This window comes from Alcanivorax hongdengensis A-11-3 (genome assembly GCF_000300995.1).
GTDB classification, from domain to species: Bacteria; Pseudomonadota; Gammaproteobacteria; order Pseudomonadales; family Alcanivoracaceae; genus Alcanivorax; species Alcanivorax hongdengensis.
Map to the genome: position 1 here is coordinate 1 of NZ_AMRJ01000027.1, position 41,854 is coordinate 41,854.

49 protein-coding genes are annotated in these 41,854 nt (G+C 55.2%); 23 read left to right on the forward strand and 26 right to left on the reverse strand.

Annotation, left to right across the window (positions count from 1 at the left end):
• From A11A3_RS13870 to A11A3_RS13890, 5 genes are all read right to left on the reverse strand, one after another.
• Nucleotides 1–561: hypothetical protein (locus A11A3_RS13870; RefSeq protein WP_040297231.1), on the reverse strand; the 561-nt coding region annotated here is incomplete at its 3' end.
• A 40-nt stretch (nt 562–601) separates the two neighbouring features.
• Nucleotides 602–1,036 carry an antirestriction protein gene (locus tag A11A3_RS13875; protein ID WP_008929947.1) on the reverse strand — a complete coding sequence of 145 codons (435 nt, stop codon included), beginning with the start codon at nt 1,034–1,036 and terminating at the stop codon, nt 602–604.
• 86 nt (nt 1,037–1,122) lie between these two features.
• Nucleotides 1,123–1,428: a hypothetical protein gene (locus A11A3_RS17805; RefSeq protein ID WP_008929948.1), complete on the reverse strand. Its 306-nt coding sequence runs from the start codon at nt 1,426–1,428 to the stop codon at nt 1,123–1,125.
• A gap of 1,128 nt (nt 1,429–2,556) precedes the next feature.
• Nucleotides 2,557–3,687, reverse strand: coding sequence for a plasmid replication initiator TrfA (gene trfA, locus A11A3_RS13885; RefSeq protein WP_008929949.1), 1,131 nt, complete (start codon nt 3,685–3,687; stop codon nt 2,557–2,559).
• A gap of 45 nt (nt 3,688–3,732) precedes the next feature.
• Nucleotides 3,733–4,080, reverse strand: coding sequence for a single-stranded DNA-binding protein (locus A11A3_RS13890; RefSeq protein ID WP_008929950.1), 348 nt, complete (start codon nt 4,078–4,080; stop codon nt 3,733–3,735).
• A 98-nt stretch (nt 4,081–4,178) separates the two neighbouring features.
• Here A11A3_RS13890 and A11A3_RS13895 point away from each other — a divergent pair, with 98 nt between their 5' ends.
• From A11A3_RS13895 to A11A3_RS17540, 19 genes are all read left to right on the forward strand, one after another.
• Nucleotides 4,179–4,562 (forward strand): transcriptional regulator, encoded by a 384-nt coding sequence (locus A11A3_RS13895; protein WP_008929951.1) that lies wholly within the window; start codon nt 4,179–4,181, stop codon nt 4,560–4,562.
• A gap of 251 nt (nt 4,563–4,813) precedes the next feature.
• Nucleotides 4,814–5,773 (forward strand): P-type conjugative transfer ATPase TrbB, encoded by a 960-nt coding sequence (gene trbB, locus A11A3_RS13900; RefSeq protein ID WP_008929952.1) that lies wholly within the window; start codon nt 4,814–4,816, stop codon nt 5,771–5,773.
• Between the two features lie 26 nt (nt 5,774–5,799).
• The gene (trbC, locus tag A11A3_RS13905; RefSeq protein ID WP_008929953.1) at nt 5,800–6,225 is read left to right on the forward strand and encodes an IncP-type conjugal transfer pilin TrbC; all 426 of its coding nucleotides are present in this window, start codon (nt 5,800–5,802) and stop codon (nt 6,223–6,225) included.
• 2 nt (nt 6,226–6,227) lie between these two features.
• Nucleotides 6,228–6,539 (forward strand): conjugal transfer protein TrbD, encoded by a 312-nt coding sequence (locus A11A3_RS13910; RefSeq protein WP_008929954.1) that lies wholly within the window; start codon nt 6,228–6,230, stop codon nt 6,537–6,539.
• Complete coding sequence (locus A11A3_RS13915; protein ID WP_014708249.1) at nt 6,536–9,076, forward strand: VirB4 family type IV secretion/conjugal transfer ATPase; 2,541 nt, start codon at nt 6,536–6,538, stop codon at nt 9,074–9,076. Before A11A3_RS13910 ends, A11A3_RS13915 begins: the two co-directional genes overlap by 4 nt.
• Complete coding sequence (locus A11A3_RS13920) at nt 9,076–9,858, forward strand: conjugal transfer protein TrbF (protein WP_008929956.1); 783 nt, start codon at nt 9,076–9,078, stop codon at nt 9,856–9,858. The genes A11A3_RS13915 and A11A3_RS13920 overlap by 1 nt, the downstream gene beginning before the upstream one ends.
• A 17-nt stretch (nt 9,859–9,875) precedes the next feature.
• Complete coding sequence (gene trbG / locus A11A3_RS13925; protein ID WP_008929957.1) at nt 9,876–10,781, forward strand: P-type conjugative transfer protein TrbG; 906 nt, start codon at nt 9,876–9,878, stop codon at nt 10,779–10,781.
• Nucleotides 10,782–10,783: 2 nt separating this feature from the next.
• A complete protein-coding gene (locus A11A3_RS13930; protein ID WP_008929958.1) occupies nt 10,784–11,257 on the forward strand; it encodes a conjugal transfer lipoprotein TrbH in 474 nt (157 codons plus the stop codon).
• 3 nt (nt 11,258–11,260) lie between these two features.
• Nucleotides 11,261–12,688 carry a TrbI/VirB10 family protein gene (locus A11A3_RS13935; protein ID WP_008929959.1) on the forward strand — a complete coding sequence of 476 codons (1,428 nt, stop codon included), beginning with the start codon at nt 11,261–11,263 and terminating at the stop codon, nt 12,686–12,688.
• A 27-nt stretch (nt 12,689–12,715) separates the two neighbouring features.
• The gene (gene trbJ, locus A11A3_RS13940; protein ID WP_008929960.1) at nt 12,716–13,477 is read left to right on the forward strand and encodes a P-type conjugative transfer protein TrbJ; all 762 of its coding nucleotides are present in this window, start codon (nt 12,716–12,718) and stop codon (nt 13,475–13,477) included.
• A 10-nt stretch (nt 13,478–13,487) separates the two neighbouring features.
• The gene (gene trbK, locus A11A3_RS13945; RefSeq protein ID WP_008929961.1) at nt 13,488–13,715 is read left to right on the forward strand and encodes an entry exclusion lipoprotein TrbK; all 228 of its coding nucleotides are present in this window, start codon (nt 13,488–13,490) and stop codon (nt 13,713–13,715) included.
• 11 nt (nt 13,716–13,726) lie between these two features.
• Complete coding sequence (trbL, locus tag A11A3_RS13950) at nt 13,727–15,445, forward strand: P-type conjugative transfer protein TrbL (protein ID WP_008929962.1); 1,719 nt, start codon at nt 13,727–13,729, stop codon at nt 15,443–15,445.
• 19 nt (nt 15,446–15,464) lie between these two features.
• Complete coding sequence (locus tag A11A3_RS17530; RefSeq protein ID WP_237738869.1) at nt 15,465–15,950, forward strand: conjugal transfer protein TraL; 486 nt, start codon at nt 15,465–15,467, stop codon at nt 15,948–15,950.
• Between the two features lie 10 nt (nt 15,951–15,960).
• On the forward strand, nt 15,961–16,593 hold the full coding sequence (locus A11A3_RS13955; protein ID WP_008929963.1) for a lysozyme family protein: 633 nt from the start codon (nt 15,961–15,963) through the stop codon (nt 16,591–16,593).
• The gene (locus tag A11A3_RS13960) at nt 16,590–17,318 is read left to right on the forward strand and encodes a TraX family protein (protein ID WP_083851773.1); all 729 of its coding nucleotides are present in this window, start codon (nt 16,590–16,592) and stop codon (nt 17,316–17,318) included. Before A11A3_RS13955 ends, A11A3_RS13960 begins: the two co-directional genes overlap by 4 nt.
• Before the next feature lie 13 nt (nt 17,319–17,331).
• Nucleotides 17,332–17,757: an OmpA family protein gene (locus A11A3_RS17535; RefSeq protein WP_008929965.1), complete on the forward strand. Its 426-nt coding sequence runs from the start codon at nt 17,332–17,334 to the stop codon at nt 17,755–17,757.
• 18 nt (nt 17,758–17,775) lie between these two features.
• Nucleotides 17,776–18,045, forward strand: a complete 270-nt coding sequence (locus A11A3_RS13965; protein ID WP_008929966.1) for a hypothetical protein — start codon at nt 17,776–17,778, stop codon at nt 18,043–18,045.
• A 23-nt stretch (nt 18,046–18,068) separates the two neighbouring features.
• Entirely contained in the window at nt 18,069–18,884 is an 816-nt protein-coding gene (locus A11A3_RS17810) for a hypothetical protein (protein ID WP_157375731.1), read from the forward strand.
• Nucleotides 18,885–18,907: 23 nt separating this feature from the next.
• On the forward strand, nt 18,908–19,840 hold the full coding sequence (locus A11A3_RS17540) for a hypothetical protein (protein WP_202802690.1): 933 nt from the start codon (nt 18,908–18,910) through the stop codon (nt 19,838–19,840).
• A gap of 412 nt (nt 19,841–20,252) precedes the next feature.
• Here A11A3_RS17540 and A11A3_RS13975 read toward each other — a convergent pair whose 3' ends face one another.
• The 3 genes from A11A3_RS13975 to A11A3_RS13985 are packed head-to-tail and all read right to left on the reverse strand — an operon-like array spanning nt 20,253 to nt 21,381.
• Nucleotides 20,253–20,876, reverse strand: a complete 624-nt coding sequence (locus A11A3_RS13975; protein ID WP_008929969.1) for a recombinase family protein — start codon at nt 20,874–20,876, stop codon at nt 20,253–20,255.
• On the reverse strand, nt 20,873–21,139 hold the full coding sequence (locus A11A3_RS13980) for a hypothetical protein (protein ID WP_008929970.1): 267 nt from the start codon (nt 21,137–21,139) through the stop codon (nt 20,873–20,875). The genes A11A3_RS13975 and A11A3_RS13980 overlap by 4 nt, the downstream gene beginning before the upstream one ends.
• Nucleotides 21,139–21,381, reverse strand: a complete 243-nt coding sequence (locus A11A3_RS13985; protein WP_008929971.1) for a hypothetical protein — start codon at nt 21,379–21,381, stop codon at nt 21,139–21,141. The genes A11A3_RS13980 and A11A3_RS13985 overlap by 1 nt, the downstream gene beginning before the upstream one ends.
• Before the next feature lie 249 nt (nt 21,382–21,630).
• Here A11A3_RS13985 and A11A3_RS13990 point away from each other — a divergent pair, with 249 nt between their 5' ends.
• Entirely contained in the window at nt 21,631–21,876 is a 246-nt protein-coding gene (locus tag A11A3_RS13990) for a hypothetical protein (RefSeq protein WP_008929972.1), read from the forward strand.
• A gap of 296 nt (nt 21,877–22,172) precedes the next feature.
• Here the strand turns inward: A11A3_RS13990 and A11A3_RS13995 are convergent, their stop codons facing one another.
• From A11A3_RS13995 to traJ, 7 genes are read right to left on the reverse strand one after another with little or no spacing between them, the layout of a single operon-like run.
• The gene (locus A11A3_RS13995) at nt 22,173–25,334 is read right to left on the reverse strand and encodes a zincin-like metallopeptidase domain-containing protein (protein WP_008929973.1); all 3,162 of its coding nucleotides are present in this window, start codon (nt 25,332–25,334) and stop codon (nt 22,173–22,175) included.
• Between the two features lie 3 nt (nt 25,335–25,337).
• Nucleotides 25,338–25,580 carry a hypothetical protein gene (locus A11A3_RS14000; protein WP_008929974.1) on the reverse strand — a complete coding sequence of 81 codons (243 nt, stop codon included), beginning with the start codon at nt 25,578–25,580 and terminating at the stop codon, nt 25,338–25,340.
• A 5-nt stretch (nt 25,581–25,585) separates the two neighbouring features.
• Complete coding sequence (locus A11A3_RS14005; protein ID WP_008929975.1) at nt 25,586–27,646, reverse strand: DNA topoisomerase III; 2,061 nt, start codon at nt 27,644–27,646, stop codon at nt 25,586–25,588.
• A 19-nt stretch (nt 27,647–27,665) separates the two neighbouring features.
• The gene (traF, locus tag A11A3_RS14010) at nt 27,666–28,202 is read right to left on the reverse strand and encodes a conjugative transfer signal peptidase TraF (RefSeq protein WP_008929976.1); all 537 of its coding nucleotides are present in this window, start codon (nt 28,200–28,202) and stop codon (nt 27,666–27,668) included.
• Nucleotides 28,199–30,106 carry a type IV secretory system conjugative DNA transfer family protein gene (locus A11A3_RS14015; RefSeq protein WP_008929977.1) on the reverse strand — a complete coding sequence of 636 codons (1,908 nt, stop codon included), beginning with the start codon at nt 30,104–30,106 and terminating at the stop codon, nt 28,199–28,201. Before A11A3_RS14015 ends, traF begins: the two co-directional genes overlap by 4 nt.
• Complete coding sequence (traI, locus tag A11A3_RS14020; protein ID WP_008929978.1) at nt 30,103–32,391, reverse strand: TraI/MobA(P) family conjugative relaxase; 2,289 nt, start codon at nt 32,389–32,391, stop codon at nt 30,103–30,105. The genes A11A3_RS14015 and traI overlap by 4 nt, the downstream gene beginning before the upstream one ends.
• 31 nt (nt 32,392–32,422) lie before the next feature.
• Nucleotides 32,423–32,794 carry a conjugal transfer transcriptional regulator TraJ gene (traJ, locus tag A11A3_RS14025; RefSeq protein WP_008929979.1) on the reverse strand — a complete coding sequence of 124 codons (372 nt, stop codon included), beginning with the start codon at nt 32,792–32,794 and terminating at the stop codon, nt 32,423–32,425.
• A 378-nt stretch (nt 32,795–33,172) separates the two neighbouring features.
• On the opposite strand from traJ, the gene A11A3_RS14030 reads away from it, so the two are divergent.
• Genes A11A3_RS14030 through traM form a run of 3 tightly spaced genes read left to right on the forward strand, consistent with a single transcriptional unit; the run spans nt 33,173 to nt 34,772 of the window.
• A complete protein-coding gene (locus A11A3_RS14030) occupies nt 33,173–33,610 on the forward strand; it encodes a TraK family protein (protein WP_008929980.1) in 438 nt (145 codons plus the stop codon).
• Nucleotides 33,610–34,335 carry a PRK13886 family protein gene (locus A11A3_RS14035; RefSeq protein WP_008929981.1) on the forward strand — a complete coding sequence of 242 codons (726 nt, stop codon included), beginning with the start codon at nt 33,610–33,612 and terminating at the stop codon, nt 34,333–34,335. Before A11A3_RS14030 ends, A11A3_RS14035 begins: the two co-directional genes overlap by 1 nt.
• On the forward strand, nt 34,335–34,772 hold the full coding sequence (gene traM, locus A11A3_RS14040; protein ID WP_008929982.1) for a conjugal transfer transcriptional regulator TraM: 438 nt from the start codon (nt 34,335–34,337) through the stop codon (nt 34,770–34,772). Before A11A3_RS14035 ends, traM begins: the two co-directional genes overlap by 1 nt.
• A gap of 55 nt (nt 34,773–34,827) precedes the next feature.
• Here traM and A11A3_RS14045 read toward each other — a convergent pair whose 3' ends face one another.
• The 11 genes from A11A3_RS14045 to A11A3_RS14090 all read right to left on the reverse strand — a co-directional run.
• Nucleotides 34,828–36,072: a phosphoribosyltransferase gene (locus A11A3_RS14045; protein WP_237738871.1), complete on the reverse strand. Its 1,245-nt coding sequence runs from the start codon at nt 36,070–36,072 to the stop codon at nt 34,828–34,830.
• A 105-nt stretch (nt 36,073–36,177) separates the two neighbouring features.
• The gene (gene kfrB / locus A11A3_RS14050) at nt 36,178–36,522 is read right to left on the reverse strand and encodes an IncP plasmid survival protein KfrB (protein WP_008929984.1); all 345 of its coding nucleotides are present in this window, start codon (nt 36,520–36,522) and stop codon (nt 36,178–36,180) included.
• A gap of 159 nt (nt 36,523–36,681) precedes the next feature.
• On the reverse strand, nt 36,682–37,659 hold the full coding sequence (locus tag A11A3_RS14055; RefSeq protein ID WP_008929985.1) for a DNA-binding protein: 978 nt from the start codon (nt 37,657–37,659) through the stop codon (nt 36,682–36,684).
• Nucleotides 37,660–37,801: 142 nt separating this feature from the next.
• Nucleotides 37,802–37,945: a hypothetical protein gene (locus tag A11A3_RS17815; RefSeq protein ID WP_008929986.1), complete on the reverse strand. Its 144-nt coding sequence runs from the start codon at nt 37,943–37,945 to the stop codon at nt 37,802–37,804.
• An 80-nt stretch (nt 37,946–38,025) separates the two neighbouring features.
• Nucleotides 38,026–39,048, reverse strand: a complete 1,023-nt coding sequence (locus tag A11A3_RS14060) for a ParB/RepB/Spo0J family partition protein (RefSeq protein WP_008929987.1) — start codon at nt 39,046–39,048, stop codon at nt 38,026–38,028.
• The gene (locus tag A11A3_RS14065) at nt 39,045–39,803 is read right to left on the reverse strand and encodes a ParA family protein (protein ID WP_008929988.1); all 759 of its coding nucleotides are present in this window, start codon (nt 39,801–39,803) and stop codon (nt 39,045–39,047) included. Before A11A3_RS14065 ends, A11A3_RS14060 begins: the two co-directional genes overlap by 4 nt.
• Complete coding sequence (locus A11A3_RS14070; protein WP_008929989.1) at nt 39,803–40,099, reverse strand: transcriptional regulator KorA; 297 nt, start codon at nt 40,097–40,099, stop codon at nt 39,803–39,805. Before A11A3_RS14070 ends, A11A3_RS14065 begins: the two co-directional genes overlap by 1 nt.
• Before the next feature lie 118 nt (nt 40,100–40,217).
• Complete coding sequence (gene kleE, locus A11A3_RS14075) at nt 40,218–40,568, reverse strand: KleE stable inheritance protein (protein ID WP_008929990.1); 351 nt, start codon at nt 40,566–40,568, stop codon at nt 40,218–40,220.
• A 133-nt stretch (nt 40,569–40,701) separates the two neighbouring features.
• The gene (gene kleA / locus A11A3_RS14080) at nt 40,702–40,938 is read right to left on the reverse strand and encodes a stable inheritance protein KleA (RefSeq protein WP_008929991.1); all 237 of its coding nucleotides are present in this window, start codon (nt 40,936–40,938) and stop codon (nt 40,702–40,704) included.
• A 150-nt stretch (nt 40,939–41,088) separates the two neighbouring features.
• Nucleotides 41,089–41,343, reverse strand: coding sequence for a helix-turn-helix domain-containing protein (locus tag A11A3_RS14085; RefSeq protein WP_008929992.1), 255 nt, complete (start codon nt 41,341–41,343; stop codon nt 41,089–41,091).
• A partial coding sequence (locus A11A3_RS14090; protein ID WP_008929993.1) for a hypothetical protein occupies nt 41,336–41,854 on the reverse strand: 519 nt, incomplete at its 5' end. The genes A11A3_RS14090 and A11A3_RS14085, both read right to left, overlap by 8 nt.

A 41,854-nucleotide genomic window follows, 5' to 3' on the forward strand; every position in this document is an offset into this window, starting at 1 on the left:
GGCGGGCAAAGGGGAACGGGCAAGCCGGTCCCTGTAGCTCGTTTCAATTTCAGGCCGCTTATCCTTGAGGTAATCGGCCAGTATGTCTTTTGCCGCCTCTTCCACCGTCGAACCAAACCGCAGCCCGTCGAAATGGGACCGATAGCCTGTCTCTGATATAAACCAGGCGTCCAGGTCTACCGCGTGAAACGAAAAGAGCGCGGTTCCCTGGCTGCCAAGGCTGCCAAACTCGACCAGGACGCGCATACCATCGACAACAACAACGAACGCCCCTTTCTGGCCCCACTTAGGAACCATCCCGGCATCGGCCTGACAATGGCTTTCAACCACGTTACCAGGTGAATCAGAATCCGCGCTGCAACCAAAGAAGGTGCCGCCGTTCATCTTCCAAATAACCGCCTCATATCGAGCCATAGCACCGACAGCCCTTTCCTCGTCCTCTTCCAATACAGCACTGTGCAGGGCATCCACGGCCTCGGCAGCCAGCTCCAGCAACGCGCCTTGCTCGTCGGGCATCGAGGCGGCCAGCTTGGCCGCTTGATCGTCTCTCTTATCCATCATCGTCACACGATGACCCCGGCTTGCGCCGGGGCCTCTCCTATCAGTCGATAGCGCCAAGGATCGCAGCGGCTTCCGCGTGATCAAGCGCGTACTCTCTCAGGAAGTGATAACGGTCAATCAGGGCGTCACCCTCGGCGGTTCCCTGGGCTTCGGCGGCCAGGTGCCCAAATGCGAACAACGTGGCTACGATCCCCGCCGCGTCAGCCGACATAGAGCCAGAAAACCAGTTACCGGCAACCTCCAGGTGCATGTCGGCGTCAATGGCCGGGGCCATGTAGTAACCGCCGTTCGACAGCGTGTAAAAGTGCCAGAAAGCGCCTTTGTAGTCCTGGCAAAGTTTGCCCATGTAACCCAGCACCAGGGCTTCGCCGCGCGTCATTCGGGCCTTACCAAACGCAGCAGGGTAAAACGTCATGCGGCGACCTTGCGGAACCAGGGAAGCGGTAACAGGGGTGTAATCGGTTGTATCAGTCATCGGACAATCTCCGGTTATCGACCTGGGCAGTGTGCCCGGCCTTCGGTTTACAAGGGTAGGGCAGGCTTGCGCCCGCCCCTCAAAGATCAATGAAAGTCAGGCTCTGCGCCGCACTCGCCACAACCGGCCTCGTAGGGATCGGCTCCGGCTTCGCCGCATTCGTTGCAAATCCAAGTTGACTCTTCTGGCTCGGTAGCAACGCGGCTGAATCGACCGCTCTTGGAGTCCTCCAACCATTCGCCCTCGCTCTCAAGCTGGAACGTGAAGGTGTGCCCGGCACGGCAGGTGCCTTGCCACGGTGTTTCCGGGGTGTCGGTGTCTTGGGGGACAGCAGCGCCGCAGACAGGGCACAGGGGGCGGGTGAGATCAGGGGTGTAAGTGTAAATCGTCATCGGAAGCTCTCCGGTTGTTGACCTTGGCGACTTGCCCGGCCTTCTGTCTATAATAATAGGGCAAATTGCCCTATCTTGTCAAGGGCAAATTGCCCTCTATCCCTCACTTTCAAAGGGTTTCATTGAAACTTGAGGGGCTGAAAACTGGCTCCGATCTGGCCGCCTCCTTTCCTTGGCGTTCAAACAAACGAACTTCTAAGGTTGCACAATGGCTTAGGGTCGCTTCACACGCTCCAGGATGCGCGGTGTTTGACAATCGGGGAGTCCAGAGGGGCGGTAGCCCCTTTGGGCATAGCGCAGCGTAAGCGCACGTTCTAATGGGGTGAGGACGCGCAGCGGCCGAGGGGCTTGCCCCTGGGGGGGATGGGAGGACGCGCAGCGTCCGGGAGGGATCGAGAAGGGGGGTCTCCCCCCTTCGGGGGCCGGTTTTCGCTTTTCGGCTTTGCGTGCCAAGTGAGCATTTTTCGCCCAATTGGTTATAAGAATTTTGGTATATTTTTTGGTATATAAAGGGTTAAAAGAAGGTTAGGGGGCCTAAAAAATCCTCTCAAGACCTTGTTTTAAATGTATTTTTTGGTTATCCCCCGCCCCTCAAGTGTCAGCAAACCCGCCCCTCATGTGTCTATATTCTGCCCCTCAAGTGTCAGCAAACCCGCCCCTCATATGTCAGTAGGTGCGCCCCTCATATGTCAGCAGTGCATCGGGGTTACTCACAGGGTTATACCTATGAAATGTGGATAACTGTTCGCCAAGGGCTGGCTTTCGCCAGGTTTGGACACCAGGGAAGGGGGGATTTTCACGTTGGCCCCCCAAGTGTCAGCAGTGCGCCTAGGTCGCTGGCCCCTCATATGTCAATCACCGCCCCTCAAGTGTCAACCAACAAAATTTATCCCCACGGCCTACCCACAAGCTCCAGGGTCGAATCACCCTCCCTGTGGCGTTCAACCAGGTACAGCCTGGAAGGCTTCGCCATTAGTAATACGCACGGACCTGTCTCACCGCTGAAAACACTATATGTGGTGTCCGATCGCAGCTGATAAGGCACTAGATATAGTATTCTCTTCGCCCTGGCCCCTCATAGATCAATAAAAAAGGGGCCGCAGCCCCTTTGTCCTCGATGCGTGGCCATCAGCTCCGCCTGCATCCCAGGGAGTCAGCGGAAACCCAAGCATCGGCAACCAGACCGCTCTCTTTCAGCTCTTCACACGCTGCCCCGACCTGCTCCCGCCACTTCTTAGCTCTGGTCGATTCCGAGCCGCACATAAGCCGGAAGGTTTCCAGCTTCAACGGGAACGGCTCCTTGTGTGAAGCAAAGTAGTCGAACATGCGGCGGGCGGTAGGGGACAGCTTGCGGTACTTGTCCCAAATGAAGCGCGAATAGTAGTCACCGGCAAACAGCACAACCATTTCTTCATCAATCATGACCTGGCATCGAGAATTGCGCTTGCCTCGATCCAGGACGCGAAACCGGCTGATTAGTGATAGTGACTCAAGACGACCAATCCGCTTGGATTCAAACTGCATGGCCGATGCCTGCAATCGTGACAAACACTCTTCGGCTTTCTTGTAGTAACGGCCATTAATCGACCACCCCAAGTCCTTGCACAGCTCATAGAACGTGAAGCTGATAGGATCGCCAATAGGCGAACGCTTGGAATACTCCATAACCTGTTGCCATACTAGCTCGTCATCTTCTGCCCGAAGCTCTACGCCCGTATAGGTGATGTTCACATCGTTTCCGATGCTATAAATAGGCTCGCTCTGCAAAGCTGCGCGGGGCACTCGTTTGTTTCGCACAGTGAAAAGAGCCGACCGGGCGTAATCGTTCGGCAATGCCCGCATATGGTCGCCCCAGGGCGCAATATCAAACAATGATAGCTGGGCGTCCCTGATCTCCTGCTTGGTGTGTTTTAGCAGTGCCGCCTGGCGGGCTTCATCCACTTTTGAGGCCAGCGCATCCGTCGCGCCTTTCTTTCGCCCTGGCTTCTTGTCGCTCATGGCTTCCCCCTTGACAGCCGGGGCCGCGTCGTTGGCCTCCGTGGTGTTCTGGTTAGCGTTGGTTGTATCAGGAAGGGCAGGGGCTTCGGGTTCAGGAATGCCCGGCAGGGTGATCGCCTCGCCAATGGGGCGAAGCCCTGCCTTTGCTGACTTGGTTTGATGGTATGCTGTTCTGGACGCAATTTCTTTTGCTTTGTCTGGATCGACACCACCGACAATCAGCTTTTTTATATATTCTTGTTGGTTAAAGTCGTCTGCCATTTACTGCCCTCCTGATAACACCCCGGCTAGGCCGGGGCCGACGCCTTAGCCCTGTGGTTGTCCTTCCGGGGCTTTTGTATCTAGGTAATCAATCTTTTCCGCAATGAAGTCGGTGCCGAACTCGGTTTTGCCATCTTTCTCGAAGCGGGTATTTTCGATGCGCCCCTGGACAAACACCTTGGAACCTTTCCCCAGGTAGCGGGCAGCACTGTCAGCGGTCGCACCAAACGACTTGATGCGGAAAAAGTCCGTCCTTTCTTGCTTGTCAGCACCTTTCCCCCATGTGCGGTTAACAGCAACATCAAATATTGCGCGACTACTGCCGCCTTGGCTGTTATGTAGCTCTGTATCGCGGGTCAGATTTCCGATAAACTGGAACATGTTGTGGCTCATGGTAGAGTCTCCTTTCGTTATGACAAGGGGAGTATAGCTATACTTTTATGCCAAGTCAAAAACTTTAGCGGCTAAAATCGGCCTACAAGAGAGGCAAGGTGTATAACTTCATCTTTTTCACTAACGTGCTGCGCATCCTTGATGAACGGCACATGACCAAGAACGAACTGGCAGAACGCTCCGGCGTGTCCATTTCGTTTTTGTCGGACTTAACAACGGGTAAGGCTAACCCCTCACTGAAAGTGATGGAAGCCATAGCGGCAGCCCTCGAAACGCCGCTTCCCCTTCTCCTGGAGTCAACCGACTTGGATCGGACGGCGCTGGACGCCCTGGCAGGTGGAAAGATGCCGAATAGCTTGCCAGCAGGCTATGAGCGCGTTTGTGCTGTGCTTCCTGAGCATCGGGCCTTCCAGGTAAAGAAGTGGGGCGAAGAAACAAGAAAAAAATTGCGGGACATGGACGCCACACAAAAGGACTATTGACTTTTTTTGTAAGAAATCCCTCCCTGATGCCGTTGGATTTTAGCGGCTAAAAAAGGCTGCCGGGCCTTTTAAAACCGGAATCACCGAAAAGGACCGTTGCGCTAGAGGCGTGATATAGGCTCGCGGGTGTCACCCGTGAGCCTCGTGGACGAAATCATCTAAACTTTTTTGTTCGTTATGTTGCGCGGTCTTTGTTTTCGGTATATCGTATGTACTAGAAACGGATTAACCGAAAATATCGGGGCAACTGAATGCAACAGAAAGACGCAACCGGCTCCATTAAGGACCGGGCCAAAAGAAAGTTAGAGCGGGATATTGGGCCTGAGCTTCTACAGGCTCTGAACGACTCTAAGACGGTTGAGCTTATGCTCAACGCAGACGGGAAAGTTTGGATTGAGCGTCTAGGTGAGGCGATGCAGTGCATCGGGACGCTTAGACCGGCTCAAGCCCAAGCGATTATCGAGACGATTGCCGGTTATCACGGCAAGGAAGTCACCCGAAGCAAGCCCATCCTTGAGGGAGAGTTTCCCCTTGATGGTTCACGTTTCGCAGGCCAGCTACCTCCTGTAGTTCCGGCCCCTACCTTTGCCATTCGTAAGAAAGCCGTTGCGATCTTCACCCTGGATCAGTACGTGGAAAACGGCATTATGACCGCCGCCCAAAAACACGTCCTGGTTGAAGCCGTGGCAGCACACCGAAACATTCTCGTCATCGGCGGCACCGGCTCAGGCAAGACCACACTGGTTAACGCCATTATCAACGAAATGGTGATTACCGATCCCACCGAGCGGGTTTTCATCATTGAGGACACAGGCGAAATCCAGTGCGCCGCTGAAAACCACGTCCAGTACCACACAAGCCTTGACGTCTCCATGACGGCACTGCTGAAAACAACTTTGCGCATGAGGCCCGACCGCATCCTGGTCGGTGAAGTGCGCGGAGCGGAAGCCTTGGACCTTCTCGACGCCTGGAACACCGGGCATGAGGGCGGCGCTGCAACACTGCACGCCAACAACGCTAACGCTGGCCTGGCTCGCTTGCGGTCGCTGATTACTCGTAATCCAGCGGCTCCAGCCGAGATTGAACCGCTAATTGGCGAGGTGGTTCACATCGTTGTTCATATCGCCAGAACCCCGGAAGGCCGCCGCATCCAGGAAATCCTAGAGGTTTCCGGTTACAGCGATGGTCAGTACATCACCAAATCCCTTTAAACGCAGGAAAACTAGGAGTAACACCAATGCAACTCACTCTTCCATCCATCCACCTCAACCGTTCGGCCATATTCTACCTTGGCCTGTTCGCGGCTCTGTTCCTGGTCATGGCTGTTCAACCGGCTATGGCTTCGGAAGGGACGGGCGGCTCACTCCCTTACGAAAGCTGGTTGACCAACCTTCGTAACTCAGTGACCGGCCCCGTGGCGTTCGCCCTGTCCATCATCGGCATTGTCGTCGCAGGCGGCATCCTGATCTTTGGCGGTGAACTTAACGGCTTCTTCCGCACGCTGATTTTCATCGTGTTGGTAATGGCTCTGCTGGTCGGTGCGCAAAACATGATGTCCACCTTCTTCGGTCGTGGTGCGGAAATCGCTGCACTGACTGACGGTGCAGTTAACCAGGTTAGCGGCGCGGCCATGCGCCTCGTTAACGGTATCCAGGCGGTGTAATTATGGCTCTGCGCACGATCCCCATTCGTAGAGCTGGCAACCGAGAAAACTTGTTCATGGGCGGGGATCGTGAGCTTGTGATGTTCTCGGGACTGCTGGCAGGGGCACTGATTTTCAGTGCTCAAGAGGTCAGGGCAACGGTATTTGGTATTGGCCTGTGGTTCGGTGCGCTTTTTGTGTGCCGACTCATGGCTAAGTCAGACCCGAAGCTGCGCCATGTCTATCTGCGGCACCGCCGCTACAAGGCATATTATCCGGCTCGCAGCACGCCCTACAGAGAAAACACAACAAGCCAAGGGAAGCAATACAAATGATGATTCAAGCTATTTCATTTGCCATTGCTGTCTGCGGTGCGGCGCTGTTGCTTATCCTTTTTGCCCGTATCCGTGCGGTCGATGCTGAATTGAAGTTGAAAAAGCATCGCTCCAAGGACGCGGGGCTGGCTGACTTGCTTAATTATGCCGCTGTTGTTGATGACGGTGTGATTGTCTGCAAGAACGGCGCTTTTATGGCGTCGTGGCTGTACAAAGGGGACGACAACGCCAGCAGTACCGACGAACAGCGGGAAATGGTGTCGTTTCGTATAAACCAGGCGCTTGCGGGCCTGGGTAATGGCTGGATGGTTCACGTTGATGCGGTGCGCCGTCCAGCTCCCAACTATTCAGAACGCAATGTTTCGGCTTTTCCCGATCCGGTTTCTGCCGCGATTGACGAGGAACGCCGTCAGCTCTTCGAGGGCTTGGGCGCGATGTATGAGGGGTACTTTGTTCTAACCCTGACATGGTTCCCGCCTCTGCTGGCTCAGCGCAAATTCGTTGAACTCATGTTTGACGATGACGCCGAAGTGGTTGGCAAAAAAGCCCGCACAAAAGGCTTGATCAACCAATTCAAGCGCGAGATTAGCGGCATTGAAAACCGTCTGACTACTGCCGTTAAGCTAACCCGCCTTCGCGGTCAGAAGATCGTGAACGAGGACGGCAGCAGGGTTACGCATGACGATTTTCTTAGCTGGCTGCAATTCTGCGTTACTGGTGTAAGCCATCCGGTTCAACTGCCCAACAACCCGATGTACATGGACGCTTATATTGGCGGTCAAGAAATGTGGGGCGGGGTAGTGCCGAAGGTTGGCCGCAAGTTTATTCAGGTCGTTTCTATCGAGGGTTTCCCCTTGGAGTCTCACCCTGGAATCTTGAGTGCCTTGGCAGAATTGCCAGTTGAGTATCGTTGGTCATCGCGCTTCATCTTCATGGATCAACACGAATCCGTTAAGCACCTGGACAAGTTCCGCAAGAAGTGGAAACAGAAAGTCCGGGGGTTCTTTGACCAGGTATTTAATACCAATAGCGGCAATGTGGATCAGGACGCCCTGACAATGGTTCAGGATGCAGAATCCGCAATTGCCGAAGTAAACAGCGGCTTGGTCGCCGTTGGGTATTACACCAGTGTCGTCGTCCTTATGGATGAAAGCCGGGACCGCCTGGAACAGTCTGCACGTCAGGTAGAGAAGTCAATAAACCGCCTGGGCTTCGCTGCACGAACTGAAACCATCAATACCCTGGATGCGTACCTGGGCAGCTTGCCGGGCCACGGTGTAGAAAACGTGCGCCGCCCGCTGATTAACACGATGAACCTGGCCGATCTGCTGCCGACAAGCACCATCTGGACCGGAACCGCCGAGGCTCCTTGTCCGATGTATCCGCCCCTGTCTCCGGCGCTCATGCACTGTGTTACCAGTGGGTCAACGCCGTTCCGTTTGAACCTGCACGTTCGTGACCTGGGGCATACCTTCATGTTTGGCCCAACGGGTGCCGGTAAATCGACACACTTGGCCCTGATTGCGGCTCAGCTTCGCCGCTACGCTGGCATGTCGATCTTTGCCTTCGACAAAGGCATGTCGATGTATCCGCTAACCAAGGCAGTCGGCGGCCTCCATTTCTCTGTCGGCGCTGACGATGATCGCCTGTCCTTCTGCCCTTTGCAGTACCTGGAAACCAAGAGTGATCGCGCTTGGGCAATGGAGTGGATAGATACCATCCTGGCGTTGAACGGGGTTAACAGCACGCCCGCGCAGCGAAATGAAATCGCACATGCGATTGTGAGTATGCACGAAAGCGGGGCGCGTACCCTGTCTGAGTTCTCTCTGACGATTCAGGATGAAAGCATCCGTGAGGCTATCCGCCAATACACGGTTGACGGCTCTATGGGGCACCTCCTGGACGCTGACGAGGACGGTTTGTCACTGACCGACTTCACCACGTTTGAAATCGAAGAGTTGATGAACTTGGGCGAGAAGTTTGCCCTGCCGGTCCTGCTGTACCTTTTCCGCCGCATCGAGCGAAGCCTTAAAGGCCAGCCTGCCGTCATCATCCTGGATGAAGCCTGGTTGATGCTCGGGCACCCTGCCTTCCGCGAAAAAATCCGGGAGTGGCTCAAGGTGCTGCGTAAGGCGAACTGTCTGGTTCTCATGGCAACACAAAGTCTGTCCGATGCAGCTAACTCCGGCATCCTGGACGTTATTGTGGAGTCCACTGCGACCAAGATTTTCCTGCCGAACGTCTACGCCCGCGACGAGGACACATCTGCCCTGTACCGCAGAATGGGCCTTAATGCCCGTCAAATTGAAATCCTGGCAACGGCTGTTCCAAAACGACAGTACTACTACGTCTCTGAAAACGGTCGCCGCCTCTATGACCTCGCCCTGGGGCCTTTGGCTCTGTCGTTTGTCGGTGCATCCGACAAGGAATCCGTGGCAGCTATCAAGCAACTGGAAGCCAAGTTTGGCGAACAGTGGGTGCATGAATGGCTCGCAGGTCGTGGCCTGAAACTTGATAACTACCTGGAGGCAGCCTAATGAGCTTTTCCGAGAAACTTAAAGGGCTGATGTTCAAGAAGCCCGCTCCTGGTTATGACCAGGAAGAAACTGCCGAGATCGAGGCGCAGGACAAGAAATCGAAACGCCAAGGGGACGATGAAAACCCCTACCTGACTGCTCGCCGCACCTGGAATGAGCACGTTGGTTCGGTGGTGTCATCACGCCAGACCTGGCAAGTAGTGGGCATCCTGTCATTGATGATTGCGCTTGCCGGTGTCGGTGGCGTTATCCATATCGGCAGCCAGTCCAAATTCATCCCTTACGTGGTTGAAGTGGACAAGCTGGGTGCAGCTCAAGCGGCGGGGCCGGTTACTGGTTCTGATTCTGCCGACCCGCGTGTTTTGGGTGCCACTGTGTCGGAGTTCATCGAAAACGCCCGCATGGTGTCGCCTGACGTTGCTCTGCAACGCAAGGCGGTATTTAGCGTTTACGCGCACCTGGCCCCTAACGATCCCGCGACCACAAAGATGAACGAATGGCTGAACGGCAACGCCGATGCCAGCCCGTTCAAACGTGCCACCAAAGAAATGGTGAGCATCGACATTACGTCTGTTCTGCCGCAAACGCCGACCACATGGCAAGTGGACTGGACAGAAACCACACGGGACCGCCAAGGGGTATTGAAGGGCCAACCGGCTCAAATGCGCGCCCTCATTACCGTTTATACCGCAGACACTTCAACGCAGACCACGGAAGCGCAAATGCGTAATAACCCGCTGGGTATTTACGTGCGTGATTACTCCTGGTCACGGCTGCAATGATTACGAGGCAATTAACCATGAAGAAACAATTTTCCGCTGTGATCCTGGGTGCTGCGCTGTTGGTGCCCTCTCTGGCAACGGTCGCGCACGCGAACGGGCTTGAGGACCAGTTCTTTACCAATGACAACCCGACCCTGACCGATCAAGAACGCCAAGCTCTGGCGATTGCACAGCGTTGGCAGGCCGGGGGCGGCAACGGTGGCATTCGTCCTTTCACTGGCCGCAATGGAGCCATCCAGTTTGTATTTGGTGCGCAGTCTCCAAGCGTTGTGTGTGCTGTTCTCCAAGTCTGTGACATTGCGTTGCAGCCGGGCGAGTACGTCAACTCAATCCAGTTGGGTGATACCGCCCGCTGGAACGTAGAACCAGCCATTTCCGGCACCGGGGCAGGGGAAACCCAACACCTGCTTATCAAGCCGATGGACGTGGGCCTGGAGACAAGCCTGGTCGTCGCTACCGACCGGCGCGTTTATCACATTCGCTTGCGTTCTCACCGCACCGAGTACATGTCGCAGGTAGCGTTCACCTACCCGGAAGATGCCCTTGCCAGGTGGGACACGATCCGCAGCCGTGAACGCCAGCACCGCGAGGACAACACCATCCCGGAAACCCGCGAGTACCTGGGCGACCTGTCGTTTGATTACGAGGTGTCTGGCTCTGCGTCATGGAAGCCGGTGCGCGTTTTCAATGACGGTCACAAGACCATCATTCAGATGCCGCGAGCCATGCAGCAAACGGAAGCCCCGACGCTGCTGGTAGTTCGCAAAGATGGCGGCCTGTTCTCCGACCCTGAAACCGTCATGGTCAACTACCGCGTCCAAGGGGATCGCTACATCGTCGATACGATGTTCAACAAAGCAATCCTTATCTCTGGCGTTGGCAGCAACCAGGACAAAATCACAATCACTAAAGGGGACGATTAATCATGCGCAAACTTATCGTCGCAGTTCTGCTTTCGCTGGGCTTGGCCGGGTGTGCAACGCACGCCCCATACGGCAACTTTGTCGAGAATCCGACAGGGCTAAATCAGCATGAAGTCGCAAGCGATTCAGTCGAAAAAATCACCGAGCTGTACCCGCCTGCAAAAACTCGCTTCGAGCTGAAACAGCCTACCCCGGACGCCTTCGGCATGGCTTTGGTTCGCGGCCTCCGTGATCGCGGTTACGCCCTCCTGGAGTTCGACCCGGAAGCAGCCAAGGCGCAGCAACAAGCCTCAACGGCCACGGCGAACCCGACTCCGACCGGATCAGGCTTGCCGCTTCGTTATGTGTTCGACCAGTTCACCGGTACCAACATGTATCGAGTGACCATCATGGTCGGCAATGAGTCGCTGACCCGCCCCTATTCGCAAGAAAACGGCGGCATCGTTCCAGCGGGCTATTGGGTTCGCAAGGAGTAAGAAATGAGCGAAAACAACGATCAAATGTCCCCGGACGCCTCACCTGGTGAGGTGTCCAAAAAATCCGGGGTGCGTCGCGTCAACAATCGCCCGATGTACATTTTGTTTGGTGTCCTCGGCTTGTTTCTCCTGGTCATGATGATGGTTGCTGCCGACCGTGCAGCCCAGCAAAACGCACCAGGTGAGGGGCCGAAGGAGCAGGCAGGCAATACCTCCATGTTTGCCAATGAAATCGCTGGCACGCAGATAGACGGGTTTGTCCCGGCTGCCGAGCCTCCAAGCGTTCCGTCCCTGGACGAACCTGTTGCGCCTGAGCAAGAGGAACCGCAGGAAGAGAACCAGGCCGCAGCCCCTGTAACTGTGGCTCGCCCGGTAAATCCTGACCTGCCCCCGGCTCCGCCTCAGAACACCGGCTCACGATCCCAACTGGACGATGAAGCCCAACGCATTCGCATGGCGAAACTGCAAATGCTGGAAGAGGCCATTAAAGCCAGAACCGGCGTTCAAGCAGTTGCTCCGCGTAGCAGTAGCGACGGCGGTTCATCGCAGCCGGTCGGCAATCGCCCGGAATCGCGCCAGGACATGATTAACGAAATCGCCCGTGTCCGTCAGCAGATTGCGTCTAATCGTTCCGACGATCCAACCGCCGCTTATCAGCAGCGCTTGGCTCAGATTGAAGGGATGCGCAACGGCGGTTCAGTCGGTGGCAGTGGTGGCAGCAATAGCGCCCCGATGTTGCTGCAAACCTCCGCGAACGGCGACGGCAATGGTTATTCGCAGTTTGATAATAACGGCGGTGATCGTTGGCAGCTTGGCGAGCAAGTGCAGGCCCCGCGCAGCCCTTACGAGCTTCGCGCAGGCTTCGTCATTCCGGCCACGCTGATTTCGGGTATCAACTCTGACCTGCCAGGTCAGATTGTGGCTCAGGTATCACAGGACGTATCAGACACGGCAACGGGTAGTCACCTGTTGATTCCACAGGGTTCGCGCCTTGTCGGCTCTTACTCGAATGATGTGGCCTACGGCCAAGAACGGGTATTGATTGCCTGGCAGCGCATCATCTTCCCGGATGGCAAGGCGCTGGATATTGGTTCAATGCCAGGCGCGGACGCTGCCGGTTACTCCGGTTTCCATGACCAGGTTAACAACCATTATCTGCGCATTTTCGGCTCTGCGTTCCTTATGTCTGGTGTCACGGCGGGCGTAACGCTTAGCCAGGACAACGACAACAACGACGACAGCAATAACCAACGTGCCAGCGATGCACTTAGCGAGGCGCTAGGTCAGCAGCTCGGTCAAGTCATGGTCGAGATGATCCGCAAGAACATGAACATTGCGCCGACACTGGAAATTCGCCCCGGTTATCGCTTCAACGTGATTGTCACCAAAGACATGACTTTCTCGAAGCCTTACAGCTCATTTGATTATTAACGCCAAGTACAAAAAGGAGAAAACGCCATGAAGAAGAGATTTTTAGCCGCTAAAGTTGCTCTGGTCGTCGCCATGACGGCCAGCACTTTGCCGCCTGCTCAAGCCGGTATCCCTGTTATCGACGGCACCAACCTGACGCAAAACATCATGTCAGCCCTGGAGTCCGTTGCGCAGACTGCCAAGCAAATCCAGGAATACCAAACACAACTCCAGCAGTATGAAAACCAACTGCAAAACACGATGGCCCCGGCAGCCCATATTTGGGATCAAGCGCAGCGCACCATCAACGATCTGAACCAGGCGACCAACACGCTCGCCTATTACCAAAACCAGCTTGGCAGCCTCGATGCTTACCTGGGCAAGTTCCAGGACGTGGCCTATTACCGTGGCTCACCATGCTTCTCACCTGCGGGATGCAGCGATGCCGAATGGGCCGCAATGGATGAAAACCGCCGCCTAGCGTCCGAGTCTCAGAAAAGGGCCAACGACGCGGTTTTTAGGGGCTTGGAGCAGCAGCAAGACAACCTGGAAGCCGACGCCCGACAGCTTGTCCGCCTGCAATCTGCCGCCCAGGGCGCAGACGGCCAACTGGCCGCCGTTGGCTATGCCAACCAGCTCGCCAGCAACCAGGCCAACCAGCTCTTGCAAATCCGCAGCCTGCTGATTGCCCAGCAAAACGCCGTAGCTACCCGGATGCAAGCTGACGCTGATAAAGAGGCGCAGCAACAGGCTGCCGCCGAACAAGTCCGAAAGGGCGACTTTGTACCTAGTCCAGATCGCTCTTGGTAAGGGGGGACCAATGAAATCAATCAACACTATTCAATTACTCGGGGCCGCCACGATGGCGGTCCTTCTAACCGGGTGTTTTGACGAAAAGATGCCGGAAGTAAACGACATCAATTGTCAGCACGAAAACGTCTTGAAGATCGAGGACAAGGCCATGCAGCAAGAATTTGCTTCTAAGTGCCTGCGTCGTGGCAACCCTCGGGCTGGTGAGTTCAAAGCCAGCCCTGAGAAAGAATGGTGAGGTGCTGAATTATGAAACTGCCAGCCAACCTTAAATCCGCCATGCCGTTAATCGTCTGGCTGGCGTTTTTTGTTGCGGCTCCCGCTCATGCCGCAATCGACAACTCCGGCGTACTGGATGACGTCCTGGCTCGCTATTCGGCAGCAGCGGCCTCCTGGGCCGGTGTTATCACCGACGCTGCAACCTGGTTGTTTTGGACGCTCGTTGTTATTTCGATGGTCTGGACGTTCGGCATGATGGCACTGCGCAAGGCGGATATTGGCGAGTTCTTTGCCGAGTTCGTCCGCTTCACCATTTTTACCGGCTTCTTTTGGTGGCTGTTGATCAACGGCCCCAACTTCGCATCGTCTATTTACGACTCTCTGCGCCAGATCGCCGGTAACGCCACGGGACTAGGTTCCGGTCTATCACCGTCTGGCGTGGTAGACGTTGGCTTTGAAATATTCGACCGGGTACTGGATCAATCCTCGGTTTGGTCGCCGGCTGATTCATTCGCGGGCATTCTCATGGGGGGGATTATTCTCGTCATCCTGGCGTTAATCGGTGTCAACATGCTGTTGTTGCTCGCCGCTGGCTGGGTGCTCGCTTACGGCGGGGTTTTCTTCCTGGGGTTTGGCGGTTCGCGCTGGACCTCTGACATGGCAATCAACTACTACAAAACCGTGCTCGGGGTTGCTGCTCAACTCATGGCAATGGTGCTGTTGATTGGCATCGGTAAGACCTTCCTGGATGACTATTACAACCAAATGAGCGAGGGCATCAGCCTGAAAGAAATGGGCGTAATGCTCATTGTCGCGGTGATCCTTCTCGTTCTCGTGACCAAAGTTCCTCAGATGCTCGCGGGCGTCATTACCGGCGCTAGTGTGGGCGGTGCTGGCATTGGTTCTTTCGGTGCAGGCGCGGCGCTTGGCGCGGCAGGCATGGCAGCAGCAGCGGCAGCCACTGGCGGCGCAGCGATGGCAGCAGGCGCGTCCAACATGGCAGGCGGAGCACAAGCCCTAATGGCCGCATTCAGCAAAGCCAATGAGAACGTGGCAAACGGTAGCGACATTATGTCTGCGTTCACTGGCGGCGGTGGTGACGGCGGTGGCGGCGGTGGCGGTGGCGGTATGCCCGCCGAAGAAAGCACAGGTGATACCCCGTTCGCTCAAGCGGCTGGCTTTGGGGGCGGTGAATCTTCTGGCGGTGCCCAAGCCTCTAGTGGTGGCGAATCATCCAGCGGCGGCGAGTCCTCTAGCTCTAGCAGTAGTGACCAGGGAAGCACGGAAACAGCCAGTGCAGACACTGGATCAGCGGACAGCCAAAGCTCAAGCGAAGGGCAGGGCGATAGCTCTTCTGGTGCTCAGGCAGCAACAGCAGCAGCGGCAACCGGCGGCTTTATGGCCGGAGCCACGAAAGCGGGCAGGGTAGCAGCCGATACCGGCGCGAACTTGGCAAAAGGAACCGGGGCGGTAGCCAAGGCCAAGGCTGGACAAATGAAATCTAAAGCCATGCAGCGCATCGGTGACACAACGGGCGGCAAGATTGCCGCTGCAATCAAGGGCCAGGGGGCAGCCCCAGGGCAAGGAGGTGGTGAAACAGGAAATGCAGGTGATAGCGGCTCGTCAGAATCTGGAGCCTCTGACAGCTCCCCGTCGTTCGATAGCGATAGCTTGAGCGGTGATAGCGGCCAAACAGGCGGTTTTGATGAAGAAATTGCCAGTTTTGTCAATAAAGGCCATTCGGCCTAACTAGATAGGAGTAATTGAAATGAAACTGAAACAGTTTTTCGTTGCCCTTAGCCTGTTTGCAGCCGCATTTGCGCTTACTGCACCGGCTCAAGCGGCCTCTCAAGATGAATGTGCAATTTGGATCTGCCTGCCAGGTGGTTTCCCTTCTGGCTGCGGTGCGGCCAAGTCAGCAATGCGTGACCGCATCAAAGACATGAAATCCCCGCTCCCCAGCTTCTCGTCCTGCGCGGTTAACCCGCCGAATGGTAGTGGCAGTCACATGACTTCCGATCATGGGTTTGCTGCGTTTATTCCTGCTCACCGAGTGTGTAGCCAGTACCGCTACCGCCGCGATGACCGGGAATGTGTCGCCTGGGAAACAGTGCCCGATCGTTACGTGAAGAACACTCGTTGTCGCACTGACCACGAAGGCAACCGCACGCCGCGTGGCTGCACCAGGACGTACCGTTGGGCGGAAGTGTTCGTTGAAGGGCAGCTTGCAGGCCCAACCCACTACTGGAACTAAGGGGGTCGTCATGCTGCCGTTCATTGCTGATATGCCACCCCTGGAACAAGAGCGCGTTGTGTGCTCGATCTCGGCTGCCGTGAAATATGAAGTGCCCGCCAATATTGTGCTGGCCGTAGCCGAGAAAGAAGGCGGTAGGCCGGGCCAGCGGGTGCGTAACTCGAACGGTACGCATGACGTTGGACCTATGCAGTTCAACACTGCATACCTGGGCGACCTGGAGAAATACGGCATTACTGCGGACGATGTGGCAGCCTCTGGTTGCTACTCGTTCGACCTCGCCGCCTGGAGACTGCGCGGGCATATCCTGCACGACTCCGGGGACATTTGGACCAGGGCCGCCAACTACCATTCCCGCACACCGAAATATAACGCGATCTACCGCACCGACTTGATGCAGAAAGCCGTCAAGTGGGCCGACTGGCTTGATGAACATTTTTCGACTGTCAACGTGACCGCCCAAGGTGGTGCCACTCCTGGCGATGGGACTGCTATGCAGCAAGTCATCCAGGAAGCGGCCAGAATCGAGGCTGACAGCTCCATTGAACAGTCTGGACGCCAAGGGCAGGGGAGTTACAGCCCAAGCCAGCAAAGCGGCTATGTGCCGCGCACGATCACGTTTAGTGCGGGGGCAGGGCAATGACCGATAGCGCTGCCTCTCTGAAATCCGTCTGGACCATGCCCCGCCTGGTCGTTGCCGATGGCACTGTGGAAGGCTTGAAGTGGCTGGGCCTGCTGCTCATGACCGGGGATCACGTCAACAAGTACCTTTTCAATGGCACATTGCCCTTTCTGTTTGAGGCTGGCCGCCTGGCAATGCCGATCTTCGTCTTTGTCCTGGCGTACAACCTGGCCCGCCCGGGCCAACTCGAAAGGGGAGTGTACCAACGGACAATGAAGCGACTCGCCGCTTTCGGCGCCTTAGCTTCAATCCCGTTCATTGCCCTGGGCGGTCTATACGCTGGATGGTGGCCGCTCAATATCCTTTTCACGCTCCTGGCCCTGACGGCCACGGCGTACCTGATCGAGCGGGGCAGCATCGTATGGGCCGCCCTGGTGCTCATGAGCGCCGGGGCAATGGTCGAATATTGGTGGCCTGCGCTCCTGTTCGGTTTGGCCGTGTGGTCATACGCCAGAAAGCCGACCTTGGCGGCGGCAGGGGTTGCAGTTATCGCCTGCGCTGCCCTGGGTTTCATCAACGGCAACATGTGGGCACTGGCAGTGCTTCCGGTGTTGCTTGCGGCAACCTGTTTTGATTTGAGAATGCCCCGGCTCCGCTGGGCATTCTACGCCTATTATCCGTTACACCTCGGCGCTCTGTGGCTTATTCGCATTCCAATGAGCCATGCCGGATACCTGTTTTTTTGATTTGGAGTCATTCATGCGTAAGTCACTTTGCACACTTCTAACTATTGGCTGTTTGGCCTTCACTGGCTCGGCGCTGGCCGCTTCTAACGACTACCGCGAACCAGTATCAAGCACTGTCTCAGTTTCCTTTTCTGACAGCAGCTCGACTTTCCGGCCAGGCCCAACTAATGCCGTTCTTCTGGAAGCGGCCAGGGACGCATCACTGGTCACTATCAATGGCCGCACAAGCACTACCCGCCCAAGCAAAAGGGATGAAAGGCTGGCTTTGGCTCGCGCTGTTTCTGCCCGTGATTACCTGGTTGCTCAAGGCGTTTCGCCGCTCAAGATAATGATCAACTACGTATCTGCGGCTGACTTCGTGGCCGACAATGGAACGCCAGAAGGGCGGTATTTAAACCAACGTGTAGATATTCAAATGATCTACGTTCCAATGTACTGAAAATAAGGATTGAACATCATGGCAGGACTTAATCAGACCAAAGAATTGCTTTCCATTGTTAGCAACCAGAAAAGCGGGGTTATTCCCGGCTGGATGGCAAAAGATGCTTCTAAAAAACTCGATGGCGACCAGCCTAATACTGAACGTGCCGAGGCCATTATTAAGAAGCTGAACGAAAGCGAAAACCACCCGGCTTTAGCCGCTAAAGTCCGGGAAGCTGAAAAAGAGATTTCCCAGCACAAGAAACTGAACCAGGACAAACCGCAAAAACGCGGTATGCGAATGTAGAACACCAGGGAGTAGGGGCGGATATGAGAATACCCACACCAGAAGAGGCAAGGACGGCACTCACACCAGACCAAATTGCGCACTATGAGAGCATAGGCCAAAGGCTACAGAGATCGCACGGCAAAACCCCGGCGGGGTTTTACTTGACTGGATGGCTCTGGAAGAACCTGGCCGAAGCTGAACGAATTGGCTGGAGTGAGTCTTTCATAAATGAAAGCTTGGATTCTGCTTATATTAGTCTGTTAAGCGATATAAAAGGGTTCATAAACTCTAAGCCAGCATATAAGGAAAGAAAAATGACAGAAACGATAACATCGGATATTCACCGGATTAAGTTCAACTCTAGGCAAGAGTTTGCTGAGTTTGCAACAAGGGCTGAAGCGCCGCGATACAGCGTTATTTGCTCTAGTTTTTACCGTGAACATCACTTGGTACTTGGAGTTGTGCCAGGCGAAGCTCTTTTCTCAAACAACCAAACGGCACTAAATAAAGTAGCTATTGCTTGGGATCGCAATCAGGTAAAGGTTTCACTTGTACCAACCGACCGCAATCCTGTTTATTGTGTTCCGTCCGATTGGCCAGATCATACTTGGCTTGTTACTGCTAACGAAGATTTTCCAGATGATCTTATTGAGCCAGTTTTTTCTATAGATGGGCCTTTATTATCCGCATCGCAGGAGAAGGCGGAAGAAATAGCTCTTGAACAACTCTGTAACCAGGACGAACACCCGCTACTTTTTATAGACAAGCAGGACGATATCGACAAAGAATTTTTGTCTGAAATTCTGGCCGATGATGCAGAAAAATCCTCTTGGGAATTTAACGAACAAAGCGTATGAGAAAACTTAGAGGTATCATTGACTTGCTGCGCCCAATTAGCTGGATTGCATTGGTTTCACTGCTCGCGCTTTCCAGCCGAGCAATCAGTTATGACTGGCTGTTACTGACCGCTTTGTGGCTTGCCCTGGCAGTCGCAGCCGGTGTATGGGCTATTCAGCAACCTTGGGTTAAGGAAGCCAAGCGGCCATTTGAGCGACACACCAGCATCGCGCTTTCCATCCTTCTGATACCGATCCTTGCCTATATTGTAGCTTTAGTATCTGGAGTCATCCTGGAGCGCATTTCTGCCGACCGCTACAACAATGCCCGCGTTGAGTTTATGACCGACCCGGATGGTTTCCCCTTCATCAAGAATTTCGCTCTAGAACACTACGGGGCACATGTCGTTCTAACGTCCCCCGTGTCAGGATGGGCAACCAGCTCTTTCCCGTTACCTCACGCAAGCGCGGCATTCATGGCTATTGGCCCTGGGTTCTGTGAGCTAACCTTGAACCCGAGGAACGTATTACGGGGGTTTAGTGGTGACGATCCCCGCCCCTGGGTTAAAGGCGTAATGATCCATGAACTTGCGCATTGTCTCGACATATCTAGAGATATGCCTTCTTTCACCAACAATAAAATCGGTATTAAATCAATTGCTCCCACTGCTGCTGGAAATGTCGTCGATCTGGAAGGTCACATTGAAGCAGCTAATGGGCTTGCAACCAAACGTTGGCGAGAAGCTCTAGCTGACGTATTCGCTGTGGGCTACTGGAGAATGGTGGAGCCTTCCGCCAATAAGCTTGTAGCCGATCTGAAAGAGAAACGGCGCAATGGGGCCACTGCTCACACAACGAGCTGCTGGATACAATATGCAGCGAACGCCCCCTTACCAGACAATCTTAGTAGCCTACCTTCATGGGCTGATGAAATACGAACCACGGCGCATTGCGCACTGCAACATAAAAGAAGTTAAAAATTCAAGATGTCGATAACGAAGCGACGCCAATTCACTGACAGCGCGATTAAACAGGCTTATGAGGAAGCCGGTAGCCTTTCCGGTATGGCCGAACGTCTCAATATCACATATCCCACGGCTGCGACGTGGGCACATGAACTAGGGCTAACCCTGAAACACCAGGGGTATAACAAGCCGACACTGGAGATAACTGGCTTACAGTGCCGCCATGCGCGGGAATACCTTGGATTAACGCGGGATATGTTCTGTGCAAAATCCAAAGTAAGCAAAACGGCTATACGCGAGTTTGAGCTAGGGAACTCTACCTTGCGAAAAGGAAATATGGACAAAGTAATGAAATTATTTAGGCATTACCGCGTCACATTCAATTCCGATGGCACATTTGAATAAAGCCCCAAACGGGGCTTTTTTATTGGCCTCTTTCTTTTTGGTGCTTGGCCCAAACAAGTTTAACCTGACTTTCACTACAACCGGCCAGCCGTGCAGTTTCAGCAATCGTATGGTTAGGCCGCAGCTTAGCGATAAGCTCATGTGTTTTGTGGTCAGCCTTTCGCCCACGGTACTTGCCTTTTTTCTTCGCCTGACTGATACCCTGTCGTTGGCGTTCCCTACGGTCCTCGTAATCATCGCGGGCCATTTGCAAGGACAGCTTTAAAAGCAGCTCCTGAACGGCCTCCAGGACGATCCTGGACACGCCTTCGGCACCGGCAACAAGGTCGGTCAAATCGACAACGCCGGGCACGGCCAACATAGCCCCCTTGCCTTGTATCGTAGCAATCAGGCGCTCCGCTTCCGGCAGTGGCAAGCGGCTGATACGGTCTATTTTCTCCGCAATCACCACGTCCCCAGGTTGCAAGTCCTCGATCATGCGCAGCAGCTCGGGGCGATCTGCCCGCGCTCCTGACGCCTTCTCTCGATACACTCCGGCCACGTAGTAACCGGCAGCCCTGGCGTCCAGAATAATCCCCTCCTGGCGTTCCAGGTCTTGCGAGTCGCTACTGACTCGCAAGTAAATCCGGGCATTCTGTGTCATTTTTCAGACTCTACCAAGAAACAATCCCCGGTAATGGTGCTTCCTTTCGGGATCATCACCCGTCCTTGTCCTTTTTGTTCTTCAAAATTCAACGCTTCTCCATTGGACCCCTTTAGCTCACAACCCGAGTTATTTATTCGAATGACAGAAAAATCATAATCCTTTTTGGCGTCCTGCTCATGCTGCATATAAGGCGGTAATATCACCGCGACACCAAGGGCCACTATTGAAATAACAAGGGCTGTAATTCCTAGCTTATTCATTATTCCTCTTCCTCTTGGTCTGCCCGGTTATAATCGCCGTTATCATCCAGCACCTTTTCTATAGCTGCTTTTAGTTGAGAAAGGTGCTCAATTGCTACCTTCAATTCTGATACCGCCCGGTCGTCCAGAACCTCCCAACGCTCCCACATAAGCTGAGCAGCCCGCGCAACCTCATAGCGGCCATCTATGTATTCGGTTCCTTCTTCCAGGACTTTTTCAACGCTTGGCACGTAGTAATCCATTTTACTCCCTCTTTAATTGGTCAAATTGGGTATACTCTATTTGACTATTATAGACCGATGGGCCAATATAGACAATCAGCAACTCTATTTGGCTAGTATTTTTTAGCCAACCCAAATTAACCAAAAGAAAGGAAGCCATTTTATGAAATTGAAATTTGTCGCCGCTTGCTCTGTTGCTCTAAGAGATGTGCTTGATCAGCTTGCTCAAGCATTCCCTAATCGCTGATTGGAAAACGGGAGAATCGATGCATGAGGGACTACTTTTTGATGAAACGCCAAGTAGAGAGCCTATTGGTTGATGGACCGCTGAATACCTTTTCCGCCCGCGTGGCTTTTTTGATTCCGATGATTCTGTTCGCAGTTGGTGCAATTTCTGTCATGTTCTTCGGTGCCAAATACACCTTCAGTCAATTACTGGTAGGCATTGGTGTTCTCTTGTTTGCAGCGAGTTGGTTGCCGTTCGCTTTTCAGAAGCCAAAGGTCAGACATAAATAGATGGGAAATTCGGACCGTATGTTGTGGCGTGGTAATAAAGTTGGTAACAAGATAATAAAGTTGGTAACTAATCACGTAAGTGGTTGATGTTTCGTTACCCACGGGCAGGAATGGGCCTGAAAGTTACCATCTTTATTTTTTCGCCCAGACGACGCTACGGGGCTTCCAGCGCGATTTAGTTACCAACTTTATTATCAGACCACATATGTTTTTAACAATTTTACTTGGGATTATGGCCGCCCTGGAAGAATGAAAAGCCCCGCACTAGGCGGGGCTTTTTGTCACGTTTACCTCTCTTAATATCCAATACGGGCCGACCGTTTTTGTTTTTGAACCTGTTGTTCTACCTGCTTCTGCTCGCGTTTGCGCTCCGCTTCCTGGACAGCTTTGCCAACCGTAGCCCTCACCTGGCGTTCAACCCCTTCACGGCCAAGGCTGCTCTTGGTAGCCAGGTCGTTGAAGTCGGTGTGCTTCTTCATGTGATCCAGGGCGGCCAACTGCTCCTTGCTGAGCAAGGCTTTCTGTAGGTCTGCCTTGCGCTCTTCGGGTGCCGTCTCCAGGGCCTTAGAGGCCCGCAAGTGTTCCCGGTAGCTTTGGGGAGTGATAGGGGCAACGCCAGCCGGATACTCTGCTTCTCCTGGAGCAAACACCGGGAAGGCTGCCTTGCCGCCGACCGCCTTGGCCGCTTCCTGTGCTTTGGTCTTGCCTGGATTCGTTCCTTGGGTCAGCTCCTGGTGCCGATCATCGTCACCAAGGACCACAACGGGCTTATCAGGGAACTTGTCATGCAGGGCTTTCGCTACGTTGGGCAGATTGCCGGAATCGAACGCGGCCACGGTGGCAAACCCCAACGCCTCGGCATTGGTCGCCGCGGTCGCATAGCCTTCCTGGAGAACCAGGGCCGGGGCCGCTTCTAGGGCCTTCATGTCACCGCCAACGATGTGAAAGCAACCTTCCTTGCGTGAATCCTTGGCGAAACGTTTGGTGCCGTCCTCCTGGATGTACTGCATGGTCCACTGCTTGCCATTCTCGTCATGCGCGGGAATGTAGGTCTTTTTGCCTTCGGCATCGGTTAGAACGCCAGGATGGGGCTGGATGCCCTTATTTTGCATGTACGGCGTCTGTTCGGTGGCAGGCACCAGGTTGGCCGTCTGCTTGCTGACGCGCTCCGCTGTGGCTTCCTGGGTCCGCTCCAGCTCTGCGGCTCTGGCTGCCAGTTTCTCGGCTGCTTCGGCCTGGAGTTTGGCTTTCTCTGCTGGATCGAGCGAATACCCCTTAGACTTCCATTTCATATCAACGCCGGTACGGTTGTTGGAAATGTAACCGGCAGGGTGGCCGTCGAGGTGGCCGACATAGAAGCCAGCTCGCTCGCCCTTTTTATCGCCTTCGACAGATACGCGGTGCTTTTTCCCGTCCATGATTGGATGCTCACCGCTGACAACGCAGCCCAAGGACTTCATGGCTTCCGCAAACTCTTCACGGGGTGACATGGCCGGGCCTTGTTGGCTCTTGACGTTATCGGGCATCCAGCGGCTTAGGCGCTCCATGTCGCCTTGAGGTCCGACATACCAGGACTTGGCCGCCTTATCCCATTTCGCACCGGCAGCCTTCGCAGCGCCGCGCTCACCATACGGCACAGCCAGGTACTGCTTTTGCTGTCCTGCGGTTTGAGTCTGGCCTTGTTCCTGCTGCGGGCGTTGTTGCGCCGTGGCTTCCTGAGCGGCCCCCTGGGACCATTTGGCAAAGGGGGCAGTGTCTACGCCAGGCGGAACAAACCAGGACTGTTGTTGACGGTCCCAGCGTGCTCCGAGGCCCTTTGCTTCGTCCTTCTCGCGGTATGGGACATTGATATAGGTTCGCTCCTGCTTCTCTGGCTCTGCCTGAGCCTGCTGGCTGTCCTTCACCTGCTGGGCCTGCTGCCGTTCGTGTTCGGCAATACGGCGCTGCATATCGCTGTCATTGAGCGTGGCCGTTGCTTCTGCGGTCTTGCGAGCTTCTTTAGCCGCTGAAATGTCGTCGTCCGTGCTGTTCGGGTCCAGACGCACGCGAGCTTCATTCACCCTGGACAGCTTGGCCGCCTGTTCGTGCTCGTTGGTTTCGGACAGTGCATCAACCAGCCCTAGCAGGTTCGCCAGCTCGTCGGCTTGGTTCTGGCTGTTGAGATCCGCAACCCATTGGTGCATCCCGTTTTCATGTTGGGCATAAACACCCCAAAACTCGGGTTCACGGCCAACCGCGTGCGCGGGTTCTACGAACTGTTCCCCGCCATCCTCGATGACCACGTTACCTTGAACTTGAACAGCTCCGTTCCAGTCTGCCGGTAAGTCAAAGCCGAGTACCTGCCGGGCTGTTTCTTCAAATGCCTGGGCGTCCGTTTCTCCGGCAGCCAGGCGGCGACGTTCGTTAGCAACCTGGTTGATTGCCTGGGAATCTTCTTGTGATAGCGCGGAAAGCAACTGATCGCGCATCTGTTGGTTGTTGGTGGGTAATTGCATCCCGGCCTCCTGTGTTTGCTCCGGGGCGGCCTCCAGCTTCTGCGTTTGGGCCTGGTCTTGCTCCTGGACTAGCTTTTGTTCAAATGCCAAAACGTAGTTCGACATTTTCTCTGCATCAGACGTTGCGCGGAAAATCTCCAGCGGGTCATCCTGGAGCGCCTTAATCCAGGAACCTACATAAGCGGCGTGCTGTTCTGGATCGTGACCAATTCCCAGCTCGTCCCCCATGATCAGGCTAAAACACTCCGCCTTCAGCTCTTCCTTGGCGTACCCTTCCGATCCGAAAGGATGGGCCATATCTCGGTCAAGCCGTGAGCTGTGGCCGGTCCAGTGCCCCAGCTCATGCAAGGCGGTTGCATAGTAGTTATCTGCGGTCGGGAACTGCTCTTTATCGGGCAGGTGTATGCTATCGGTCGCAGGACGATAGAAAGCCCGGTCATGCTCGCCGTGACGAATATCAGCGCCTGACGCCTTCAATATATGTTCGGCCCTCTCTACTGCGTCCCAGGTCTGCGTTTTATCTTTCTGCTCCAGTGGGGGCATACCGTCTATTTGCTCGCCGTTGAAAACGGTGGCAAAGAACACGCGGGGGCGCTCTAACATGACGGTTTCTTTCACCGGCTTGCCTTGTCCATCCAGGACAGGCTTGCCGTTGTCATCGAGCTTGTTTTGTTCCTCGGAAAACTTCCAATACTGAACCGGCGTCCCTTTCTCGCCCTTGCGGACCTGGGCACCGGCAGCCTTGGCTTGCTTGTAGGTCATCCAGCGATTATCGCCGCGCCCCTGGGCCATTAGGTGAATGGCGTTGACGCCTTTGTAACGCTTGCCAGTTGTCGGGTTCATCGGCATGAAGCCTTGGGAACCTGGTTCCCAAGGTTTTTGCCAAGGTGCGGTGCCTGCTTTGAGCTGTTCAATCAGGTTTTCCGCTACTGTTTCGTGAAACGGTTTTTTGTTGGCAGCCATCGGTTAGCCCTCCTTGTCATCCCCTGGCACTGTTGCATCCACAAGGTCCGCGTCACTTTCGGCGGCGTCCTCTTCTGACAGTGCATCTTCAACAAAAGCCCCTACGGTTTCCGCCTCGTCCGGGTCGAACTCGGTTTGATAGCCAGGGGTCATTGCGTCATCCAGCTTTTCGCGCAAGGCTTCGGCTGCGTTCGCCTGGTCGTCAAAGGTGCTTTGTTCCAGGTTGTCATTGGTTTGGGTAGTCATGGGTATTACTCCTTGTCGGTATTGTTGCGTCCCTTGCTGTAGTTGGGACGGCCTTTAACATCGGGATAGGTCTGCTTGCAGGTCGGGTAGTTGGAACAACCCCACCAAAAGTGACCTTTCTTCTTTGGAAGCGGTCGGCGTGACAGGCCAGCGCCGCACGACATGCACTTGAATACATCAGAAACCGGGGCGGCCTCTTTGCCCCCTGCAATAGAAACCGCGCCGTCATTGGCCTTGGCAACCTGGTCCCTGATAAACGCCTCTTGCTTGGTGATGAACGCGGCCAGCTCGGTCTTGCCGGACTCAACGCTTTGCAGCATTCGTTCATAAAGGGCAGTGAGAACGGGGCTTTTGACCACTTCCGGCAAGGCGTCAATCATGCTTCGCCCCAGGGTGGTACTGATAATTTGCTTGCCCTTAGTCTCCAGATACTCACGGCGCTTCAATTCGGAAATGATCGAGGCCCGCGTTGCTTCGGTGCCGATCCCGTCACCTTCGCGCAGCATCTTCTTGTGCTGTGGATCAGTGACAAAGCGGTGAATGTTGACCATTGCTGTGATCAACGTACCTTCGGTAAACCGCGCCGGGGGCTTCGTCTTGGCGTCCCTTCTCGCGGCTTGGCCGCAGGTAATCGCGTCACCTTGGCCCATTTTGGGGAGTGACTGGCTTTCGTCGTCCTGGTCGCCCTCGTCCTCGTCTGAGTTGTCCAGGTACACGTCATGCCAGCCGCTTTTCGTGACCACTTTGCCTTTCGCGCTGAACGTCTCGCCTTCAACATCGACGGCAACGGTCGTGCTCATGAATTCATGGATCGGGTAGAACTGCGCCAGGTATGCCCGCACCACCAGGTCATAGATATTGCGCTCTTTGTCATTGAGCTTGTTCAAATCGCCCTTGTGCATCGTCGGGATAATCCCGTGGTGCGCCGACACCTTCTTATCGTTCCAGGTTCGGGACCGAATGCTGGTATCCGCACCGTCAACAATGGACGCCAGGGCGGGGTTCACCGCTTTAACCGCAGCCAGCACGTCCGGGGCATCGGCAAACTGAGATTCCGGCAGGTAGGCACAGTCGGTTCGCGGGTACGTGGTCAGCTTGTGCGTCTCGTACAACGACTGACAGGTTTTAAGCACGTCCTCGGCGCTGTAGCCGAAGCGCTTGGACGCCAGGGCGGTCATGTCGGAAAGGCTGAACGTCAGCGGGTGGTTTTGCTTCTTGGCTTCCTGCTTGTACTCGCTGATTGAGCCAGGCTTGCCGGTGAGTGATTCAACCAGTGCATTCGCAACAGCAGTGTCTACAAGCCTGCCCTCGGCATCGAGGCCCGCTTGATCTTCTTTGGCCTTCCAGCTCGCCCAAAATGCTCCGTTCGGGTGTTGGATTTCGGCGCGAATAGTGTGGAACGGCACCGCCTTGAATGACTCAATTTCGCGGTCCCTGGTGACAACCAGGGCAAGCGTAGGGGTTTGCACCCGGCCAACCGTCAACAACGCCCTGGAGCCACCCCGTTGCGCTCTCAGGGTGTACGCTCGGGACAGGTTCATGCCAATGAGCCAGTCAGCCTTACCGCGCCCTTCGGCAGCGTCTGCAAATCCGTGGTACTCCTGGTTATCCTTCATGCTCGCCAGCGCCCGCTTGACGGATACCGAGTCAATGGCGTTCGACCAGTAACGAATCACCGGCTTTTTGTTGTTGAAGTGCTCCAGCAGTTCATCAACCAATAGCTGGCCCTCGCGGTCGGGGTCGCCAGCGTTCACAACTTGCGATGCGGACTTGAGCAAACCGCCTATAACGCGAACCTGCTTCTTGGCGTCGTCTTTCGGCCTCAAAATCCATTCATCAGGGATGATTGGCAGTTCATCGACACGCCAGATTTTGCGGCCCTTATCATTGGTGGGCACATCATCAGGGGTGTATTCGTCCGGGCCTGCTTGCTCCAGCATGTGGCCGAAACACCAGGTCACTTTGTCACTGCCGCACTCAATGTACCCGTCACCCTTTCCGGTAACGCCCAGCTCGGCAGCAATGGCTTTTGCGACCGAGGGTTTTTCTGCAATAAATAGTCTCATGGTGGTTCCCTCCCCTTCCCTACCAGGTAATAACCGGACGAATGACGCTCTTAACTTGCGAGCGACTGACTGGCCCGAAGTAACGACCATCAAATGAGGTATCGCTTACATCGGACATAAGCAGCAGCTCAGAGCTGCCGAGTGTGTATTGATCGGATTGATAGCGCGGCAACTCCCGGCCAGCCGAGTCGGCTTTGATCGGCTTGCTGTGAGGCAGTAATTGCCCGTCAACAGCAACACCGTTATTCGTTACCGTCACCGTGTCGCCTTTAGCGGCTAAAATTCTTTTCATCATGTAGCCGTAGTCACCAGGGCAGAAACCTCCAGCGATATAGTCACGCTCTCTGGCTGTGGCGAAAACGCTAACGTCAGGGGGGCAAAACAGGACATAGGCCCCCTTCTCAATTGGTGCGTCAGTCGTCCAGTAAAGCCCGACCGGAATGCTCTTGGTGGTGTTGATACGCGCCCCGGCTGCGTAGCTAATGGCTGCAAGGGACATTGCCGCGACACCGGCAATAGCAACTCCGGCATAGATGCGTTTCAGACTGATTTTCATATTGTCACCCCCTCGCCTTCCGGCTCCGCGACAATGCGCAGCTTGTCACTGAGTTTCGGGGCATCAACGCTTGCGCGGGCCTGGAAAACAGGGTCTTTGAAGTAGAGCGGTTGCTTGCCATAAACAGCGGGATAACCCGCGACGTAAATCACCATGTCACCGGCTTTCTCAATGTCACCGGCTGCATTCTTTGTCGGTCCCGGCATACGCAGGCATTCATCAGGGGTCAGCAATGGGCGCTGTACTTCCTGAATGGTGCGAGATACCTGGCCGAGCATGGCTGACGTGCGGCGGCCACTGGTGGTGATCTGCTCTTTGACAACAGTGGTTTGCCCGGTCAGACGCGACAGGTGTTCCGCTGTTTCAATTCGGTTCGGTGGGTAGGCGTTCTGAACGTGGCAGTTCGACGTAATGGTTTCATCGGGACCATAGCCAGTTTCACGGCTTTTGAGCTGGTTCAAGTCCTGACAAATCAGGTAACACTTGATGCCATAGCCCGCGACAAATGCCAGCGACTCTTGCAGGATTTCCAGCTTACCCAGGCTTGGAAACTCGTCCAGCATTGCCAAAAGTCGGTGCTTGTAGTGCGCAACAGGCCGCCCCTTCTCGAACGACATTTCATCTGCCAGCAGGCGAATAATCATGTTAGTCAGCACGCGCACCAACGGGCGCAGACGGGCCTTGTCGTTCGGCTGAGTCACGATATAGAGACTCACAGGGTCATCGTGATTCATCAGGTCTTTGATACGGAACTCAGACTTGCTTACGTTCCGGGCAACCACGGGGTCACGGTACAAAGCCAGGTAAGACTTGGCGGTTGAAAGTACCGAGCCGCCTTCTTCTTCGGGGCGGTCCATCATGTCGCGGGCTGCGGAACCAACCGCTGGATGGTTCTGGCCGTCAACATGGCCGTAAGTCGCCATTTCCATCCAAAGCTCGCCAGTGTCGCGCTCTGGATCGGCCAGCATGGCATCAACAACCGGCAGGCTGGCCGGGGTGCCCTCGTTCTTCGCTTTGTAAAGCGCGTGAAGAATGACACCCACCAGAAGGGCGTAGGACGTTTTCTGCCAGTGCGAATCCATGCCCTTACCATCAGGATCAACGATAAGCGTTGCCAGGTTCTGAACGTCCCCAACTTCGTATTCAGTGCCAATACGGATTTCATCCAGGGGATTCCAGCAGACGCCCCCATTGCTCGATGCAGGCTCAAAACGCAGCACCTTATTCTTGGCGTGCTTTTGCCGCCATCCGGCGGTCAAAGCCCACAACTCGCCTTTCAGGTCGGTTATGACGGTGCTCTGAGGCCACGAAAGCAGTGTGGGAACAACCAGGCCGACACCTTTACCCGAACGGGTTGGGGCATACGTCAAAACGTGCTCAGGGCCGTTGTGTCGCAGGTAATAGAACTTGCCGTCTTTATCTTCCCAACCGCCGACATAAACGCCGGTTGAAGTCGGGGCGTCTTTGCCCGTCACAACCTCCAAAGCTGTGCGCTCACGCGGCAGCAAGCCCGCTGCCTGAATATCCTTCTTCTCTGCCCAGCGGGCCGAACCGTGCAGATATTCGCTGGCTTTGGAGCTGTTCGACGTGACTACCTTGGCAATGGCAACACCGAGCAAACCAACAGTCGTAACAACCATGCCGATACTGCCAGACCGCATGAACTCGTCGGGGTAGAAGCTGTACCAATCACTGGCCCAGCTCAGAATTGACCAGGGCGCATAGACGTGATTGATATGGCCGCCAAGGTTGTCCTGGTAGTTGAATGTGTATGCGAAGAACTGCGTTGCGGCTTGCAAGCCACCGAGGACGGACACCGCGCCCAGGGCTGGCAATAGCCGTTGCTTCTTCGGTTTTCGGTCGCGCACCTGCGGGCCGACCGCGTTGTTTATTTTTGGCTTCATCTGCTCCTTCCTCTTGATCTCTTGAGCGAACCTTGCGGAGTGACTGTCACGGCTTCACCGATCCGAACGCGCTTCATGCGCTGTGCCGTGGCCTTGTCGATTGGCAACACCAGGACTTCATCCCCACGATTTAACAGGGCCAATGATTGCCCCTGAACATTCCGAGTGCCGCCATAAGTAACCGCACCATCCTGATTAGTATATCGTGAATGCTTCGGTATATCGAAACCTTTTAGGCGCTTCGCCTCCCGCTCGGCAATGTATTTATCTGCTGCACTGGCCTTATCAGCCGCTATTCCTCCTGACCCAGAAACTCCCCATCGCAGTTGGTTATCTGGTTTGGCTCCTTGGTGCTCCAGCTCACCAGGAACATTACCCGGCAATAACACTTCACCTCCTCGGGCGAAGCGAACCACACCGAGTGAGGACAGCGCTCGCAGACGGTTTTTTGCGAAGGACGGCGGCTCTCCTCCAATGCCTGTAACGTGGGGCTTGTTGAGGACATGGCGGCCTCCATTTCCGGCGTCATTTCGACGGCCTGCGGCGGCGCTGCCGGTGCCTGCTGACGGTCCTCGTCCTCGCTGGCCGCCTCCGGTTCGGCTTGCGCCTGCGGCTCGGCTGTCGGCGGCTCCGCGTCCTCTTCCGGCGTCGTCGGCAGCTCCCCGTCCAGGGCGGCCAGTGCCGCGTCTATCAGCTCGTCCTCGCTCATTTCCTCTTCTGGCTTGTTCGTTTCGTCGGTCATGACTGTTCTCCTGTTGCAATAGCTGCTGTCTGCGGCGCTCCAGGCCCGCATCAGCAAAAGTGATTGGTAAGTTTGAGGTGGCGGCAGCGTGGATTACCTGCGCCTTGAATTGAGGCGAACCATTAACGGTGATCCGGTTTCCATAGCGTTCCATCGCCATGCGCAAGGCTTCGGTCACTGCGTCACCAGTGGCAGCTTTGGAAACCTGCAACTTGTCGCCATCGTCACGGACGGCACTGCTGGCCGTGCGAAAAATGATGGTGCCTTTTTTGGTGATATTGTCCGTAACAGGAGCATGTCCCGGCTTCGCACCACCTTCCCCCTTGATGGTGTCGCCCTGGAGTCCTTTGGCTTGCTCTCGCGCCCGCAACGCCTCCAGCGCCTTCTTGTCGCCGTCGAGCGCCTGTTGTTTCAGCCAATCCGCCCAAGCTCGCCGCTTGTACTGTTCGTACAGCTCCTGACGCTCTCGCTTGTGCTCCTTGTTGATCGACTGAATTTCATCTTTCAGCGCCTTATGGGCTTGCGCGTACAGTAGTTTTTTGGAAAGGCGATCCCCGCCCATTAGCTTTATGGCTGAACGGCGTAGACGATTGGACCGCTTCGCGGCCTCTATCCGCCGATCCTTCCTCCCCCTGGCGTTATCCCATTCAACCTTACGCGCAGCGGTCAGGTTCTTTTGTTCTTCCTGATACCTGGCGTACAACTCGGTTGTGTTGACCTTGAAGCGTGTAGGGCGCTTGTCATATCGGCGCTTTGCTTTCCTCTCGGCTTGCGCCTCTGTTTCCTCAAAGGCACCAAGCCGGGCTTCCAACTTCGGCTTGGACAAGTCGCGGGCGACGGTGCTGGCCTTAACCTGCGTCCCGTCCTCCGATTCGATGACAAAGCCATTGGCCCGCTGGCGAATCTCTAAACCGTTATCACCCATAACCTGGTGCAGCTCTTCCCAAGTCTTGGCCGTTCGGATTTCCTCCAGGCACTCCCGCTTGATCCAGCTCACCAGGCTTTCAATGCCTGCGTGCCGCTCCATGTCCGACGCCCGCCCTTGGGAAACACTTTTGCGCCCCTGGTGGTTATCCTTCTGCAAGCCATATTCATCTTCGAGCGCGTCACACAATCCGCCAAGCGTCCTATAAGCCTGATACGGCTCGTGCATCGTGTTCCTGGTCGGATGAATTTTGTTGATTGCGATGTGAATGTGGACGTTATCAGTGTCGTGATGAACAGCACTGACCCGTTGATGGTCCGCATAACCAAGCCCAGCACAAATGCGCTCTTCTACCGCTTTCAGAACGCCATCTTCTGGCTTTTCTCCAGCCGGGAAGCTGACTATCAGGTGGTATGTTTTGTCGCCCTTAGCGCGGGTATTGGCCTGCTGCGTGGCAAGCACTTCACCAATCACGGCCTGCATGGTGTCGGCCTCGCAATTAGTCGCGTTCACCAGGCCAAGACGTTCGGTTTTGCTTTGCTCGTCGGTGATGTACTTCACCAACCCAGCAAAGTCGGATTTTTTCAACGAGCGCATAGGGACGTGCTTTGCAATCAAAAGCCACCCCCTGGAGTTTTAGCCGCTAAAATCATAGCTCCGACCTCGGCATGACAACCTTGGTCATGACCTTGCCCATTTCCTCCTGCGTCGCCTCAATCTTGCTGAGCACAGCAAGGATTGTTGACTGACCGAACTGAGCCGTTCGCACGTCATCCGTTAGCCATAATTTCAAGAGGCCGCCCAAGCGGCCAAGATCGCCGTTTATCCGGGCTAACTCCCGTACCTGCTCATAATCGACCACTCCCTTGATTTGGTAGCCCTGACCGACCTCGCGCAGATAACGGGCAACACTCATGCCCGCCCGAGCCGCTTGCGCTTCGATTGCATCTTTCTCGTCGTCAAAGACTGGCACCCGCAAATGATGTGAACGCTTTTTGCCAGACTTCTTTTCCTCACTCATTTATATGCACCTCTCTATCAACCGGCGGTAGCCGGTAGCCTCGCAGAGCAGGATTCCCCGTTGAGCGCCCCCGGCGCGAATAAGGGGAAGTGAAGTTAGGTAATCGGCTCCGCCGATTAGCTAACTTCACCTATCCTGCCCGCCTTACGGCGTTCATAACACCAAGGTAAGTGTACATCAACAATTTCGATTTAACCGCTATTTTTGCGCAAATTTAGCGCTATCGCACAAACGATATAGTGAAATTTGCAGAAAACGGCCTATAATGGCAGCTAGAAGCGCTCTAGTAGCGATAAAACAGCGCACTTATAGCGATGTAATGAATAGCGCCGCAGTGGTAAATTGGCACCCAGGCAGGTAACAGATGGATACAAAGGCATGGCAAAAGCGAGAAGCTACACCGATGAACTGGCAGAGTGGGTGAAGAAACGAGACAAAACACGCACACGGCAAGATAAGAACGTAGTGGCTTTTCTTGCCGTTCGAGATGACGTGAAAGAAGCGATAGCAGCAGGCTATGCGATTAAAACGATATGGGAGCACATGCACGAACAAGGGAAGATTGCCTATCGCTACGAAACCTTCCTAAAGCATGTGAAGCGACATATCAAAGAGGCCAAGACTGACAAGCAGCCAGTTTTAGCCGCTAAAAACGAGGCCGCCGCCAGTGCCGCCAATAAGCAGCCCGACAACAAACCGGCAACTGCTGCACCAAAGGCAAAAGGCAGCGAGGCCAAAGAAAATGAAAAACCGCAATTACCAGGTACTGGCGGTTTCAACTATCAAGCAAAACCCAACAAAGAGGATTTAATCTAATGGCAAAAGTGCATCTTGTACTGCAAGGAAAAGGCGGCGTCGGCAAATCCATGATTTCCGCTGTTATCGCCCAATACAAGGCAAGCAAAGGTCAATCACCTTTGTGCATCGACACCGATCCGGTGAACGCGAGCTTTGAAAGCTACAAATCCCTGAACGTCAAACACCTTAATATCCTGCAAGACGACGAAATCAATAGCAGGACGTTTGATACCCTCATTGAAATGATTGCAGCCAGCAAAGATGACGTGATCATTGATAACGGGGCCAGCTCCTTCGTTCCCTTGACACACTACCTGATCTCGAACGAGGTTCCGGCGCTCTTGCGGGATATGGGGCATGAAGTCGTCCTTCACACCGTGATCGCAGGCAGCTCGTCGCTACTGGATACGGTCAACGGGTTTTCGCAGCTTGCAAGCCAGTTCCCGGTTGAATCGCTTTTTGTTGTGTGGCTAAACCCGTTTCTCGGCCCCATCGAACTCCAGGGCAAGAGGTTTGAGCAGATGAAAGCCTACACAAACAACAAAGAGCGAGTTACGGCCATTATCGACCTTCCGCGACTCAAGGAAGAGACCTATGGCCGCGACTTCTCGGAAATGCTCGAAAATCGCAAGACGTTTGCCGAAGCCCTGGAAGATGAATCGCTCACCATCATGACCAGGCAGCGCCTAAAGATCGTTCGCGGCCAAGTGTTCGGCCTGCTGGATAATGCGGCGGTGCTGTAATGTCCGATAAGATCGAGGAAACCATTAAGGAAATCGCGGCCAAACACGGCATAGCCGTTGGCCGTGATGATCCTATCTTGATCCTGCAAACAATCAACGACCGGCTAATGCAGGAAAGCACTGCCGCCCAGCAAGCCAACCTGGACGCCTTCAAGAGTGAACTGGAAGAAATTGCGCATCGGTGGGGGGATGACGCCAAAAACAAGGCCGAAAGGACGCTGAACGCCGCTCTGACGGCCAGTAAAGAGGCAATGGCGGCCACCATCAAAGAAAACGCCAAAGCCACGGCAGCAGCAGCCAGACAGCAAGTGGAAGAAGCGATTGCCCAAGAACTCAAGCCGTCGATCCGTGAGGCTCGCCGGGTGTCTTACATGAACCTGGTTGCGGCTGGAATGGTCGTTTTCGCGGCGGGCCTTGCGTTATGGGCGTCATGGTAGTGGTAGGAGTGATGGTGGCAAGACAAAAAAGCCCGGCTATGCCGGGCTTTGCTGTTTACTGGGGCGGGCGATTCAACCCAAGGGATAGCCCTCTGCTCTTCTCCTGGGTCTGCTTTCGCTCCTGCTCCTGCTTCTTCATTAGCGCCTGGTGCTGTCGCTCGGCCTGCTTCATCGAATCCCAATCCGCAGCCAGCTCGGGGTTTTCTGCCCGCATCTTCCTGGTTGCCAGCTCTTCAACACGCGGCGAATGCAGCCCCATTCCCTCCTTGATCTCCCTGACCGTCTCCAAGCGAGCGTGAAGCGTCTGGAGCCTGCCTTGCTGTTGCGCCTGTGACGCCTGCCAGGCTTTGCGGGTTCCGGGCATAGACAGGAAACCAGGGCGATTTGACTGCGTTTGCTGCAACCGGGCTTGCTGCCGGTTGATCAGGTTTTCTAGGCGATCCTCGATGCTTTCAACCTGGTCATGCTTGGCCTGGACATACATGGCCAGGGTTTCCTGATAGCCCTGCTCAACGGACGCCCCTTCAATCATGGCCTGCTGCTCGACCTCCAGGCCCTCAGCCGCCGAAACAAGGCTTTCTCCGGTTACGCCCGAACGCCCTGCGCTTTTAGAGCGCGGCGGCGCTTCAACTCGATTCGCGCCCAAGCGCTCGATTCCTTCATGTCGCGCCGCAGCGATTCTTTCTCGGATTGCGTCAACGCTCTTGGCTGATTTGAGGTGTCCAGCTTCACCTTGTGTGAGTTTGTCGGTTCCATAACCAAACGTCTCCTGCCAAAATTGATTCATACTCGGGCCATGCTTGTTTTCAATGGCTGCTAGCATGGAAGGCTTAACCGGCAGGTTAAGCGCTCCTTCATGCGCAGTCATTACGGAAGCGGCAACCACTTTGCCGCCCCGGTTCTCCACATAGCCCCGCAAAGAGGCGACCGTTCCCCCCATTGCCAAGGTGTCGTCAACAACCAGGTACTTTTGACCCTGCTTAACGTCACCCTCGAATGTAGGATTGAACGCCAGGCGATGGTCAGCCCCGGTATCAGTTCGACCTACCTTGTCACTCTGGATAATGCCCAGCTCAACGTCCAGCCCCAACCTATCCGCAAGCGCCTCGGCCATTGCCAACGGTATTTTGTTGTTGCCAGCCGACTCAACAGCCAAAACCGGCAGCACCAGGGGCTTGCTGTCCCCTATTTTCTCCTTGATCTGCTCCACCGTTTCATCGGTGAGAAGCCTATCCACTAACTCGATGGCGGCAGGCATGTCGCCAGACTTGGCCGCCTGGTACTCGGGTTCGTTTTTCAACGCGCCCAAGCCCCCGTTTCGTATCACCTGGGGGAAGTCGCCCCAAGGGGCACGCTCCCCGATCCCTAGCTTACTCAAAGGCACCTCCCGTTTTAGCCGCTAAAACTATCGGGAGCGTCCTCTACTGAGCTTGACGGCCTGGGCGACTATTGCCTTGCCCTGGGCGTCGTAGCTAATGCTTTTTGCACTCCCAATATCAGGTACTATATCGAAATCTGACTTAGAGTGCATGACAAAGTTTTTGCCTATCTGCTGGTAAATTTTGTTGTTATCGGCATGAACAATCACGCCATCATGGCGCTGCGACTTATCGGCTTCCTTAGCCATGTAAAGGTTGTATATTCCGGGCTTTAACGCTCCCGCCTTATCAACCTTCTGATTAGCCCATGCGCCACTCTGGTCGGTCTGAACGATCCTTTGACCGTTCATAACCAAAAGGCGTTGCTTCATTTGCGGCGCTCCTTTGTGTTTTCTCTACTACTACAGGTTGTAAATCCCCCGCCCACAAAAAAGCCGACCTCGGCTACCAAACGAGGCCGGCTTGCGTTCGGCCGGGAAAATCTGTCAAGGATGCCTTTAATAGTACGGTAAAAAACCCGATTTATCAGTTTATTTCTGCGAACCGGCGTCCTTCTCCCCGCGTGAAAGCGCAATTTCCAGCCCCTCAACACGCCCGCGCAGCGCCGCCGCCTGCTCTCTGGCCGTGCCAGCCGCCTCCAAGGCAGAATCACGCTCTTTGGTTGCCTTCTCGACCTCACCGGCCAATCCAGCAAGTTTTTCCTCGGCTTGCGCCAGTTTGTACTCCAGGGAAGAAGTTGCAGCAGTCAAACGCTCGACTTCGGACTGAGCGGCTGCCTTGGCCTCCTGGGCATTCTCCAGCGCCTTGCTGTGTTGCGCTCGCAGGGCCTCGATTTCCTTTTGGTGCTCCTTGGCTGCCTGCTTCGCCTCGCCTTGAGCCTGTGCCAGCTCGGCCTTGTGGTCCTTGGCCGCTTTCTCGGCGGCGGCCTGGACTCGATCCAGCGCCTGCCGGTTCTTGTCTGCCTCTCGGTGTGCTCGATCCAGCTCGGAACGCAAGTCGCTGGCTCGCAACTCCATTTCACTACTACGCGCCTCGGCGGTAGTAGCTCGTTCACTGGCCGTGGTCAGCTTGGCTTTCAGCTCGTCAACTTCCGCCCGCAGCTCCTGGGCCACACCCTCCAGGCTCGCAACCTGGTTGCGCGAATCGTCCAGCTCTGCCGAAAGCTGGTCTGCCAGCTCGACAGCCTCCAACCGGGATGCCTCCATTTCCAACCGTGCGGCCTCCAATCCTTCGCGCTCACTGGCAAGGCGACCGTTCGCCAGCTCCAGGGCGACACCCCAAATCTCGGACCCAACCTCTGACAACTTGTCCATGACGCCAGGCGGGGGCGGCTCCTGGATCGGCGTAGCATCAGCGGCCTTGGCCGCCCTCCATTCCTTCATTGCCTCGCTGATCGTGGTGTAACTGCCGCCGTCCAGCGCCTTGCGTACCGCTGCAAGGGTAGGGTTCTGACCGGCAGCGTCCAGCTCGTCGGCCACCTCGAAAATCTGCTCTTTACTGATTGCCATAATGCTTGCCCTCTGTAGTATGTTGTATTGTGTATTATACTACAACATACTACAAATCTAAGCAAGGCCATATTTCAACCAGGCAAAAAAAGCCCCGCAAAGGCGGGGCAGGGTGGGTGTGGTTCGTGGCCGTATCGCGCTGTCACGCGGCAGCTTCGGCCCTTTGCAAGTGATCGAGGACGTGGGCCAGGTCGGCCATTGTCATCAAGGGAAGGGTGAATGATTTCTTCTGCTCCAGGGCGGCGCGAATCCGCCCTGCAATCATGATACAATCGCTGCTACTCATCGCTAGTCACCTCTCAACTGGTTAGCGTGGGTTCCGCCCTGGATACGGTGGCCGCCGTGCCCAGGGCTTTCTTTTTGGCGTTAAGCCCCGTCCATCACAGCCATCAGCTCGACCGTGCCCAGGTCCGCTTCAAACTCGTGCCCGTCGTCCTCGTATTTGATCCAGGCCCAGCCATCAGCAGAAGGGCGGCGGTTTAGCATCAAGCGGCCCATACGTTCGTCGTGCTTGACCATGACAATCGCCTTTTTCAGCTTGTCCGGGTCTTGTTCCTTCGGCTCCTTCTTCGGCGAGGTGTCGGCCCCTTCCTCTTCCTGGTCGTTGTCGTCTTCGGCATCGGTTTGGCCGGTGAAAGCATCAACCGTGTTCGGGTCGCGTTCCTCGTCCTCATGCTTGCGCTTGTCGTCCAGGTACTCGCGCAGCAGCTTCACCGATCCGCGTGTTAGCTCCTGGTCGTCATCGCTCAACCAAGCAACAACCTCGTCCGGGTTCTTCTTGTGCGCCTTCACCAGCTCGTTAATCACGGTCACGTCATTGACGCGGCCAGAATTGAAAGCTTCGGCAAGCGGCTCCGGCAGGTCCAGCAAGGTGACGTGCTGACTCACAAATGCAGCGGATTTGCCGATAGCTGACGCAATTTCACCCTTCTTGACGCCCTTTGCCAGCTCGCGGCCAATGTAATCGGCTATCTCGCGGGCGGTCAGCTCATTGCGTTGCAGGTTCTCAATAACCTGGTCCGCTTCGTTGTAGTCGTTGTCGATAAACGCCGGGATAGTCTCTTTCTCAGCGATTCGACTGCCACGGTAGCGACGGGCACCGTGGTTGATGATGAAGCGCCCCGGCTCGTCCTGGTTCTCACGCACCGAAATCGGCGTTTTAACGCCTCGATGCCGGATGGTGGCGGCCAGCTCTTCCAGGCTCGCTTTTGAAAAGCCCGGATTGTCCTCTGTGCGCGGCTGGTTTGGATCTTCATCTATCAGGTCCAGGGCCAGCTCCAAGGGGCCAGCGCCACCCTTGGTGCCTTCGGGGGCGTTTAGAAGGCCAGACAGGTCGCCAATGCCCTCCAGTCCCAGCCCCTCCATTTTCTGTTCTTTTTGCGCGCTCATGCGGTGATCTCCATTTTTGTAAACACAAGGTCAGCCAGAGCACGAACTTCTTTCGCGGCTTTTCTGGCAGCCGTTTTTTTGATTTTCCAGACCGGCACCCCGGAAGCGAGAGCGTCCGCAATGCTGCTACGCAGGCCGATTGAAGCCGGAATGATAAGCTGCGGATATGCCTTCTGGAGTTGTTCCAGGTGGCGACCGTGCCGGGGGTTTCGTCCGTCTACCTTGCTCGGCACCATGCCCAAGAATTGCAGCTTAGGGTTAGCCTTACGCACGTTCGTAATGGCCGCGTTCATCTTCTTGATGCCCTGAATTGAGTAGGCTTCCAGCTCGATAGGGGACAGGACATAATCCGCCGCTATCAATGCGGCGGCCATACTGACGCCAAGGGAAGGGGCCGTGTCGATCAGGCACACGTCAAAGCCTTGCTCTGCCAGGCTGGCAATACCTGCCCTGAAATGCTCACCCGCACGGCTCAGGGACATGGTTTCCATGTTTGCCAGGGCGGCGTCAGACTCGATAAGAGCCATGCCAGGCGCGTCCTCTCCGTTCACAACATCGAACGGGCCGCCATTGAAAAAATTGCTTGCTACAACACCTGTGCGGAACTCTTGGAGCGTATAAGAGGCGTTGCCCTGGGTATCCAGGTCGATCACGGCAACCTTTTTGCCGCGTTCGTAGAAGTCAAACGCCAGATGCACCAAGGTTGATGTTTTGCCGACGCCGCCTTTTTGGTTTGCCGTGACCAGTGTTTTCATTACGTGTCCCTTTTCTTCTTGGCGTCCTCCGCCCATTTCTTGACGATAAACGCTTGATGTTCCGGCAGTATTGCCGTGACTCGCTCGAACCCCTCCGGCGTCAGCGCCTTGTGAGCGTCCCAAACTCTCTTGACGGCCTGATTGACCGCCCCTTTTGTCACTCCCAATAACGCCACAAACTCGGCTTGAGTTTTCCCCTCCACCAATACGCCATGCGCTATTTCGAGCGTTTGTTGCCCGACTCCCAAGCCCTTGATTGCAGCTTGAAATTGAGACTCCGTTAGTTGTTTCTTCATGGATTGCACCCATACCAACCCCACACCCTAGTTGTTGATTGAATGGCGGTGACAGCCGCCGAACACAACAAAAGTATAGCTATACTTTCAGTACGGGTCAACACTTTAGCGGCTAAAATTAAACGCCTTTGGGTTTGTAGACAGAAACAAAGTAAGTGAGCAGGGTCAGCACGGCGAAATGGGCCAGGAAGGTCCAGCCTGCATGTACCGCTGGATCATTCCAGTAGTACACGGCACGGATACCCTGAAAGAAAACGTCGATAGAGATAACCCACTTCAGCAGCGGCCACACCAGGACAACCGCAATCCATACCCAACGCAGAATAGCCGCCAGAACACCCCCGCCTTTCGTCGGATCGCTCTGCGGCTTACGCGGCTGCTGGCTGGCCTGCGCTTTCGGTTGCGGGTCCGGTGGCCCTGAATCAGTAGGGCCAGCTTTCGGAAACTTGATAATGTTTGACTTTGACATATTCTTGACCCTCCACGCCTTCCGTGCTCCAATTATCTATTGCTCTTCAAATAGGGCCACACCCTAGAGAGCATTGGTTTCGGTGTGACAGCGCCGGGCCAAGCGCCCCGGTCAAGGCCGGGGCGTATCCTTCCTAAAAGTCAGCCCGGTTTTTTGCCTGTTCTACGGCCTCGATTGACCATTTCCCCTTGGCGTCACCTTCCAGTTTAAGACTGGCAAAATAAGCCTCTTCACGCAGCTTGGCCGCCCGTTGCTCCAGTTCCTGAGCTTCTGCCATCTTGTCCGCGATAGTGTCACGGCGAGTGGTGAAGTCGGTCGCGGCCACGTTCGGCAGGGCATCGACCCAAGACATGATTTTGCTGGTAGTCATCGGTTTTCCTCGGTTATTGACCTGGGCGGTGTGCCCGGCCTTCACTTAATATATTAGGGCAAAATGCCCTAAGCTGTCAAGCGCAAAATCCGATTTATCGAAACATTTTAGCGGCTAAAATCACAATTCCAAGCATTTCCTTCCTGGCGTTCAACCTTCTTCCCAAATCTTGCCAAGCCCGGCCATGTCGCAAAGCAACGCCCACGCGGCATAGGGAATATGTGTTTCTTCCCCGATCCAGCGGCGCACCGTTCTATCGCCCTTTTGCCCAAGCCCGACCTTTTTAGCAGCTCCGCCACCTGTAAGCCCGGCAAGCCGCAGCACTTCGCGGATTTCATCGCCTGTCGGGCGCTCCCACTTTTCAGCAGGGCGCAGGCATTCCAGCCTGATATTCGGATCACTCATTGTTTGTCTCTCCTGTGTCTATGACGGGGCGCAACTGATCAAAGCTGTAGATCGAATGCACCGATTTAGGGTTGTACTGGACCACGCGCCGCCCGTTACGATTGATACGGTACTTTATAGGCTCGTCGTCGTGTGCCCACACCTGGGAAGAGTTGGGGGACAGTTTCGTGATAATCACAAACTTGCCTATGTCCTTCTCAAATACAGGGTGATGGACGCTAATAATTTCGCACCGTTGGCCCGGCTCGAAACGCCTTGTTACCTCCCTGGCGTTCAGGTTTGCGGCCTTGGCCGCCGTTGGTTCGGGGGTTGTGGCCTCCTGTTCCACCTCCGGCAGCTCCTTTGCCGGTTTCTCTGCCTCAATCCTTGCTTGCGCTTCCTTGGCCCACTTGCGGGCAACAAACGCCTTCTGTGCGGGCAGCACAACGTCTACAAGGGCATAACCAGGGGGTATGTCCAGGGTCGCCGGAGAACGTCGCGCAGGCGGCTCCAGAGAAGCCATAGCGGCGGG

Excerpts from the sequence above, each read along its gene's own strand:
- A11A3_RS13875 (WP_008929947.1), bottom strand. The coding sequence starts at position 1,036 with ATGACTGATACAACCGATTACACCCCTGTTACCGCTTCCCTGGTTCCG.
- A11A3_RS17805 (WP_008929948.1), bottom strand. The coding sequence starts at position 1,428 with ATGACGATTTACACTTACACCCCTGATCTCACCCGCCCCCTGTGCCCT.
- trfA (WP_008929949.1), bottom strand. The coding sequence starts at position 3,687 with ATGGCAGACGACTTTAACCAACAAGAATATATAAAAAAGCTGATTGTC.
- A11A3_RS13890 (WP_008929950.1), bottom strand. The coding sequence starts at position 4,080 with ATGAGCCACAACATGTTCCAGTTTATCGGAAATCTGACCCGCGATACA.
- trbB (WP_008929952.1), top strand. The coding sequence starts at position 4,814 with ATGCAACAGAAAGACGCAACCGGCTCCATTAAGGACCGGGCCAAAAGA.
- trbC (WP_008929953.1), top strand. The coding sequence starts at position 5,800 with ATGCAACTCACTCTTCCATCCATCCACCTCAACCGTTCGGCCATATTC.
- A11A3_RS13910 (WP_008929954.1), top strand. The coding sequence starts at position 6,228 with ATGGCTCTGCGCACGATCCCCATTCGTAGAGCTGGCAACCGAGAAAAC.
- A11A3_RS13915 (WP_014708249.1), top strand. The coding sequence starts at position 6,536 with ATGATGATTCAAGCTATTTCATTTGCCATTGCTGTCTGCGGTGCGGCG.
- A11A3_RS13920 (WP_008929956.1), top strand. The coding sequence starts at position 9,076 with ATGAGCTTTTCCGAGAAACTTAAAGGGCTGATGTTCAAGAAGCCCGCT.
- trbG (WP_008929957.1), top strand. The coding sequence starts at position 9,876 with ATGAAGAAACAATTTTCCGCTGTGATCCTGGGTGCTGCGCTGTTGGTG.
- A11A3_RS13930 (WP_008929958.1), top strand. The coding sequence starts at position 10,784 with ATGCGCAAACTTATCGTCGCAGTTCTGCTTTCGCTGGGCTTGGCCGGG.
- A11A3_RS13935 (WP_008929959.1), top strand. The coding sequence starts at position 11,261 with ATGAGCGAAAACAACGATCAAATGTCCCCGGACGCCTCACCTGGTGAG.
- trbJ (WP_008929960.1), top strand. The coding sequence starts at position 12,716 with ATGAAGAAGAGATTTTTAGCCGCTAAAGTTGCTCTGGTCGTCGCCATG.
- trbK (WP_008929961.1), top strand. The coding sequence starts at position 13,488 with ATGAAATCAATCAACACTATTCAATTACTCGGGGCCGCCACGATGGCG.
- trbL (WP_008929962.1), top strand. The coding sequence starts at position 13,727 with ATGAAACTGCCAGCCAACCTTAAATCCGCCATGCCGTTAATCGTCTGG.
- A11A3_RS17530 (WP_237738869.1), top strand. The coding sequence starts at position 15,465 with ATGAAACTGAAACAGTTTTTCGTTGCCCTTAGCCTGTTTGCAGCCGCA.
- A11A3_RS13955 (WP_008929963.1), top strand. The coding sequence starts at position 15,961 with ATGCTGCCGTTCATTGCTGATATGCCACCCCTGGAACAAGAGCGCGTT.
- A11A3_RS13960 (WP_083851773.1), top strand. The coding sequence starts at position 16,590 with ATGACCGATAGCGCTGCCTCTCTGAAATCCGTCTGGACCATGCCCCGC.
- A11A3_RS17535 (WP_008929965.1), top strand. The coding sequence starts at position 17,332 with ATGCGTAAGTCACTTTGCACACTTCTAACTATTGGCTGTTTGGCCTTC.
- A11A3_RS13965 (WP_008929966.1), top strand. The coding sequence starts at position 17,776 with ATGGCAGGACTTAATCAGACCAAAGAATTGCTTTCCATTGTTAGCAAC.
- A11A3_RS17810 (WP_157375731.1), top strand. The coding sequence starts at position 18,069 with ATGAGAATACCCACACCAGAAGAGGCAAGGACGGCACTCACACCAGAC.
- A11A3_RS13975 (WP_008929969.1), bottom strand. The coding sequence starts at position 20,876 with ATGACACAGAATGCCCGGATTTACTTGCGAGTCAGTAGCGACTCGCAA.
- A11A3_RS13980 (WP_008929970.1), bottom strand. The coding sequence starts at position 21,139 with ATGAATAAGCTAGGAATTACAGCCCTTGTTATTTCAATAGTGGCCCTT.
- A11A3_RS13985 (WP_008929971.1), bottom strand. The coding sequence starts at position 21,381 with ATGGATTACTACGTGCCAAGCGTTGAAAAAGTCCTGGAAGAAGGAACC.
- A11A3_RS13990 (WP_008929972.1), top strand. The coding sequence starts at position 21,631 with ATGAGGGACTACTTTTTGATGAAACGCCAAGTAGAGAGCCTATTGGTT.
- A11A3_RS13995 (WP_008929973.1), bottom strand. The coding sequence starts at position 25,334 with ATGGCTGCCAACAAAAAACCGTTTCACGAAACAGTAGCGGAAAACCTG.
- A11A3_RS14000 (WP_008929974.1), bottom strand. The coding sequence starts at position 25,580 with ATGACTACCCAAACCAATGACAACCTGGAACAAAGCACCTTTGACGAC.
- A11A3_RS14005 (WP_008929975.1), bottom strand. The coding sequence starts at position 27,646 with ATGAGACTATTTATTGCAGAAAAACCCTCGGTCGCAAAAGCCATTGCT.
- traF (WP_008929976.1), bottom strand. The coding sequence starts at position 28,202 with ATGAAAATCAGTCTGAAACGCATCTATGCCGGAGTTGCTATTGCCGGT.
- A11A3_RS14015 (WP_008929977.1), bottom strand. The coding sequence starts at position 30,106 with ATGAAGCCAAAAATAAACAACGCGGTCGGCCCGCAGGTGCGCGACCGA.
- traJ (WP_008929979.1), bottom strand. The coding sequence starts at position 32,794 with ATGAGTGAGGAAAAGAAGTCTGGCAAAAAGCGTTCACATCATTTGCGG.
- A11A3_RS14030 (WP_008929980.1), top strand. The coding sequence starts at position 33,173 with ATGGCAAAAGCGAGAAGCTACACCGATGAACTGGCAGAGTGGGTGAAG.
- A11A3_RS14035 (WP_008929981.1), top strand. The coding sequence starts at position 33,610 with ATGGCAAAAGTGCATCTTGTACTGCAAGGAAAAGGCGGCGTCGGCAAA.
- traM (WP_008929982.1), top strand. The coding sequence starts at position 34,335 with ATGTCCGATAAGATCGAGGAAACCATTAAGGAAATCGCGGCCAAACAC.
- kfrB (WP_008929984.1), bottom strand. The coding sequence starts at position 36,522 with ATGAAGCAACGCCTTTTGGTTATGAACGGTCAAAGGATCGTTCAGACC.
- A11A3_RS14055 (WP_008929985.1), bottom strand. The coding sequence starts at position 37,659 with ATGGCAATCAGTAAAGAGCAGATTTTCGAGGTGGCCGACGAGCTGGAC.
- A11A3_RS17815 (WP_008929986.1), bottom strand. The coding sequence starts at position 37,945 with ATGAGTAGCAGCGATTGTATCATGATTGCAGGGCGGATTCGCGCCGCC.
- A11A3_RS14060 (WP_008929987.1), bottom strand. The coding sequence starts at position 39,048 with ATGAGCGCGCAAAAAGAACAGAAAATGGAGGGGCTGGGACTGGAGGGC.
- A11A3_RS14065 (WP_008929988.1), bottom strand. The coding sequence starts at position 39,803 with ATGAAAACACTGGTCACGGCAAACCAAAAAGGCGGCGTCGGCAAAACA.
- A11A3_RS14070 (WP_008929989.1), bottom strand. The coding sequence starts at position 40,099 with ATGAAGAAACAACTAACGGAGTCTCAATTTCAAGCTGCAATCAAGGGC.
- kleE (WP_008929990.1), bottom strand. The coding sequence starts at position 40,568 with ATGTCAAAGTCAAACATTATCAAGTTTCCGAAAGCTGGCCCTACTGAT.
- kleA (WP_008929991.1), bottom strand. The coding sequence starts at position 40,938 with ATGACTACCAGCAAAATCATGTCTTGGGTCGATGCCCTGCCGAACGTG.
- A11A3_RS14085 (WP_008929992.1), bottom strand. The coding sequence starts at position 41,343 with ATGAGTGATCCGAATATCAGGCTGGAATGCCTGCGCCCTGCTGAAAAG.